Below are 56,614 nucleotides of genomic sequence, written 5' to 3'. Positions count from 1 at the left end.
GACAACAATTCTCGAGGTTTAATGCATATTTTTTGAAGCAAGTTAATTATATCAGGGATCAAGAATAAACTCGAGAAATTAAATGAAAGGCAGCATGATTTTCTTCTTTTGCCGCTTTTTTACTCAAGATAAGCGCGTAAAATGGCCACTTTAGTCGATATTGAGCAGAATAATCAGGACTATTCTGAACAGAAGAGGGGATAAAAAAAGCCGGGGCGACCCGGCAAAAAAAGCACAATGAGGGAGCAAACCAGAGTAACTGGATCCCGCCATGCTTCAGGAGAGATCGTGGACAAACCAGTCGTCCGCGCTTTCCCATGTTTCCTGCAGGATTTCGCTTATCCGGTCTTTGTCTTCTTTCAGGGCGCCAAACACCGAGAGCTGATTACCGGTGGCGTAGCGGACGCTCACTTGGCTATCGATGGCCGGGAATTGCTCGGCGATACGGCGAGAGAGTTCGTTATTCAGCGCTTCCAGCGCGCCGTTAGGTAAGGCGGTCGTTTTGGCGATAGACACTTCAATGCGCATAATTGCCCCCTGCGTTCGATACTGGTTATTTATACAGTATCCGGTTAGCGTTGACAACAGGGGGCTGCGTTTTTATTTCTTCACGGTCCAGCGAACGGTTTCACCCGCCAGGAAGGGCACCAGGGTGTCATTAGGCAGGGAAATGCTGTCCACAACGGTCGTCTCTTCACGCACCAGTTCAACGTAGCTCTCATTGACCGGCAGACCGTAGAAGCGCGGGCCGTTCAGCGAGCAGAAAGCCTCAAAGTGCTGCAGAGCGTTCATTTCTTCAAACACCGTGGCGTAGCTGCCGAGGGCGGTCGGGGCGTTAAAGCAGCCGGCGCAGCCACAGCTGGCTTCCTTACGGTGGCGCGCGTGCGGTGCGGAGTCGGTGCCGAGGAAGGCGCGGCTGAAGCCGCTGGCGACCAGCTCCCGCAGAGCCTGCTGATGAATATTGCGTTTAAGTACCGGCAGACAGTACAGGTGAGGGCGAATGCCGCCCACCAGCATATGGTTGCGGTTGAACATCAGATGCTGCGGGGTGATGGTAGCAGCCAGCAGTTCATTACCGTCACGCACGTACTCGGCGGCGTCTTTGGTGGTGATATGTTCAAAAACCACTTTCAGGCCGGGCAGGCGCTGGCGCAGGGGCTCCATCACCGTCTCAATAAAGCGCGCTTCACGATCGAAAATATCAATCTCGGCGTGAGTGACTTCGCCGTGAACGAGCAACGGCATCCCCAGTTTTTCCATCCGCTCCAGCACTGGCATAATGGCGTCGGTGCTGGTGACGCCGTGGCTGGAGTTAGTGGTGGCATTGGCCGGGTAGAGCTTGGCGGCGGTGAAAACCCCTTCGTTAAAGCCGCGTTCCAGCTCCGCTGGGTCGAGGGAGTCTGTCAGATAGCAGGTCATCAGCGGGGTAAAATCATGCCCGGCCGGCACGGCGTCCATAATGCGCTGGCGGTAAGCGATAGCCGCCGCGACGGTGGTGACAGGCGGCACCAGATTCGGCATCACGATCGCCCGGCCATAAAACTCACTGGTATAAGGCACGACGGTTTTCAGCATATCGTCATCGCGCAGATGGATATGCCAGTCGTCTGGGCGGCGGATTTTCAATACCTGGGATTGTGCTGTCATGGAAGGCTCCGGCTAATAGGTTCAGTCATCAGGGCTGTTTTTTGCCGGGCACTAAGGATAAGCGTAAACGTTTTCCTTTGCACTCATTTCCGTAAAAAATTCAGGGCGCCGTAGCGCCCTGGAGATTAATTGGTAAAGGGGATGACAATCTCGCCTGGCTTCACCTCTATACCTTTGGCGTATTTCTTCGCCAGCGCTTCGCCGGTGCTGGCGTCCTCACGCAGGACATAAGCCGGCTGCTGGCTGAAGTAGCTGCGCAGAGACTGATTCAGGTAGGGGAGCAGGGCCTGAATAACCGACTGCAGCTTCTCCGGCGCCACTTTGGCATCGACCACTTCCATTTCCTGCAGGAAGATGGCGCCTTTCTCTCGGTCAAAGGTTGGCAGCGCTTTGAGCTTCAGATCGATCGTCGCTTTCTGCGTGCCGAACAGGGAGTTAAGATCGACGTTGGCGATCCCGCTCAGGGTGACTTTGCCCGGCTCCTCGCGCCCGATAGCGCTGGTCAGGTTCTGCAGTTCGATATGGGCGTCGGCAACGCCTTTCAGACCAATATCTTTGGCGAAATGGTTTCGCTTCTGCAGGGCCTGGTTAATCTCCTGCTCGCTTACCGTGTATTGGGTCAGCTGATTACAGCCACTCAGCAGGCCGCTGACAATTAGCGCGGCGGCGATCAATATCTTTTTCATGGGGTTCCTCAAGCTCATACCTTCCTTCATCCTGACACAAAGCATCATGACCTGTCAGCACCCATCGCGCCAGCAGAATAGGCTGAAAGCAGGAGAAACCGCCGCCGCGCGCATCAGGTGCGCGGCTCCAGCATACCGGAGGCAGAGCGTTTCGGACTGAATTGCCACCATAGCGCCAGGAAGGTGATAACCCCGATGGCGCCGAGCATCAGCCACGGCAGTTCGGGCTGGCCGACGGCTTTCCCGGCATCAAACAGCCAGCCGCCGCCCGCGTAACCCAGCGCGCCGCCGAAGGCGAGCCCCAGACGGCTGAAACCCATATAGCTGCCACGCGCCCGGGCGTCCGCCAGCGAAGCGCCCAGCGTCTCGCGGGCGGGTTCGGCAATGATAGAGCCGATGTAAAACAGGCAAATCAGGGTAAACAGCTGCTGTAAACTGCTGGTCATCCCGATCGGCAGCATGGCCAGGGTCATCACCAGCAGGCCGGCCATCAGCCGGTGCTCAAGGCGGAAGCGTTTTTCGCTCCAACGGGCAATAGGATAGAGCAGGGTGAGCGAAATGGTGGCTTCGATGGCGTACATCCATTTCACGGCGGCCGGCGAGCCGGCGATATCATTCACCATGATCGGCAGCATCAGCATCACCTGCACCGCCAGCATATAATAGCCGGTCAGCGTCAGGACATAGGTGACGAAGCGTTTGTCCCGCAGCACCCGGCCCAGCCCCTCACGAATCGGCGTTTTCACCGTCGAGAGCTTCCATGCCGGCAGATACCAGGCGTTAAACGCGGCGCAGGCGATAAACAGCGCGGCGCCGGCGCTGCACACCAGGCGAAAATCATACTGCAGCAGCCAGCTGCCCAGCAGCGCGCCAATCACCGCGCCGGCGCTATCCTGCATCATCAGGATGGAGAAAAAGCGGCCGCGCTGATGCGGACGCACCAGCTTAACCACCAGCGCCGCCCGCGGCGGATCGAACAGTGTACCGCCGAGTCCGGAGAGTATGCACGAGAACCACAGCACCCACGGCTCATGGGCGACGGCCATCGCCGCGAAACCGCCTGCACGCATCAGCATACCGGTGACGATCATCGGTTTCGCGCCGAAGCGGTCGGCGATGGCGCCGCCAAAGATGCCTAATCCCTGCTGTACCAGCTGGCGCAGGCCGAGCGCAATGCCGACCATCAGCGCTGCCCAGCCCATCTGATCGACAAAGCGGATGGAAATCAGCGGAAAAACGACAAAAAAGCCCAGCACGACCAGCATGTTATCGACTAACAGGAAATATTTACCCAGGCTCCTTGCCTGCGAGACGCGGGACATTTCCCCTCCAGGGAAAAATAGAGATAAGCGAGGATATTCTGCGGGCAATCTGCTGCTTTTCCCAGCACCCTTGCGACAATATTTTTTTATCAAAAAGCAAGATCGATTGAGCCTATTCATCGAAAAGAGGAGATGGCGCAGAAAATGGTATGTTGCTGTTTTCACACTATCGTGCAGGAAAGGTATAGTGATGAAAGCAAGAGTGAAGTCAGGGGGACTGAAAAAGGAAATGTTTGGCTATCGCAGTAACGTGCCGAAGGTGCGTTTGACGACGGACCGGCTGGTGGTGCGCCTGGTTCACGATCGTGACGCCTGGCGTCTGGCCGATTATTACGCCGAAAATAAAGCGTTCTTAAAACCCTGGGAGCCGGTTCGTGACGACAGCCACTGCTATCCCTCCGGATGGCAGGCGCGTCTGTCGATGATCGCTGAGTTTCATAAGCAGGGGTCAGCTTTTTATTTCGCGCTGCTCGACCCTGAGGAAAAAGAGATCATCGGTGTGGCGAATTTCTCCAACGTGGTGCGCGGATCTTTCCATGCCTGTTATCTTGGCTATTCCATTGGCGAGAAGTGGCAGGGGCAGGGGCTGATGTTTGAAGCGCTGACGTCGGCGATTCGCTATATGCAGCGCACGCAGCATATTCATCGCATTATGGCCAACTACATGCCGCATAATCAGCGCAGCGGCGCGCTGCTGGCGCGGTTGGGGTTTGAAAAAGAGGGTTACGCCAAAGATTATCTGCTGATTGACGGGCAGTGGCGTGACCATGTACTGACGGCGCTAACGACGCCGGACTGGTCTGCGGGACGTTAAGGAGAGAGGATGAAATATCAGTTAACTGCGCATGAAGCGCGCGTCATTGGCTGCCTGCTGGAAAAGCAGGTCACCACCCCCGAGCAGTATCCGCTGTCGGTAAATGCTGTGGTGACCGCCTGCAATCAGAAAACCAACCGCGAGCCAGTGATGTCGCTGAGCGAAAGCGAGGTCCAGGCCCTGCTGGATACGCTGGTGAAACGGCACTATCTGCGCACGGTCAGCGGATTCGGTAATCGCGTCACCAAGTATGAACAGCGCTTTTGCAACTCCGAATTTGGCGATCTGAAGCTTAGCGCCGGCGAGGTTGCGGTGGTCACGACGCTGCTGCTGCGCGGTGCTCAGACGCCGGGCGAATTACGCAGCCGGGCGCAGCGGATGTATGAGTTCAGCGATATGGCGGAAGTGGAAAGCGTGCTGGAAGGGCTGACGACGCGCGAAGATGGCCCCTTCGTCGCCCGGTTGCCCCGGGAGCCGGGAAAACGGGAAAGCCGCTATATGCATCTGTTTTGCGACGATATGGACACGCTGATCACCACAGTGGAAGCTCTCGCGCCGCTGGACGATGACGGCGATCTGCGCGCCAGGGTTGAAGCGCTGGAGGGCGAGGTGGTGGAGCTGAAAGCGCGCCTCGATTCGCTGTTACACCATCTGGGAGACTAAAACGTGGGGACAAGATTGCGCATTGGGGTGGTCGGCTTAGGCAGCATTGCGCAGAAAGCGTGGCTGCCGGTGCTGGGGGCGGCGGAAAGCTGGACGCTGCAGGCGGCCTGGTCGCCGGGTAAAGAGAAGGCGCTACGGATCTGCGAAACCTGGCGGATGCCATACGCTGATTCCCTCGATGCCCTGGCGGCACAGTGCGATGCGGTCTTTGTCCATACCTCGACGGCTTCACATTATGAAGTAGTGAATCACTTACTGAATGCCGGGGTTCATGTTTGTGTGGATAAACCATTGGCGGACAAGCTGAGTGAGGCGGAGACGCTGGTCGAGCTGGCGGCGCGACGTCGACTGACGTTGATGGTCGGTTTCAATCGCCGCTTTGCGCCGCTCTATCGGGAGCTGAAGGGGCGGCTGGGCGAGGCGGCCTCGCTGCGGATGGATAAACACCGTAGCGATAGCGTCGGCAACGATCTGCGCTTTACGCTGCTTGATGACTATCTGCATGTGGTGGATACCGCGCTATGGCTGGCCGACGGTCAGGCACGTCTGCGCGGCGGCGCGCTGAAGATCACCCCGCAGGGCGAAATGCTCTATGCCGAACATCAGTTCAGTTCGCCCCGGCTGCAGGTCACCACCAGCATGCATCGTCGCGCAGGCAGCCAGCGCGAGTGGGTGCAGGCGGTCACGGATGGCGGGCTATATGCCGTCAGCGAGATGCGCGAATGGCAGGAGGAGTGCGGTCATGGCGTGGTCCAGCGCCCGGTTGCCGGCTGGCAAACCACCCTTGAGCAGCGCGGCTTTGTCGGCTGCGCGCGCCATTTTATCGAATGCGTGCAAAATCAGACAGTTCCTGAAACTGCAGGCGAACAGGCGCTGCTGGCTCAGCGGATCGTTGAGAAACTGTGGCGCGACGCCATTAGCGAATAATCCATTGTAACAACTGACAGTAGTAATTCATGTTGAACCCGGTAGACTATCGCCACTTTCCAGCGCCCGCATTTGCGGGCGTTTTACTCCAGGGTTTGGAATAACAGCGTAATGAACCTTTTAAAATCACTGGCGGCAGTCAGTTCGATGACCATGTTTTCGCGCGTGCTGGGCTTTGCCCGCGATGCGATTGTGGCGCGTATTTTTGGCGCCGGGATGGCGACCGATGCCTTTTTTGTCGCCTTCAAACTGCCTAACCTGCTGCGGCGTATTTTTGCCGAAGGCGCCTTCTCACAGGCGTTTGTGCCGATCCTTGCCGAATATAAAAGCAAGCAGGGCGAAGATGCCACCCGCGTGTTTGTCTCATACGTCTCCGGGCTGCTGACCCTGGCCCTGGCTATCGTTACCGTTATCGGGATGCTGGCGGCGCCGTGGGTAATCACCATTACTGCGCCCGGCTTTGCCGATACCGCCGATAAGTTTGCGCTAACCACCCAGCTGCTGCGTATTACCTTTCCCTATATTTTGCTGATCTCCCTGGCTTCGCTGGTGGGGGCGATCCTCAATACCTGGAACCGCTTCTCGGTGCCGGCCTTTGCGCCGACGTTCCTCAACGTCAGTATGATTGGTTTTGCGCTGTTTGCCGCGCCGTATTTCCATCCGCCGGTGCTGGCGCTGGCCTGGGCGGTGACGGTCGGCGGCGTGCTGCAGCTGGCTTACCAGCTGCCGCATCTGAAGAAGATTGGCATGCTGGTCCTGCCGCGAATTAATCTGAAAGATGCCGGCGCGATGCGGGTGGTGAAGCAGATGGGGCCGGCGATCCTTGGCGTGTCGGTAAGCCAGATCTCCCTTATCATCAATACCATTTTCGCCTCATTCCTCGTGTCGGGCTCGGTGTCGTGGATGTATTATGCCGACCGCCTGATGGAGTTTCCCTCCGGCGTGCTGGGCGTGGCGCTCGGCACTATCCTGCTGCCATCGCTGTCAAAAAGCTTCGCCAGCGGTAACCATGACGAGTATTGCCGGCTGATGGACTGGGGACTGCGTCTCTGTTTTCTGCTGGCGCTGCCGAGCGCGGTGGCGCTGGGGATCCTCGCCAAACCGCTAACCGTGGCTCTGTTCCAGTACGGCAAATTCAGCGCCTTTGACGCGGCGATGACCCAGCGCGCGCTGGTGGCTTATTCCGTAGGGCTGATGGGCCTTATCGTGGTGAAAGTGCTGGCGCCGGGCTTCTATTCCCGTCAGGACATCAAGACCCCGGTCAAGATTGCTATTATCACCCTGATTATGACCCAGGTAATGAACCTGGCGTTTATCGGCCCGCTGAAGCATGCGGGTCTGTCGCTGTCCATCGGCCTGGCGGCCTGCCTGAACGCCGCGCTGCTCTACTGGCAACTGCGTAAACAGAAAATTTTCACCCCGCAGCCGGGCTGGTTGGCCTTCCTGCTGCGTCTGATTATTGCAGTGCTGGTTATGGCCGCGGCGCTGCTGGGCGTCATGCATCTCATGCCTGAGTGGTCGCTGGGGACGATGCCGTTCCGTCTGATGCGTTTGCTGGCGGTGGTTATCGCCGGGGTGGTAGCCTATTTCGCCACGCTGCTGGTGCTGGGCTTCCGCGTGAAAGAGTTTGTCCGTCGCACGGCGTAAGCGGTTGTGTGGGTAGAAAAACCCCGCTTCGCCGCAGGCGAAGCGGGGTTTTTTTATGATGCGCTGCGTTCGGCAGCGAGGATGCGGGCATTCTCCAGCAGGCGGATCGCCAGGGCTAGCGCGCCAGTGATCACTGCCAGCGTGACCACTCCGTTCCAGCCGGCCAGCACGTACAGCTTACTGCCCAGCACCGACCCCAGCGACATCCCGATAAACACCACGGTGAACAGCAGGGCGTTGAGGCGGCCGCGGGCCTGTGGCTCAAGGCCATATACCAGGTTCTGATGCGCCACCAGGCTTGACTGCAGGCCAAGGTCAAAGCCAATCGCCGACAGGGCAATCAGCGCCAACTGAGCGTGCACTGGCAGCAGCGGCAGCATAAACATCAGGGCAAAGGAGAGGGTGACCAGCGCCGCACCCATCTGTGTCACCTTACCGGCGCCAAATTTATCGGCCAGACCGCCGGCAAGCGGCGCGGCCAGCGCCCCGGCGGCCCCGGCGATACCGAAACCGCCCGCTACTGCGCTGCCCATGTGATAGTGTTCGGAGAGCATCACCGCCAGCGTCGACCAGAAGGCGCTAAAGGCGATGGAGAGCGCGCCCTGAGCTAGCGCGGCGCGGCGTAATGCCGGGTAACGCTGCCACAGATGCGCCATCGAGGCCATCAGCTGCGGATAGCTCAGCGTCGAGTGCACAGCGAAGCGCGGCAGGACGCGCCACATTACCAGGCCAATCAGCGCGACGCTGACCGCCGCCGCCTGATACATCACCCGCCAGCCGAATACGGCGCCCACCACGCCGCTGACCGTCCGGGAGAGCAGGATCCCCAGCAGCAGCCCGGTCATCACCGTGCCCACCATTTTTCCCTGCTTGCCCGCCGGGGCGAGGATCGCCGCCGCCGGGACGATATCCTGCGCCATGGTCGCCGCCATACCGATCAGCAGACTGACCACCAGCAGTGAGCTGAGCTGGCCGGTGAGGCTGCACAGGAGCAGCAGGAGCGCCAGCAGCGCGCTTTTCACCAGGATCAGCCGGCGGCGATCGTGGCGGTCGCCGAGCGGGAGCAGGAACAGAATGCCGAGCGCATAACCCGCCTGCGTCAGGGTAGGGACCAGACCCATACCTTCTACAGTCAGGTGGAGATTGGCGCCCATCAACGGCAGCAGCGGCTGCGCGTAGTAAATAGAGGCGACGCTAAAGCCGGCGCCGAGTGCGAGAATGAAGATAATCCAGCCTGCGTCGCGGGTGGAAAGGGAAGTCGGTGTCATGTTCAATGCCTCATAGATGCGATGGGGCTATTTTTCCCTGAACGCGACTGGCGCGGTAGCCGGGCTGGTGGTAAAACGGTTATACGTAGCACGTATAGGCAAAAGGAAAATGAAAAGACAAGAGCGTATAGACCGCATTGAGCTGATGCGCACCTATATCCGCATCGTAGAGGCCGGATCGCTCTCCGCCGCCGCAGGGCAGATGGACACTACCCAGGCGACCGTCAGCCGCCGCCTGCAGTCCCTTGAAGGGCTGCTGGGGGTTAAGCTGATCCTGCGCACCACCCATGCGATGAAGCTCACTGACGATGGCGAACGCTGTTATCGTCACGCCCGTCAGGTGGTGGACGCCTGGCTGGCGCTGGAGGATGACCTGCGTATTGCCGACGATCGGCCGGTGGGCGTTCTGCGAGTGCGGGCGCCCCACGCGTTTGGCCAGCAGCAGCTGCTGGCGCCGCTGGTGGCATTTCTACAGCGCCATCCGCAGCTGTCGGTGGAGTGGATGCTAAACGATAATACCGTCGACTTCCTCAGCGATAATATCGACTGCGCTATTCGCGTGGGGGCGGAGGTGGATCCAGCAACGGTATCCGTACTGCTGGCGGAAGTGCCGCGCTGCGTAGTGGCTTCTCCTGAGCTGCTGGCGAAGTATCCGCCGTTAACCTCGCTGGAGGCGTTATCGGGCCTGCCATGGATCGCCATTAATACCTTTTATCAGCATGAGGTACGGCTCAGGCATCAGGCAAGCGGGCAGATTGTCTCTACAGCGATTACTCCCTGTCTGAGCACTGACAGTCTTTACGTCGCGCGCAACACCGCGCTGGCGGGGCTGGGGGTGGCGATGGTGTCCAGCTGGACGGTCGTGGAGGATATTGCCGCCGGACGGCTGATTGAGCTGTTCCCGCAGTGGCGACCCGCCTCGCTGCCGGTTCATCTGGTTTATCCCTGGGCGCGCTATTACCCGACACGCCTGCGTAAGTTCCTCGACCTGATGCGGGAGATCATGCCGGATCTCGCCGGGATGCAGCGTCCGCAAAGCGCATAAAAAAACCGGCCAAAGGCCGGTTTTTTTATTAAGCACGCTTACTCGACGGGCTGTGGGCGAGTCGGTTCAGCGGTGGCTTTATGGGTCGCGCTATGACCACCGGCGGCGCCTTTACCTTCAAAGGCGAACGGCGGGCGCACCCAGGTGCTGTGACGCGGTGCTTCCGGGACATAGTCCGGAGCTGGCGCACGGGTCATTGGCGCGGTGGCATGGCGATGACCCGCCACTACGACCGGCTTGCTCACCGGGGGCTCGGCTTTGACCGGTTCGGCAGGGGCCGCTTCGGTCACTGGCGCTTGCTCCACGGTTTCTGCGACCGGGGCGATAGTTTCCACTGGCGCTGCAACGACAGGCGTCGTTTCCACCGCTTCAGGTTCTACCACCACCGGCTCGGCGTCGAGCGTCACTGGCGCGATAGCCTGAGGCGCTTCGACAGCCGGTGCTTCGGTGACCGGCTCCTGAGGCGCTGGCTCGACGGCTGCTGGCGCGACAACTTCCGCAGCATCAACGACCAGCGGCTCGGCGGCCGCTACCGGCTCAACGACTACCGGCTCAGCGGTTACTGGTTCCATGGTAGCCGGCTCGACGGTGACCGGCGCAGCGGTAACGGTTTCAACGACGGCAACCGGGGCCGCTACGGCCTCGACAGTTTTCGCGACGCTGGCGTCCTGAACCTGAACCTCTTCCGGCTGCTGATCCTGCGGACGAACCACCGGGTAGCGGATCCAGACTTTACCGGAAGCCATCTCCGGCGATGCGCAGGCTACGGTCAGCGGCATAGGCGACTGGGTCGGATAGCGTTCGTCACGATAGCGACGACGACGCTGACCGCTGACGCGCAGGTGACGCGGGGAGCGACGTGAGCGACGCGGCATACCGTTCGCTTCACGGGATTCGCCATTTTCGTCCTGGTCCGCAACGCTCTCCACCCCTGCCGGCAGCTCGGCTTTCACCGGCTCGCTTTGCGGAGCGATAACTTCAGCCACTACGGCTTCTGGCACGATCTCGGCAACTGGCTCGACGACAGCGGACTCAACGCGCACTTTCTGTGCCAGCTGGCGCGGTTTACGACGCGGCAGAGTTTGTACACGCTCTTCCTGCTCCGTCTCCTGCACAACCGGCTCTTCGCGAGTCTGCGCTTTGGCTTCCTGCTGCGCCTGACGTTTGTCGTCATTGCGGCGGCGGGTGCGTTCGCGGCGCGGCTGCTGCTCGTCACGGGATTTCGCTTTCTCCGCGTCGTCGCCTGAGGTTTGGCGAACATCACGGGCTTCCACGTTCTGCGACGGCTTCTCGCGACGGTTGCGACGGTTCTCTTCACGCGATTCGCGCGGTTCACGGCCCTCGGCATTGTCCGCACGGGTGTCGCGATTGTCACGGTTATCGCGGTTGTCACGATTGTCGCGGTTATCACGGCGGTCGTTGCGGTCGCGGCGGTTGTTGGCGCGCGGTTTACGACGCTCCTGCTGACGCTCCGGTTTTTCTTCCGCTTTCTTCTCGACCTGAACTTCAGCCGGTTTGGCCTCTTCGGCGCCAGAGAAGATATTCTTCAGCGCGCTGAAGAAGCGTGAGAGCAGGCCAGGCTGCGCCGGTGCGGCGGCCGCGACCGGTGCCGCTGCGGCGACAGGCGCGGCGGCAGGCTCTTCGAGCATCGGGGCTGGCGGCGCATCTGGCATGACAAAAGCGGCCAGGGCCGGCTGTTCCGGACGTTTCCGCTCCGCCGGCTCATCGTCGCCTGGCAGCGCCATCTCTTCTTCATGCAGCTTCGGCAGCAGATAGCTCAGCGTTGAGGTTTCTTCACCTTTGCGCACGCGCAGGACGGAGTAGTGCGGCGTTTGCATTTCGTCGTTTGGCACGATAATAACGCGCACATCGCCCTGACGGGATTCGATAGCGCTCACTGCGGCACGTTTTTCGTTCAGCAGATAGGAGGCGATCGGTACCGGAACAATGGCGTGGACTTCTTTGGTATTCTCTTTCAGCGCTTCTTCTTCGATCAGACGCAGAATAGAGAGCGACAGCGATTCGTTATCACGCACGGTGCCGGTGCCGGAGCAGCGCGGGCAGACGTGGTGGCTGGACTCGCCCAGCGACGGGCTCAGGCGCTGACGGGACATCTCCAGCAGGCCGAAGCGCGAAATATGGCTGATCTGAATGCGCGCCCGGTCCTGACGGACGGCTTCGCGCAGACGATTCTCCACGGCGCGCTGGTGGCGAACCGGGGTCATATCGATGAAGTCGATAACGATCAGGCCGCCGAGGTCGCGCAGACGCAGCTGGCGGGCAATTTCGTCAGCCGCTTCGAGGTTGGTATTGAAGGCTGTCTCTTCGATATCGCCGCCGCGGGTGGCGCGGGCGGAGTTGATATCGATCGCGGTCAGCGCTTCGGTGCTATCGATAACGATAGACCCGCCGGAAGGCAGGCGCACTTCGCGCTGGAAGGCGGACTCAATTTGCGATTCGATCTGATAATGGCTGAACAGCGGGATTTCACCGGTGTACAGTTTTATTTTGCTGCTGAAATCCGGACGACCCAGCGCGGCGATATGCTGGCGCGCCAGCTCAAGCACTTTCGGGTTATCGATCAGGATTTCGCCGATGTCCTGGCGCAGATAGTCACGGAAGGCGCGGACAATGACGTTGCTTTCCTGGTGGATCAGGAACGGCGCCGGACGGCTTTCCGCGGCTTTCTGAATCGCTTCCCAGTGCTTCAGGCGGAAGCTCAGGTCCCACTGCAGGGCTTCGGCGGATTTGCCGACGCCAGCGGTGCGAACGATCAGGCCCATGCCGTCCGGAAGCTCCAGGCTCGCCAGCGCTTCTTTCAGTTCGGTACGGTCGTCGCCCTCGATACGGCGGGAAATTCCCCCGGCGCGCGGGTTGTTCGGCATCAGTACCAGATAGCTGCCCGCCAGGCTGATAAAGGTGGTGAGCGCAGCGCCTTTGTTGCCGCGTTCTTCTTTATCAATCTGCACGATAACTTCCTGACCTTCCCGCAGTACGTCTTTGATATTAGGACGACCATGCGCATTGTAGTTGGCGGGGAAGTATTCGCGGGCGATTTCTTTGAGGGGGAGGAAACCATGACGCTCGGCGCCGTAATCAACAAACGCGGCTTCAAGGCTGGGTTCAATGCGGGTGATTTTGCCTTTGTAGATGTTCGCTTTTTTCTGTTCGTGCCCGGGGCTTTCGATATCCAGGTCGTACAGGCGCTGCCCATCAACAAGGGCGACGCGCAACTCTTCCTGCTGAGTTGCGTTGATTAACATTCTTTTCATCGTAACTTACTCATTATTCTTACATTGACGACTAAGCTGCGGGCAGAGTAATGCCTTTCCGGGGGAAAACCGATGGCCTCGTGTCTGGTTCACGTCGCCAACCTCACGGTTGTCGCGCGCTTAAGAGGCGCAGAGTGTCGGTCGCCTGTGTTTCAAACGGAAACACAGCGCAATTATTCAGGGGAACAGCCTGGGATGTATCACCAGAGAATATTCCATTTATACTCGTCGTCTTTCGCGTTGCAGGCATGGTGGCTTAACCTGCTCACCTCGATCTGGCGATCCAGATGAGCTCCCGGGAGTCCCGGAGTTGACGCCTTCCTGCGACTTGAAATCCATAGAGCCTGTACCGGTAAGGACTGCAACCCGCAGCCCGCTAACTGTCTGAAAGATCACAACGTCTTACGCCATTGCTGCGTGGGCGATCGGTCAGACAAAATTGGTCATTCCGCTAATGTCTTGTTCTAACAAGATGCAATACGGAAAACGGTCTCATTATTCCATTGCTAACCTTGTTATAGCAAGTTGACTTTCACCTTTTATCACCCGGTTACTCACAGTTTTATCACCTGCCCATACAGATTGTTCTAATAACAAACAAAATGGCGGTCAGGTAAACCGTGAAAACAGGATAATGATAAATATAAGCATATAAAAATGAGTGGCGCTAATGCGTCCGGCTATTTAGAATCGCGCACCATGAAAACTGAGACCCCAACCGTAAAAATGGTTGCCATTGCTGCTGATGAAGCGGGGCAACGTATCGACAACTTTTTGCGTACGCAATTGAAAGGCGTACCGAAGAGCATGATTTATCGCATCCTGCGTAAAGGCGAGGTGCGGGTAAACAAAAAGCGCGTGAAGCCGGAGTATAAGCTGGAAGCGGGCGATGAAGTCCGTATCCCGCCGGTACGCGTGGCGGAGCGTGAAGAAGAGGCGGTATCGCCGCACCTGCAGAAAGTGGCCGCGCTCTCTGAGGTGATCCTCTATGAAGACGATCATATTCTGGTGCTCAATAAGCCTTCTGGTACTGCGGTACACGGCGGCAGCGGCCTGAGCTTCGGCGTGATTGAAGGGCTGCGCGCCCTGCGCCCGGAGGCGCGCTTCCTTGAGCTGGTGCATCGTCTCGACCGGGATACCTCCGGCGTGCTGCTGGTGGCGAAAAAGCGCTCAGCGCTGCGTTCGCTGCACGAGCAACTGCGCGATAAAGGCATGCAGAAAGATTATCTGGCGCTGGTGCGCGGCCAGTGGCAGTCGCATACCAAAGTGGTCCAGGCCCCGCTGTTGAAGAATATTCTGCAGAGCGGGGAGCGCATCGTTCGCGTGAGTCAGGAAGGCAAGCCGTCGGAGACGCGCTTTAAAGTGGAAGAGCGTTACGAATTCGCCACGCTGGTGCGCTGCAGCCCGGTCACCGGCCGCACGCATCAGATCCGCGTTCATACGCAGTATGCCGGCCATCCTATCGCTTTTGACGACCGCTATGGCGACCGCGAGTTCGACAAGCAGCTGTCCGCTACCGGCTTAAACCGCCTGTTCCTGCACGCGGCGGCGCTGAAGTTTACCCACCCGGGGAGCGGGGAGGTGATGCGCGTTGAGGCGCCGCTGGACAACCAGCTGAAGCACTGTTTACAGGTGCTACGGAAGAGCAAATAAGCGCAACGGCGGAATCAGTTCCGCCGTTTTTTTTGCCTCAGCCTAACAGCGGGTTGTAGTTTTCACGGCGCAACATCTGACAGAGCGCGATTAAGGGTAAACCGACCAGGGTGTTCGGGTCGCGGCCTTCCAGCCGTTCGAACAGCGTAATGCCCAATCCTTCGCTCTTGAAACTCCCGGCGCACTGCAGCGGGTTCTCTTTGCGCACATAGCCTTCTATCTCTTTATCACTGAGATGGCGAAAGTGAACGTCAAAGGGTTCGCATTCGGTTTGTAGATGGCCGCTGGCAGAGTTGTACAGCGCCAGTCCGGTATAAAAGGTAATGATTGATCCGCTGGCCTTTCTTAACTGCCTGCGGGCATTTTCCTCGGTGTGCGGTTTGCCGGTGATTTCACCGTCCAGTACGCAAACCTGATCGGAGCCTATAATAAGGTGATTAGGGAAGCGTGTGGCCAGACTTTGCGCTTTGGCCTGCGCCAGTCGGGTGACAAGCTGACGTGCGGATTCATCAGGCCGGGGCGTTTCGTCGACGTCAGGCGCGGCACATTCAAACGGTAAACCCAGTTTTTCCAGCAGCATGCGCCGCCAGGGAGAGGTTGACGCGAGGATAAGATCAGACATATTTTTTCATCCACATATAGCGCTTCGCAGAGCATCATCTTAAACTATGCGCCGCAATGTGTGCGAATAAATGGCAAAAGGCAACCTGAGGCTGCCTTTTTCTTTGACTCTATGACATTACAAAGTTAATATGCGCGCCCTATGCAAAAGGTAAAATTACCCCTGACTCTTGATCCGGTACGCACGGCTCAAAAACGCCTTGATTACGAAGGCATCTATGCCCGCGATCAGGTTGAACGTGTAACCGATTCTGTAGTCAGCGTGGACAGCGATGTGGAATGCAGCATGTCGTTCGCTATCGATAACCAGCGTCTCGCCGTTATTACTGGCGATGCAAAGGTAACGGTAACTCTCGAATGCCAGCGTTGCGGGAAACCGTTCTCCCATCACGTCCACACCACGTATTGTTTTAGCCCCGTCAGAAATGACGAACAGGCCGAAGCACTACCGGAAGCGTATGAGCCGATTGAGGTTAACGAATTCGGTGAAATCGACCTGCAGGCAATGGTCGAGGATGAAATTATCCTCTCCCTGCCTGTAGTTCCGGTGCATGATTCTGAACACTGTGAAGTGTCCGACGCGGACATGGTCTTTGGCGAACTGCCTGAAGAGGCACAAAAACCAAACCCATTTGCCGTATTAGCCAGCTTAAAGCGTAAGTAATTGAGGAGTAAGGTCCATGGCCGTACAACAGAATAAACCAACCCGTTCCAAACGTGGCATGCGTCGTTCCCATGACGCGCTGACCGCAGTCACCAGCCTGTCTGTAGACAAAACTTCTGGTGAGAAACACCTGCGTCACCACATCACTGCCGACGGTTTCTACCGCGGTCGCAAGGTTATCGCTAAGTAATCACGCGATACTCGCAGGATTTCCCGTTGCAGGCCATGGCGGGCGTGTGCGTCCCTGGAAACTCGGTTAACCCGGTCGCTGGGGGCATTTATGCCCGGATTGTTGCGTCTGCAGCGTGAATATTCGCGGGTGCCAGCGTGATGAAGCTTAGTGAGGACTCCCCGGGCAACTGGGGAATCACAGAACCGGGCAGCGACGATACCTTGACACGTCTAACCCTGGCGTTAGATGTCATGGGGGGCGATTTCGGCCCATCCGTGACGGTGCCTGCAGCATTGCAGGCACTGAACTCTAATTCGCAACTCACACTTCTTTTAGTCGGCGATCCCGACGCCATCACGCCATTACTCGCCAAAGCTGATTTCGAACAACGTTCGCGTCTGCAGATCATTCCTGCGCAGTCAGTTATTGCCAGTGATGCGCGACCCGCACAGGCTATCCGCAGCAGTCGCGGAAGCTCAATGCGCGTGGCGCTGGAGCTTGTGAAAGAAGGGCGGGCGCAAGCATGCGTCAGCGCTGGCAACACCGGCGCGCTGATGGGTCTGGCGAAACTGCTGCTCAAACCGATCGAAGGTATTGAGCGGCCGGCGCTGGTGACGGTTTTACCGCACCAGCAGAAGGGCAAAACCGTGGTGCTGGATCTCGGCGCCAACGTCGATTGCGACAGCACGATGCTGGTGCAGTTCGCGGTAATGGGCGCGGTGCTGGCGGAAGAAGTGGTCGGCATTGCCAACCCCCGCGTCGCTTTGTTGAATATCGGCGAAGAAGAGATGAAAGGCCTCGGCAGCATCCGCGATGCTGCCGCAGTGCTCAAAACGCTGCCTTCCCTCAACTACATCGGCTATCTTGAAGCCAATGAACTGTTGACCGGAAAAACCGATGTGCTGGTTTGTGATGGATTCACGGGCAACGTCACATTAAAAACCATGGAAGGTGTTGTCAGAATGTTCCTTTCACTGCTGAAATCTCAGGGAGAGGGCAAAAAACGGTCGTGGTGGCTGCTGTTACTAAAACGTTGGTTACAAAAAAGCCTGGCGAGGCGATTCAGTCACCTCAACCCCGACCAGTATAATGGCGCCTGTCTGTTAGGATTGCGCGGTTCCGTGATCAAGAGTCATGGTGCTGCCAATCAACGCGCCTTTAGCGTCGCGATAGAGCAGGCAGTGCAGGCGGTGCAGCGGCAGATCCCTCAGCGGATCGCCGCGCGCCTGGAATCTTTATACCCAGCTGGTTTCGAGCTGCCGGAAAGCGACAGTGACGTGAACGCCCGACAGCAAAGCGGGACGAATGGCCACGATTGACGCCGCGGCGGTTGAACGAGGCGGGTATATCACCCAAGAGTGACTGAGCGTACATGTATACGAAGATTATTGGTACCGGCAGCTATCTGCCCGAGCAAGTGCGTACAAACGCCGACCTGGAAAAAATGGTAGAAACCTCTGACGAGTGGATTGTCACCCGCACAGGTATCCGTGAGCGTCGTATTGCCGCAGCGCATGAAACAGTTGCTACGATGGGCTTTGAAGCCGCAAAGCAGGCGCTGGCGATGGCGGGCGTGTCCGCGGAGCAAATTGGTCTGATTATCGTTGCGACCACCTCCGGCACGCACGCGTTTCCGAGTTCTGCATGCCAGATCCAGTCAATGCTGGGCGTTAAGGGTTGCCCGGCGTTTGATGTCGCCGCCGCCTGCGCCGGTTTCACCTATGCGCTAAGCGTCGCCGATCAGTATGTGAAGAACGGCGCGGTAGATTATGCGCTGGTTGTTGGCGCCGATGTGCTGGCGCGCACCTGCGATCCGGCGGATCGCGGAACGATTATTATTTTCGGCGACGGCGCCGGCGCGGTTGTGCTGGGCGCCTCCGAAGAGCCGGGCATTATCTCGACGCATCTGCATGCCGACGGCAGCTATGGCGAACTGCTGACCCTGCCGAACGCCGATCGCGTCGATCCGGAAAACCCGATCTATCTGACGATGGCCGGCAACGAAGTCTTCAAAGTGGCGGTCACCGAGCTGGCGCACATCGTTGATGAGACGCTGGCAGCAAATAATCTTGAACGTTCAGCGCTGGACTGGCTGGTGCCGCATCAGGCTAACCTGCGTATTATCAGCGCGACGGCGAAGAAACTGGGTATGTCGATGGATAACGTCGTTGTGACCCTCGACCGCCATGGCAACACCTCCGCGGCGTCAGTCCCTTGCGCGCTGGATGAGGCCGTCCGCGATGGCCGTATTCAGCGCGGTCAGCTGATTTTGCTGGAAGCCTTTGGTGGCGGTTTCACCTGGGGTTCCGCGCTGGTTCGTTTTTAGTATAAGGATTTAAACATGACGCAATTCGCATTTGTGTTCCCGGGGCAGGGCTCTCAGGCCGTAGGCATGCTGGCCGAAATGGCTGCCGCCTGGCCGGTCATTGAAGAGACCTTCGGTGAAGCTTCCGCAGCGTTGGGTTACGATCTGTGGGCGCTGACGCAACAGGGCCCGGCAGAAGAACTGAATAAGACCTGGCAGACTCAACCGGCGCTGCTCGCCGCCTCCGTGGCGCTGTACCGCGTCTGGCAACAGCAGGGCGGCAAAGCGCCAGCGCTGCTGGCGGGTCACAGCCTCGGCGAATACTCCGCGCTGGTATGCGCGGGCGTTATCGGTTTCGCTGATGCCGTTCGCCTGGTTGAGCTGCGTGGTAAATTCATGCAGGAAGCCGTACCGGAAGGTACCGGCGCCATGTCCGCTATTATCGGTCTGGACGACGCCGCTATCGCCAAAGCCTGTGAAGAGTCTGCCGAAGGGCAGGTGGTCTCTCCGGTGAACTACAATTCTCCGGGCCAGGTGGTTATCGCCGGGCACAAAGAGGCCGTTGAACGCGCTGGCGCCGCCTGTAAAGCCGCCGGCGCCAAACGCGCGCTGCCGCTGCCGGTGAGCGTGCCGTCCCACTGCGCGCTGATGAAGCCAGCCGCAGAAAAACTGGCGGTAGAGCTGCAGAAAATCACCTTCAACGCGCCGACGATTCCGGTGGTGAATAACGTCGACGTGAAGTGCGAAACCGCGCCGGACGCCATTCGCGACGCGCTGGTGCGCCAGCTGTACAGCCCGGTGCAGTGGACCAAAACCGTTGAGTTTATGGCTACCGAGGGCGTATCGCACCTGTATGAGGTTGGCCCGGGTAAAGTCCTCACCGGCCTGACCAAACGTATTGTTGACACCCTGACCGCTTCCGCGCTTAACGAGCCGGCGGCGATGTCTGCGGCGCTTGAGCAATAAAAGAGGAAAACCATGAGTTTTGAAGGAAAAATCGCGCTGGTTACCGGTGCAAGCCGCGGTATTGGCCGTGCTATCGCTGAAACGCTCGTCGCCCGTGGCGCGAAAGTTATCGGTACTGCGACCAGCGAAAGCGGCGCGCAGGCGATCAGCGACTATTTAGGCGCCAATGGTAAAGGTCTGATGTTGAATGTGACCGACCCGGCATCTATTGAATCTGTTCTGGAAAATGTGCGCGCAGAGTTTGGCGAAGTGGATATCCTGGTGAATAATGCCGGGATCACTCGCGACAATCTGTTAATGCGCATGAAAGATGACGAGTGGAACGATATTATCGAAACCAACCTGTCATCGGTTTTCCGTCTGTCAAAAGCGGTAATGCGCGCTATGATGAAAAAGCGTCATGGACGTATTATCACTATCGGTTCTGTGGTTGGTACCATGGGAAATGCGGGTCAGGCCAACTACGCCGCGGCGAAAGCGGGTCTGATCGGCTTCAGTAAATCACTGGCGCGTGAAGTTGCGTCCCGCGGTATTACTGTAAACGTTGTTGCTCCGGGCTTTATTGAAACGGACATGACGCGTGCGCTGACCGATGAGCAGCGTGCGGGTACGCTGGCGGCAGTTCCTGCGGGGCGCCTTGGCACCCCAAATGAAATCGCCAGCGCGGTTGCATTTTTAGCCTCTGACGAAGCAAGTTACATCACTGGTGAAACGCTGCACGTCAACGGCGGAATGTACATGGTCTGACCGAGATTTGTGCAAAACGTTCAGGAACCGCGCACTTCGCACGGTTCTCTGTGCGGTTTTGTGCGAAAAGATTTGCGTTCTTAGGGCAAACGGCCTCAAAATAGCGCAAAATCGTGGTAAGACCTGCCGGGATTTAGTTGCAAATTTTTCAACATTTTATACACTACGAAAACCATCGCGAAAGCGAGTTTTGATAGGAAATTTAAGAGTATGAGCACTATCGAAGAACGCGTTAAGAAAATTATCGGCGAGCAGCTGGGCGTTAAGCAGGAAGAAGTTACCAACAATGCTTCCTTCGTTGAAGACCTGGGCGCTGATTCTCTTGACACCGTTGAGCTGGTAATGGCTCTGGAAGAAGAGTTTGATACTGAGATTCCGGACGAAGAAGCTGAGAAAATCACCACCGTTCAGGCTGCCATTGATTACATCAACGGCCACCAGGCGTAAGTGAACATCTCCAGGCGGTCATTCGACCGCCTGAGTTTTATCTTTTTATTGTCCCACAAGAATCTATTTTCCCTCCCTGGAGGACAAACGTGTCTAAGCGTCGTGTAGTTGTGACCGGACTGGGCATGTTGTCTCCTGTCGGCAATACCGTAGAGTCTACCTGGAAAGCTCTCCTTGCCGGTCAGAGTGGCATCAGCCTGATCGACCATTTCGATACTAGCGCCTATGCAACGAAATTTGCTGGCTTAGTAAAGGATTTTAACTGTGATGACATTATCTCGCGCAAAGAACAGCGCAAGATGGATGCCTTCATTCAATATGGAATTGTCGCTGGCGTTCAGGCCATGCAGGATTCTGGCCTTGAAGTGACGGAAGAGAATGCAACCCGTATTGGCGCCGCTATCGGCTCCGGTATCGGCGGTCTCGGCTTGATCGAAGAAAACCACAGTTCGCTGGTTAACGGCGGACCGCGCAAGATCAGCCCATTCTTCGTTCCTTCCACAATTGTTAACATGGTGGCCGGCCATCTGACCATCATGTTTGGTCTGCGTGGGCCAAGTATCTCTATCGCGACCGCGTGTACTTCAGGCGTGCACAACATCGGCCAGGCCGCGCGCATCATCGCCTATGGCGATGCCGATGCGATGGTGGCAGGCGGCGCGGAAAAAGCCAGTACCCCGCTTGGCGTGGGCGGCTTCGGCGCGGCGCGTGCGCTCTCCACGCGCAATGACAACCCGCAGGCGGCGAGCCGTCCGTGGGATAAAGATCGTGACGGCTTCGTGCTGGGCGACGGCGCGGGTATGGTGGTGCTGGAAGAGTACGAGCATGCCAAAAAACGCGGCGCCAAAATCTACGCCGAGATCGTTGGCTTCGGCATGAGCAGCGATGCTTACCACATGACGTCACCGCCGGAAGATGGCGCGGGCGCCGCGCTGGCAATGGTGAATGCTATTCGCGATGCGGGCATCGAACCGGGCCAGATCGGCTACGTCAACGCCCACGGTACCTCGACGCCGGCCGGCGATAAAGCGGAAGCGCAGGCGGTTAAGTCTGTCTTCGGTGATGCGGCGAGCCGCGTACTGGTGAGCTCTACCAAATCCATGACCGGGCATCTGCTGGGTGCGGCAGGGGCGGTAGAGTCGATTTACTCTATCCTGGCGCTGCGCGATCAGGCGGTTCCGCCGACGATCAACCTCGACAACCCGGATGAAGGCTGCGACCTCGACTTCGTTCCACACGAAGCGCGTCAGGTTTCCGGTATGGAGTACACCCTGTGCAACTCCTTCGGCTTTGGCGGCACTAACGGTTCGCTGATCTTCAAAAAAGTGTGACAGGGCTTGCCCCGGTACTGCTTTAACAAAAGGCCCGTTCATCGGGCCTTTTTTATTCAGCTTTCTCCCCTTGTTCTCTGCTCTGGGTCCTGACACACTGACCGACCAGTGAAAAGGAGTCCTTTATGTTCTTGATAAACGGCGTTGTACAGGACACGTTGGCAGCGAACGATCGCGCCACCCAGTTTGGCGACGGCTGTTTTACCACCGCCCGCATCCAGCAAGGGCAGGTTGCGCTACTGGACGCCCATCTGCAGCGTTTGCAGACAACCTGTGAAAAATTACATATCCCATTTAACGACTGGCTGACGCTGAGCGAAGAGATGCAGCGTCTGGCTCGGCCGCACGCGCAGGGCGTGCTCAAGGTGACTCTCACCCGCGGCGTTGGGGGAAGGGGATACAGTACGGCAGGCTGCGTGTCGCCCACTCGCATTCTCAGCTTCTCTCCATTCCCGGCGCATTATGCGCGCTGGCGGGAGGAGGGCATTACTCTGACCCAGAGTCCGGTGCCCCTGGGGCGCAACTCCTGGCTTGCCGGCCTGAAGCACCTTAATCGCCTTGAGCAGGTGCTGATCCGCTCTCATCTTGAGCAGACGGACGCCGATGAGGCGCTGGTCCTTGACAGTGACGGGTGGCTTACGGAATGCTGTGCCGCGAATTTATTCTGGCGTCAGGGACGTGATGTATTTACTCCGCGACTCGATTATGCCGGGGTCAACGGCATTATGCGGCAGCGCTGTATCGCGCAGCTGGCACCATCGACGTTTCGCGTTGTCGAAGTGACAGCGCGTCCCGAGACGTTGCGGGAGGCCGATGAAGTGCTGATCTGCAATGCGCTGATGCCGCTGGTGCCGGTTCGCCGCTGGGAGGAGACCACCTGGTCCTCGCGTGAGCTTTACCATTTTTTAGCCCCTTTGTGTGAGCTGTCTGGTTAGTATGAAGAAAATGTTACGTTTTATCCTGTTGCTGGTCGTGCTGTTGGGCATCGCCGCGGCGGCAGGCATGTGGAAGGTACGCCAGCTGGCGGACAGCAAGCTGCTGATTAAGGAAGAGACCATCTTTACCCTCGAAGCTGGCACCGGCCGGCTGGCGCTGGGCCAGGATCTCTATCGCGAGAAGGTGATCAATCGCCCGCGCGTTTTCCAGTGGCTGCTGCGGGTGGAACCTGAGCTGTCTCACTTCAAGGCCGGGACCTATCGCTTCACGCCGCAAATGACGGTGCGCGAGATGTTGCAGCTGCTGGCCAGCGGCAAAGAGGCGCAGTTTCCGCTGCGCTTTGTCGAAGGCATGCGCGTCAGCGACTACCTGCGCCAGCTGCGCGATGCCCCGTACGTGAAGCACACGCTTGAAGACGATAGCTACGCGACGGTGGCTAAGGCATTAGGTCTTGAGCATGCCGACTGGGTAGAGGGCTGGTTCTGGCCGGATACCTGGATGTACACCGCCAACACCAGCGATATCGCCATCCTCAAGCGCGCGCATCAGAAAATGGTCGCCGAAGTGGCGAAGGTCTGGGAAGGACGGATGGAGAATCTGCCCTATGCCGATCAGAACCAGCTGTTGACCATGGCCTCGATTATTGAAAAAGAGACCGCGGTAGCGGAAGAGCGCGACCGCGTCGCGTCGGTATTTATCAACCGCCTGCGCATCGGTATGCGCTTGCAGACCGATCCGACCGTAATCTACGGGATGGGCGCAGGATATACTGGTAAGTTAACGCGTAAGGATCTCGAGACGCCGACCGCATACAATACTTATACCATCAGCGGTTTGCCGCCGGGCCCTATCGCGGTGCCGGGCGAGGCCTCGCTGAAGGCGGCCGCCCATCCGGCGAAAACGCCATATCTTTATTTCGTCGCCGACGGGAAAGGGGGCCATACGTTTACCACAAACCTGGTCAGTCATAACCGTGCGGTGCAGGATTATCTGAAAGTACTTAAGGAAAAAAATGCGCAGTAACTATATCGTCATCGAGGGGCTGGAGGGCGCCGGGAAGACCACCGCACGTCAACTGGTGGTGGAGACGCTGCAGTCGGCGGGTATTCACGATATGGTGTTTACCCGCGAGCCGGGGGGCACAATCCTTGCCGAAAAACTGCGTAGCCTGGTGCTGGATATCCAGTCCACGGGCGATGAAGTGATTAACGATAAAGCGGAAGTGCTGATGTTTTACGCGGCGCGCGTCCAGTTGGTGGAGACCGTGATTAAGCCCGCGCTGGCCCGCGGCCAGTGGGTGATCGGCGATCGTCACGATCTGTCGACGCAGGCCTATCAGGGCGGCGGCCGGGGAATTGACCGCACGATGCTGGCGACGCTGCGCGACGCGGTACTCGGTGATTTTCGCCCCAATCTGACGCTGTATCTCGACGTCACGCCGGAAGTGGGGCTGCAGCGCGCCCGGGCCCGCGGCGAGCTGGATCGCATTGAGCAGGAGTCCATGAACTTTTTCAACCGTACCCGCGCGCGCTATCTTGAGCTGGCCGCCGCCGATCCTTCTATCCGCACGGTTGACGCAACTCAGCCGCTGGATGCCGTGGCGCGCGACATTCGCGCCACGATCGCCCAGTGGATGGCGGAGCAAGCGGCATGAAATGGTATCCGTGGCTGCGCCCCTCGTTCGAGCAACTGGTCGGTAGCTATCAGGCCGGACGAGGCCACCACGCCTTACTGTTACAGTCCCTGAACGGGATGGGCGGCGAGGCGTTGATTTACGCGCTGTGCCGCTTCCTGATGTGCCGCCAGCCCGAAGGACATAAAAGCTGCGGCCACTGCCATAGCTGTCAGCTGATGCAGGCCGGCACGCACCCCGATTACTATGCGCTCAGCCCCGAGAAGGGCAAGAGCGCGCTGGGTATTGACGCGGTGCGCGATGTCAATGAAAAGCTCTATGAACATGCGCGCCTTGGTGGGGCAAAAGTGGTCTGGATTAGCGATGCTGCCTTGTTGACCGATGCCGCCGCCAACGCGTTGCTGAAAACGCTGGAGGAGCCCCCGGAGAATACCTGGTTCTTCCTCGCCTGCGAGGAGCCGGCGCGTCTGCTGACCACTCTGCGCAGCCGCTGTCGCCTGCATCATCTGGCGCCGCCGTCTGAGCCTTATGCTCTGGCCTGGCTGGAGCGTGAGGTGAGCCTGCCGCAGGAGTCATTGTTGACCGCGTTACGCCTGTGCGCCAGCGCGCCGGCTGCGGCGCTCGAACTGTTACAGGAACCGCTGTGGACGGCGCGGCAGCAGTTGTGTCAGGCGCTGGCGGCTACCCTGGCGAGCGGTGACTGGCTGGCGCTGCTGCCGATACTCAATCATGAACAGGCGGCGGTTCGCCTGCACTGGCTGGCGTCGCTGCTGGTCGATGCGCAAAAACGACAGCAGGGGATTACCCTGGTGAGTAACCCTGACGTCTGGCCGCTGCTGGAGCAGCTGGCGCACAGCCTGCCCGCCGCCAGGCTGCAGGCGATTGCCCATGACGTCTGTACCTGCCGCGAGCAATTGCTCAACGTTGTCGGTGTCAACCGCGAACTGCTGCTTACCGAGCGCCTGCTGCGCTGGGAACATTACCTGCAACCCGGGACGGGTTTACCCGTCTCCCACCTCTGAGTGAGACATTATGTTTTTAGTCGACTCCCACTGCCATCTTGATGGTCTGGATTATCAAACTCTACACAAAAACGTCGACGACGTGCTGGCAAAAGCGGCCGCACGCGATGTGAAATTTTGCCTCGCCGTCGCCACGACGCTGCCTGGCTACCGCAGTATGCGCGAACTGGTGGGGACGCGTGACAACGTCGTCTTCTCCTGTGGCGTACACCCATTAAACCAGGACGAGCCCTGGGAGGTAGAGACCCTGCGCGCGCTGGCAGCGGAAGAGGGCGTCGTGGCGATGGGGGAGACCGGTCTGGATTATTTTTATACCCCGGAAACTAAAGCCCAACAGCAAAGCTCGTTCCGCGACCACATTCGTATCGGCCGTGAGCTCAATAAGCCGGTGATCGTCCATACCCGTGACGCGCGTGCCGATACTCTGGCTATTTTGCGCGAAGAAAAGGTGACGGATTGCGGTGGCGTACTACACTGTTTCACTGAGGACAGGGAGACAGCGGGCAAGCTGCTCGATATGGGGTTCTATATCTCGTTTTCCGGTATCGTCACTTTTCGTAACGCCGAGCAGCTGCGTGATGCGGCGCGCTACGTGCCGCTGGATCGCCTGCTGGTTGAAACCGATTCGCCGTACCTGGCGCCGGTCCCCCACCGCGGCAAAGAGAACCAGCCGGCGCTGGTCCGTGACGTTGCCGAGTATATGGCGGTACTGAAGGGGGTGTCGCTTGAGCAGCTGGCTCAGCAGACCACCGACAATTTTGCCACCCTGTTCCACATCGACCCCGCCCGTTTGCAACCTGCTTGATCTGCTTATTATTTTAAGGCTCGTAATTAATAGCCAAAGCGAGTAAAGTTCACCGCCACAAAAGTGGCGGTGAAGGTTTTTTAGCAACATCTGGATACAATTTATGTAAGTTGATGTAAATTTTTACCGGAAGGCTGATTGAAACGTGATAGCCGTCAAACAATCATCCCGTTAATTATTTTACTCTGTGTAATAAATAAAGGGCGCTTAGATGTCCTGTCCACGGCACGGTTCTCCCCCCGGGCCAATGCGTGAAAGCGTAAAAAAGTACCAAATACTCAGGAGCACTCTCAATTATGTTTAAGAATGCATTTGCTAACCTGCAGAAGGTCGGTAAATCGCTGATGCTGCCGGTATCCGTACTGCCTATCGCAGGTATCCTGCTGGGCGTCGGTTCCGCTAACTTCAGCTGGCTGCCAGCCGTGGTCTCCCACGTTATGGCAGAAGCAGGCGGTTCAGTTTTCGCCAATATGCCGCTGATCTTCGCTATCGGTGTGGCCCTCGGCTTCACCAATAACGACGGTGTATCCGCACTGGCTGCAGTCGTGGCTTACGGCATCATGGTGAAAACCATGGCGGTTGTTGCGCCGCTGGTGCTGCATTTACCTGCTGACGAGATTGCGGCAAAACACCTTGCTGATACCGGCGTGCTTGGCGGTATTATCTCCGGTGCTATCGCCGCCTACATGTTCAACCGCTTCTATCGCATCAAGCTGCCAGAATATCTCGGCTTCTTTGCGGGCAAGCGTTTTGTGCCGATTATCTCTGGTCTGGCCGCTATCTTCACCGGCGTGATCCTCTCCTTCATTTGGCCGCCGATCGGCTCCGCGATCCAAACCTTCTCCCAGTGGGCTGCTTATCAGAACCCAGTGGTGGCGTTTGGTATCTACGGTTTCATCGAACGTTGCCTGGTGCCGTTTGGTCTGCATCACATCTGGAACGTTCCTTTCCAGATGCAGATCGGCGAATACACCAACGCGGCTGGTCAGGTGTTCCACGGCGATATCCCGCGCTACATGGCAGGCGACCCGACGGCGGGCAAACTGTCTGGCGGCTTCCTGTTCAAAATGTATGGTCTGCCGGCAGCGGCTATCGCGATTTGGCACTCTGCTAAACCGGAAAACCGCGCCAAAGTGGGCGGTATCATGATCTCCGCCGCGCTGACCTCGTTCCTGACCGGTATCACCGAGCCGATCGAGTTCTCGTTCATGTTCGTGGCGCCGATCCTGTACGTTATCCATGCCATTCTGGCGGGCCTGGCGTTCCCGATCTGTATCCTGCTGGGTATGCGTGACGGTACCTCGTTCTCTCACGGCCTGATCGACTTTATCGTGCTGTCCGGTAACAGCAGCAAGCTGTGGCTGTTCCCGATTGTTGGTATCTGCTATGCGATCGTGTACTACGTCATTTTCCGTGTGCTGATTAAAGCCCTGGATCTGAAAACTCCGGGTCGTGAAGACACCACCGAAGAGAGCAAAGCTGGCGCCACCAGCGAGATGGCTCCGGCTCTGGTCGCCGCTTTCGGCGGTAAAGAGAACATCACCAACCTCGACGCATGTATTACTCGTCTGCGTGTTAGCGTGGCGGATGTAGCGAAAGTTGACCAGGCTGGCCTGAAAAAACTGGGCGCCGCTGGCGTGGTAGTGGCAGGTTCTGGCGTACAGGCCATCTTCGGTACCAAGTCCGATAACCTGAAAACTGAAATGGATGAGTACATCCGTAACAGTTAAGACGTAGTATCGGGGAGACTAAGGCAGCCAACTGGCTGCCTTTTTTATGCGCTAAAGTCGGTGCCCCACAAGCGATAACCCTGAAAACAGTCCACCATATGCTTATTCCCTCAGCAGCTAAGTCTATAGTTGAATAAGAAAAAGAGCTTTCAGGTTGAAAGAGAGGGAGAATGTCGCTCATACTCTTAGCGGAACCTGTGCGTCCGCGTTTATCTGCAGAAGCAGGCCAGCGCACGGGATAAAACTTATAAGGAATCAGTCATGGCAGAAGAAACGATTTTCAGCAAAATCATTCGCCGGGAGATCCCGTCGGATATTGTCTATCAGGATGAGCTTGTGACCGCTTTTCGCGACATCTCCCCGCAGGCGCCCACCCATATTCTGATTGTCCCGAATGTTCTGATTCCTACCGTAAATGACGTCACCGCTGAACATGAGCTGGCGCTGGGCCGGATGATGACCGTCGCGGCGAAGATCGCCCGCGATGAAGGTCTTGCCGACGATGGCTATCGGTTGATCGTCAACTGCAACCGCCACGGCGGCCAGGAAGTGTACCATATCCATATGCATCTGCTGGGCGGTCGTCCGCTTGGCCCGATGCTGGCGCACAAAGGCTAACGTCATGCTCAGGACCCTTTTGGGCGCGTGTCTGGCGGCGGGGCTACTCGCCGGGTGTAGTTCACACCCGGAGATCCCGGTTTCTGACCAGCAGGCGCTGGTGATGGAGTCGAGCGTGCTGGCGGCGGGGATCAGCGCCAGCGAGCCTGCCGTCGTGGCGACAGAGATTCAGGCTACCGCCTCCTCAACGCTATATAACGAGCGCCAGCAGCCGGTTACCGTGCACTATCGTTTTTTCTGGTATGACGCCCGAGGGCTGGAGATGCATCCGCTGGACGCGCCGCGCACCATCGTGGTACCGGCCCGCTCCTCGGTCACGTTATATGGCAGCGCCAATATCCTGGGGGCGCATAAGGCCCGCCTTTATCTTTATCTGTAAGGGGTAATTATAATGATGAAAATGTGTCGCTATGCGTTAATCACAGCACTGGCGATATTCCTCGCAGGCTGTGCGGGGTTGCGGGAGCAGCCCGCGCCGGTAGAAGAGGCCAAACCGCAGCCGCAGCAGCCTGCGCAGCCGCAGCCCACGGTGCCGACCGTACCGGCGGTGCCCTCTGTCCCGGCGCAGCCTGGGCCGATTGAGCATCAGGATCAGCAGTCGGGTCAGCCGGCGCCGCGCGTGCGTCATTATGACTGGAACGGCGCGGTTCAGCCGCTGGTGGGGCAGATGCTGCAGGCGAGTGGGGTCAATGCCGGCAGTATTCTGCTGGTTGACAGCGTGAACAACCGCACCAACGGTTCGCTGAATGCTGGAGAAGCCACCACTGCGCTACGTAGTGCGCTGGCCGGTAACGGCAAATTTACCCTGGTATCGGCGCAGCAGCTGGCGGTCGCCAAGCAGCAGCTGGGCCTGTCGCCGCAGGACAGCCTCGGCAGCCGCAGCAAAGCCATGGGCATCGCCCGCAACGTGGGCGCGCAGTATGTGCTTTACTCCAATGCCACCGGCAACGTCAACGCGCCTGAGCTGAAAATGCAGCTCATGCTGGTGCAAACCGGTGAGATTATCTGGTCAGGTAAAGGTGCTGTTCAGCAACAATAAGCTAACGCGCGACGAGCTCTTGTCGCGCTTCTTTCCCCATTATCATCCTGTCGCCTCGCTGAGCCAGAGTGGCCTCAGCGGCGGCAGTGTGATTATCAGCGACGGCGACCGGCGGCACGTGCTGCGTCAGCCGCACGATCCGTCTGCCGCCACTTACTATTTTCGCCGTCAGTATCACGCACTCCGCCGACTGCCTGCCAGGCTGGCACCAACCCCGCTGTTTTACTCACCCTGCTGGATGGTGGTGGAGTATTGCGCAGGGGAAGTGAAAAGCGAGTTACCGGCCTCCCCGCAGCTGTCAGGCTTATTGTATGATTTGCATCAGCAACCGCGGTTTGGCTGGCGGGTTAGCCTCATACCACTGCTGGCCCAGTACTGGCAGAGGTGCGATCCGGCGCGGCGCAAGCCGCGTTGGCTGCGCTGGCATCAGCGGCTGCGCCGCCAGGGCGAGCCCCGTCCCCTGCGGCTGGCGCCGCTGCACATGGACGTCCATGCCGGCAATATTATTCATAATGAGTCCGGCCTGAGGCTGATCGACTGGGAATATGCCGGCGATGGCGATATCGCGCTGGAGCTGGCCGCGGTGTGGATCACGCCTGGCGAGCGCCGTCGGCTGGTAGAAGCGTATGCCCGGCGGGCGGCCATCGACGCGCAGCTGCTTTGGCGGCAGGTTGCACTCTGGCGCCCGTGGGTACTGCTGCTGATGGCGGGCTGGTATGAAATGCGCTGGCGGCAGAGCGGGGACCGGCAATTTATCACGCTGGCAGATGAAATATGGTGTCAGTTAGACAACGAACGTAAAGGATAAGAGAGGTCAGTGTGGGCCCAGTGATGTTGGATGTCGAAGGGTATGAGCTGGATGCGGAAGAGCGAGAGATTCTGGCGCATCCGCTGGTGGGAGGGTTGATCCTCTTTACCCGAAATTATCACGATCCGGCGCAGCTGCGCGAGCTGGTGCGCCAGATCCGCGACGCCTCCCGGAACCATCTGGTGGTGGCGGTCGATCAGGAAGGGGGGCGGGTTCAGCGTTTCCGCGAAGGGTTTACCCGTTTACCGGCGGCCCAGTCTTTCGCCGCGCTGCTGGGGATGGAAGAGGGGGGCAAACTGGCCGCCGAAGCCGGCTGGCTGATGGCCAGCGAAATGATCGCCATGGATATCGATATTAGTTTTGCGCCAGTGCTGGACGTCGGCCATATCAGCGCCGCAATCGGCGAACGTTCTTATCATGAAGATCCGCAGAAAGCGCTGACGATGGCGCGTCACTTCATTGACGGGATGCACGCCGCGGGCATGAAAACCACCGGCAAACACTTCCCGGGTCACGGGGCGGTGACTGCCGATTCGCACAAAGAGACGCCGTTCGATCCGCGGGCGGCATCGGTTATCCGCGACCATGATATGGCGGTGTTCAAAAGCCTTATCGCCGAGCAGCGTCTGGACGCCATTATGCCGGCGCATGTGATTTACCCGGAGCTCGATCCGCGTCCGGCCAGCGGCTCGGCGTACTGGCTGAAAACGGTGCTGCGCGGCGAACTGGGCTTTGACGGGGTGATTTTCTCCGACGATCTGTCGATGGAAGGGGCGGCGATCATGGGCAGCTATGCCGAACGCGGTCAGGCATCGCTCGACGCCGGTTGCGATATGATCCTCGTCTGCAATAATCGTAAAGGCGCGGTCAGTGTGCTGGATAACCTGTCGCCGATCAAAGCAGAGCGTGTTACGAAATTGTATCATAAAGGTTCCTTTTCCCGTCAGGAGTTAAGGGATTCAGCCCGTTGGAAAACGGTGAGTGCCCAGCTGGAGCAGCTTCATGCGCGCTGGCAAGAGGCGAAGTCCGCGTAACGCTCTACGGGGCGTTGTTGTCTGGTGAGGATGCGATGATTATCTATTTACACGGTTTTGACTCGAACAGCCCCGGTAACCATGAGAAGGTGATGCAGCTGCAGTTTATCGACCCGGACGTGCGGTTGATTAGCTACAGCACGCGGCATCCCAAGCACGATATGCAGCATTTGCTGAAAGAGGTCGATAAAATGCTGCAGCTCACTGCCGATGACCGGCCGCTGATCTGCGGCGTCGGCCTTGGCGGCTACTGGGCGGAGCGGATTGGTTTTCTGTGCGATATCCGCCAGGCGGTGTTCAATCCAAACCTGTTTCCGTATGAGAACATGGAAGGCAAAATCGACCGACCGGAAGAGTATGCTGACATCGCCACCAAGTGCGTGACCAACTTCCGCGAGAAGAACCGCGATCGCTGCCTGGTGGTGCTTTCCCGCCAGGACGAGGCGTTGGACAGCCAGCGTTCCGCCGATCTCCTGCACCACTATTATGAAATTATCTGGGATGAAGAGCAGACCCATAAGTTTAAAAATATCTCGCCGCATCTGCAGCGGCTGAAAGCGTTTAAAACCCTCGGCTAACTGCTTTTCCCTTGTTCCCAAACCCGCGTCGGGTTCACCACGCGGGTTTTTTCATGTCTACACTTATTGGTTTCGCTGAAAAAATACGCGACAAAACTTGATGCACATCAATTTTGGTATGACCAATGCACCGTTCATGGTATTCTCGACAGTGCTGAATGGTTTCATTAACGTAACTTGTTGTTAAATAAAGGCTATTTCAATAACTTTTATTTAACAATTGGTTAATAATTTTAGGGGTACACATGACTACGCCATTGAAAAAAATCGTAATTGTGGGTGGCGGCGCTGGCGGACTGGAACTGGCAACTCAGCTGGGGAGAAAGTTAGGGCGCCATAAGAAAGCGAAAATCACCCTGGTGGACCGTAACCACAGCCATCTGTGGAAGCCGCTGCTGCACGAAGTGGCCACCGGTTCTCTGGATGAAGGCGTTGATGCGCTGAGCTATCTGGCCCATGCCCGCAACCACGGTTTCCAGTTCCAGCTGGGCTCGGTGGTTGATATCAACCGCGAAGGGAAAACCATCACCCTCGGCGAGCTGCGCAATGAAAAAGGCGAGCTGCTGGTGGCTGAGCGTAAACTGCCGTACGACACGCTGGTCATGGCGTTGGGCAGTACCTCGAATGACTTTAATACCCCTGGCGTAAAAGAGAACTGCATTTTCCTCGACAACCCGCACCAGGCGCGTCGCTTCCATCAGGAAATGCTCAACCTGTTCCTTAAATACTCTGCTAACCTCGGCGCTAACGGTAAAGTAAATATCGCCATCGTCGGCGGCGGCGCCACCGGCGTGGAGCTCTCCGCTGAGTTGCACAATGCGGTGAAACAGCTGCACAGCTACGGCTACAAAGGGCTGACCAACGAAGCGCTGAACGTCACGCTGGTCGAGGCGGGTGAGCGCATTCTGCCTGCGCTGCCGCCGCGCATTTCCGGGGCAGCGCATAATGAGCTGACTAAGCTGGGCGTACGGGTTCTGACGCAGACCATGGTCACCAGCGCGGATGCGGGCGGCCTGCACACTAAAGATGGCGAATATATTGAGGCGGATCTAATGGTCTGGGCGGCGGGGATCAAAGCGCCAGATTTCATGAAAGAGATCGGCGGCCTCGAAACCAACCGTATCAATCAGCTGGTGGTCGAGCCGACGCTGCAGACTACCCGCGATGCGGATATTTTCGCCATCGGCGACTGCGCCTCCTGCGCCCGTCCGGAAGGCGGCTTTGTGCCTCCGCGGGCCCAGGCGGCGCACCAGATGGCTACCTGCGCGCTGAACAACATCCTGGCGCAGATGAAAGGCAAACCGCTGAAGGCATACACCTATAAAGACCATGGCTCGCTGGTGTCGCTGTCAAATTACTCCACCGTCGGCAGCCTGATGGGTAACCTGATGCGCGGTTCGATGATGGTGGAAGGGCGCATTGCGCGCTTCGTGTACATCTCCCTGTACCGTATGCACCAGATTGCTCTGCATGGTTACTTCAAGACCGGCCTGATGATGCTGGTCGGGCGCATCAACCGCATCATTCGCCCGCGCCTGAAGCTGCACTAATCGCTGTCGCGACCCGGAGGCGCGCTCTGAGGGCGCCTCCGGGCTCTTCTGCTGAAACCGCAGAGATCCCGCTCGGAATCCTCTGAATCCCTTTGATTTGCAGCGAATTCTCGCACTTTTCATCCGCTATCTGATTTGCGCCCTCCCGGCTCCGGTTGCAAAATTGTATCAACAGCAACAAAGGAGGAACTCCCGTGAATAAATCTATGTTGGCGGGTATAGGGATAGGCGTGGCTGCCGCGCTGGGCGTTGCAGCTGTCGCTGGTCTCAACGTGTTGGATCGCGGCCCGCAGTATGCGCAAGTGGTCTCCAGTACACCGATTAAAGAAACCGTGAAAACGCCGCGTCAGGAATGCCGCAATGTCACGGTGACTCATCGTCGTCCGGTACAGGATGAAAACCGCATCGCCGGTTCGGTGCTGGGCGCGGTGGCGGGCGGGGTGATTGGCCACCAGTTTGGCGGCGGTCACGGACGCAGCGTGGCGACGGTTGTAGGTGCGCTGGGCGGCGGCTATGCAGGCAACCAGATCCAGGGCGCGATGCAGGACAACGATACCTACACCACCACCCAGCAGCGCTGCAAAACGGTGTATGACAAATCCGATAAAATGCTCGGCTACGATGTGACCTATAAGATAGGCGATCAGCAGGGGAAAATCCGCATGGATCACGATCCCGGCAGCCAGATCCCGCTGGACAACAACGGCCAGCTGGTCCTGAACAACAAAATCTAAAAACAGATTTGTGTAGTGATTAGCCCCTCAATCGCTCAGGCTGAGGGGCTTTTTTTATCAGAAGGTTAAGGCATAGTTCAGACCAAAGGTGCGGCCACGACCTTTGTACTCATACAGCGATGAACTGCCGTAGGTTGGGCTGTAGAGCAGCGGCGCGCGCTGGCCCCAGATAGTGACATAGTCTTCGTTAAGCAGGTTTTCGATACTGAAGGTCAGTTTCCCCACCGGCAGCGCGTAACTACCGATAAAATCGACGGTGTTATAGCCTTCCAGCTTGTTACCGGCGGCATCGCTGAGGTCAAATACCTGCTGACTCTGCACGCGCAGGCTCCACGGATCCGGCGCCCAGCCCACCCAGGCGGTGGCTTTAGACGGCGAGGCGAGGGTGACGTCCCATTTTTGCCAGCGGCCGTCGGTCTGCACCTGGGATTTCAGCACGTTGAAGTTACCGCCGACGCTCCAGTCGCTATCCGGAATAAAGTAGTCGACCGCCCCCTCAACGCCGTAAATACGCCGTTTGTCGGACTGAACGTCGATGGTCATGTCGGTGCGGTTGACGACAATGGTCTTATCCGAGGTCGAATAGTACGCCGCCAGCTGGGTGCGCAGGTTATCGCCAGTGTAGCGCCAGCCCAGCTCGTACGAGTTAACTTTGATCCCCTGCAGCGGCGAGTCATCGACGTTGACGCTGGAGATCAGCGGCAGATGACCATTCACCGCAGCGCCATATTTACCGATGCCATAGTATTTACCAGGGTCTGGTAGCTCGACGCCCTGCGAGAAGTTAAACCAGGTTTGTTGACGCTCGGTCAGGTGGGCCACAATCCCGGCGTTAAACAGGAAATTGTCATAATCGGTTTTGCCGCCTTTGATGGCGTCGGCGGAGCGCGCTTTGCCGTTGGCGATATCCTGCTGCTGGGCGTAGCCGACAAAGTCGTCGACCCGGTTTTCGGTCCACTGGTAGCGTACCCCGCCGCTGACGGTAAAGATATCGTTCAGATCGTAGCTGGACTGCAGGAATGGCGCGACATTGGAAATACTGTATCCCGGGTAGCGACCGGTAGTGTAGATCGATTCGTTGTGCAACCCGCCGGAGGCCATCGATTGGGGCAGATCGAAGAACATCTGGTTGGCATTAAAGGTCTCATGATCGGCGTCGAGACCCCAGGTGAGATCCCACCCCGCCAGCGGTTGACTGTTGAGGGTCAGCTTGGCCCCATACTGATCGGTATCCTGCTGCGACGAGGAGAAGCTACTGACCTGACCTTTCGTGAGCGTCGGGAACGGATAGAAGGTGAGGGACTCATCGCGATAGTACACCTGGCTCACCAGATTCTGGCCGAAAAAGTCGGCATCGGAGTACTGGAGGCTGATCAGATGGCGTTCGGTGCCGGGGATACGGTCGGAATTGAGCCCGTCGGTGGTATACGCTTTGCCGCCGCTGGTGACCGCGGACATGTTCTTCCCGAGCCACAGACCGTAGTCATCATCGCCCTGGCTTTTATAATACTGGGTGACCAGCTGCAGCTGGCGGTTATCATCGATCTCAATCGTCCCCGTCCCCATCACGTCGAGGCGGTCAGAGTGCTGGAGCCCCGTTTGGGTATTATCGAGGATCAGCGCATCGTTATTGCCGTCGTACCAGCCGCCGAAACGCTGATAGGCTACCGACAAGCGGCCGGATGCGTGGTCTGTTCCGCCGCTGACGGCCGCCGCGACGCGCTCATCATGATCGTTGCTGTTCGCAAAACCGCTCTTGCTGCCCACCTCAAGATCGACCTGACGATCCTGCTGCCCCTTTTTGGTAACGATGTTGATAAGCCCGCCGGTACTGCCCCCGCCGTACAGCGAGGTCGCTCCGGAGATCACTTCGATATGTTCGATGTTGAATGGATCGATGGCGTCGAGCTGGCGGCTGTCGGTGCGTGAGGAGTTGAGCCGGACGCCGTCAATCAGCACGACGATCGCGCGCCCGCGCATGTTCATCCCATAGTTGGTCCGCCCCTGGCTGCTGACGTCGATGCCGGGGATCAGCTGCGCCAGCACGTCTTTGAACTCTTTCCCGCCCTGGACCTGCTGCTCAATCTCCTGGCCCTCAATGACCCAGGTGGTTTGGGCCATTTCGGCCACGGTGCGATGGGTGCGGTTTGCGCTAACGATGATGCTGTCTTCATCAGACTGAGCCGCCAGCGCAGGCAGCGTGCTGGCCAGCAGCAGAGGGTGGAGCACCCAGAGGCGCTTTTTCATATCCATTCCTTTTATGAGCAAGTTGCTTTGTCGTTGTTATGGGCCGGCGTCGGCCGGTATTCGTTACAATGCGAAACATCTGGAAAAACGCAAAAAAGGATTTTGCACATAATGAATATCGCAATCAATATCATTTGCGTTTATCTTGCGCGAGAAAAGGTAATAAAAATCAATCTATTTTGTGGGGATAAAGCCAACAGGAGAGCGGATCCGGCGGCAGAATACCGCCGGAAGCAGGGCGCATCAGGACTCGAGGACCTGCGGCCAGAGACGGAGAGTGGTGTCGGTGATTTGCATCAGCTTGTCGAAATCCGCGCCTTCCCGGGCGCTAATCGACATCCCCTGCAGAACGCAGTTAAGAAATTGCGCCAGCTGCGCGACATCGCGGCCCGCGGGCAGTTCGCCCTGCGCCTGCCGCTGCTGCAGAAACTGGGTTAGCGCCTGCTCCTGCATCGCATGGCGGGATTTGATGGTATTGGCGATATCCGTCGAGGAGGCGGCCAGCGCGGCGGAGGTATTGATGATAAAGCAGCCGGCCGGCGTCTCTTTGCTGGTAAAGCAGGTGGCGACCGCCGTGAAGTAGTCACGCAACGCGCGATCGACGGATTTTCCCTCGGCAAACAGCACGGCTTCGTGCTTCGCGGCAAAGCGCGAAATGTAACGATCCAACACTGCGCGGAATAGGCCTTCTTTATTCACAAATTCCGCATACAGGGTGGGGGCTTTTGCTCCTGTCGCCTCGACCAGATCGGCGAGCGAGGTCGCCTCATAGCCGTGCTGCCAGAAGAGTGTCATGGCTTTGTCCAGCGCCGCATCCCTGTCGAACACCTTCGGTCGGCCACGGCTTTTTTTGGCGCAACTTTGAACGTCAGTTGTCATGGTGCCGTTGTACCTATGTTGGTTTGGTGAAAGGCCATTATAAAAATAAACGATCGCCGGGGCCAGCGCTGTCGGTTTAAAAATAAATAATTCATATATGTATGAAATTTAAGCATTTTATAAATAGTTAAACGATCGTTATAAAAATGCATTGACGTGTGACATAGATCACATTATTATTTACCTATCGATCGTTAAGTTAATGCTTGCGACCCTACTATAAAATTCATCTGCACAGGTATAATAATCATGAAAACCGTTAATACTCTGGCTTTTGCCGCCGTTTTAAGTTCCCTTTCTTTCGCCAGCTTTGCCGCTGTAGAGGTGCAGTCCACCCCTACAGGACAGCATAAAGTAGGCACCATCTCTGCTTCTGCCGGGACTAACCTGGGCTCGCTGGAAGACCAGCTGGCGCAGAAAGCGGATGAGATGGGCGCCACTTCATATCGTATTACTTCGGTAACCGGTCCGAATACCCTTCACGGTACCGCCGTTATCTACAAGTAAGCCCGATGCGTCGCTGCCCGGCCCCCTTCACCGGACGGCGATGAGTAAGACCCTGTTGTACCCCTGTTTGACCCTTGCCAACAAAAAACCCGCCATCAGGCGGGTTTTTTGTTTTATGCAGCGTAAGACTACAGCGACTGCGGTCCAGGCTCAGCATGACGGGTGACGTCAATCGGCATGCCCGAGCGGTAATTCATCGCGCGCTCCATCACCGTCCCGTCGGTCTGCGGCGCCTGTTTGAACGCAGTCATGGCCGCATTAAGCGTAATGGGCAGGGTCTGCGGGTCGTCATCAATATGCTCAGACAGCGGCTGATGGACCTCAACCAGACGGCGGCCATCCGGCTCAACCGACGCCTTGATCGGCGTGTTGATAATGTTCACCTTCGTGCCCGGCGAGATAGTGTTGTACAGCGCCTTGATATCGTTATCGCGCAGACGAATGCAGCCGGAACTGACGCGCATACCGATGCCGAAATCGGCATTGGTGCCGTGCAGGAGATAGACTCCGCCATAGGCGGCGAGGCGGATGGCATGATGGCCCATCGGATTGTCAGGACCAGCAGGCACTACCGCCGGCAGCTCAATCCCCATAGCCTTGTAGCGCGCGCGAATGTTGGCGGTAGGTGTCCAGGTCGGATTGGCCCGTTTGTCGGACACGGTTGTGACCATCGTCGGTGTGATGGTGGTCCCACCCAGCTGGCCGATGCCGATTGGGTAGACGGTCACTTCATTCTTGCCCGGCGGGTAATAGTAGAGGCGCAGTTCGGCGAGGTTAATCACCAGCCCTTCGCGCGGCGCATCGGGCAGCAGCGTCTGCAGGGGGATGGTCAGTACGCTGCCGGCGCGCGGAACGTAGGGGTCAACCCCGGGATTGGCCTGCAGCAGGGCCAGGAAGCCGACATTGTACTTCTTGGCAATCGCTTCCAGCGAACCGCCGTCATCCTGTACCACATGAAACTGATTCTGACCCACCAGCCGGCTGCCCGGCGGGGGAAGGGGCCAGGTGTTAGCGCGCGCGGGCAGGGCCAGCGCGGCGACTAACGCGACTAGCGTCAGCCAAAGCGTCACGGGGAAACGGTTTCTCATTACCATAACTCCAAAATATGTAAGTGGTTATTTTTATACGAAAAGCAGATGAGATTATGGCGTGAGTCTGTGTGGGGAAATCCAGGCGGATTGCAAAATGTTTGTAAAGATTGCCAGATATGTGGGAAGGGAGATACGGCAGCGGGGCCGTATCTCCTGCCAGTCAGGCGACGGCGTTCTCTTCCAGTTGGCGCATAAACTGGCGAACCCAGTCCATCCGCGTTTTACGCTCTTCCAGGTCCTGCATGAATTTCAGGCGCGTCGGCCCGTCCAGGCGGAAGTGCTGGGGCTGCTTCTGCAGCAGGCCGATCAACCACACCGGATTGACGTTGTTTTTCTCGTTAAATTCGATCACGCCGCCTTTTTCGTTGCTTTCCAGTTTGCGGATCCCCAGTTTCTGCGCCTGCTGACGCAGACGGGCGATATCCAGCAGGTTGCGGGCGGCATCGGGCAGGCGGCCAAAACGATCGATCAGCTCGACTTTGATCTCCTCCAGATCCTGTTCGTTTTTGGCGCTGGCAATGCGCTTATAGAATGACAGGCGCGTATTAACGTCAGGGATGAAATCATCAGGCAGCAGGGAAGGCATGCGCAGTTCAACCTCCGTCTGCTGACTGGTGAGATCTTCCAGCGAGGGTTCACGCCCGGCTTTCAGCGCATCGACTGCGTTCTCCAGCAGCTCCATATACAGGGAGAAACCGATGGTTTCCATCTGACCGCTCTGATCTTCCCCAAGCAGTTCCCCGGCCCCGCGAATCTCCAGATCGTGGGTTGCCAGCGCAAAGCCGGCGCCGAGATCTTCCAGCGACGCAATGGCCTCGAGGCGCTTTTGCGCATCGGTGGTCATCGCTTTCGGATGCGGCGTCAGCAGCCAGGCATAGGCCTGGTGATGCGAACGGCCAACGCGGCCGCGCAGCTGGTGCAGCTGGGCGAGGCCAAAATGGTCGGCGCGTTCGATGATGATGGTGTTGGCGGTGGGAATGTCGATCCCGGTTTCGATGATGGTGGTGCACACCAGCACATTGAAGCGTTGGTGATGGAAGTCATTCATCACCCGCTCCAGTTCGCGCTCCCTCATCTGACCGTGACCGATGGCGATCCGCGCCTCCGGCACCAGCTCCGCCAGCTTGTCGGCGGCTTTCTGGATGTTCTCAACGTCATTAAACAGATAGTAGACCTGGCCGCCGCGCAGCGTTTCGCGCAGGATCGCCTCGCGCACCACCAGGGCGTCATATTCGCGAACGAAGGTCTTCACCGCCAGGCGGCGCGCCGGCGGCGTGGCGATGATCGACAGATCGCGCATCCCGCTCATCGCCATGTTCAGCGTCCGCGGGATCGGCGTGGCGGTGAGGGTCAGGATATCGACATCGGCGCGCATCGCTTTGATGCGCTCTTTATGCCGCACGCCAAACCGGTGCTCTTCGTCGACGATCAGCAGCCCGAGATCGCGCAGCTTCACCTCGCTCTGCAGCAGCTTGTGGGTGCCGATCAAGATATCGATTTTGCCTTCCGCGGCCTGCTCGAGGATCTGCGCCTGCTCTTTAGCGCTGCGGAAGCGGGAGAGCATTTCGATGCGTACCGGCCAGTTGGCGAAACGATCGCGGAAATTGTCATAGTGCTGCTGAGCCAGCAGGGTGGTCGGCACCAGCACCGCCACCTGCTTGTGGTTCTCCACGGCGAGGAAGGCGGCGCGCATGGCCACTTCGGTCTTGCCGAAGCCCACATCGCCGCACACCAGGCGGTCCATGGCCAGCGGCTGGCACATATCGCTGAGGACGGCGTTGATCGCCTGCGCCTGATCCGGCGTGGTTTCAAATGGGAAACCGTCGCAGAACAGCTGATACTGTTCGCGGTCGTGTTTAAAGGCAAAACCCGCCTTCGCCGCGCGCTGGGCGTAGATATCCAGCAGCTCGGCCGCCACGTCGCGTACTTTCTCAGCCGCTTTTTGTCGCGCCCGGGTCCAGGCATCGCCGCCCAGCTTGTGCAGGGGGGCGTTTTCTTCCGCCCCGCCGGCGTAGCGGCTGATAAGATGCAGGGACGATACCGGAACGTATAGCTTGGCATCGTTGGCGTAGGTCAGCATCAGATATTCGCCGGTGATGCCGCCGGCTTCCAGGGTAGTCATGCCCGCGTAGCGGCCCACGCCGTGTTCCAGGTGAACGACCGGCTGGCCGATATGCAGTTCGGCGAGGTTGCGAATCAGAGTGTCAGGGTTAATGGTGCGTCGCGAATCCTGACGACGGCGCGCCACCCGCTCGCCGAGCAGGTCGCTCTCGCAAATCAGCGCCAGGCCGCGCTGGCTGTCGATAAACCCGTGCTCGGCGGCGCCAATCATCAGATAGCGGCCGTTGCCGGTGGCTTCCTCCAGACGCAGCACATGTTTTGGCGCAACTTTAATCCGCGCCAGCATTTCGCTCAGCGCTTCACGGCGGCCTTCGCTTTCCACCGAGAAGATCACCGGACCGGTAAAGGACTCGAGGAAGCGGCGCAGATTATCCAGCGGCGCTTTGTTCTGCGCCTGGACGGCGAGGTCCGGCAGCGTCTGGTAGCCCAGATTAGTATTCGCCGCTTTGTCCGCCAGACGTTCGGTTTTCAGCTGCACGCGCGGCCATTTTTTCAGTTCGCTGAATAGCTCATCGCTGCGCAGCCACAGCAGCTCAGGCGGCAGGAGCGGGCGCATCGGGTCGACGCCGCGGTTTTCAAAGCGGGCGCGGGCTTCATTCTGGAATCGCTCCGCGCTGGCCTCGAGATCGCCGGTGTTGACGATCAGCGTGCTGGCCGGGAAATAGCTGAATAACGGCGGCAGCGGCTCGCTGAAGAACAGCGGTTGCCAGTATTCGATACCGGCAGGTAGCGTCCCTTTACTGACCTGCTGATAGATGTGTTCGGCATCGCGCTTCACCTCAAAGCGGTCGCGCCACTGGCTGCGGAACAGCTCAATAGCGGTCTGGTCAGTGGGGAACTCGTGCGCCGGCAGCAGGTTAATGGCCGCCACTTCCTCCAGCGTGCGCTGGCTGTCAACGTCGAACAGGCGCAGGCTGTCGATTTCATCGTCAAAGAAATCAAGGCGGTAGGGCTGATCGCTACCCATCGGGAACAGGTCGAGCAGCGCGCCGCGGGTAGCATATTCGCCGTGCTCCATCACCTGATCGACATGGCGGTAGCCGGCCCCCTCCAGCTGATCGCGCAGCGCATCGCGCGACAGGCGCTGGCCCTTTTTCATCACCAGCGCGTGGCCGTGAAGGAAGCTGTGCGGACAGACGCGCTGCATCAGGGTGCTGACCGGGACGATCAGTACGCCGCGCTGCATGGTGGGTAACTGGTAAAGGGTGGCAAGACGGGAGGAGATGATGTCCTGATGTGGCGAGAAGCTGTCGTAAGGGAGCGTTTCCCAGTCCGCCAGCCCCATCACCATGCTGTCGGTAAACTGCCTGATCTCGTCGTTCAGACGCAGCGCGTTTTGCATGTCAGGCGCCACCAGCACCACCGGGCCGTTGTGGCGTTCGGCCATCTCCGCCACCAGGGTGGCGCAGGCTGCGCCGGTCAACTCGCCAAGCTGGCGCTGATCGCCGGCTTTGACCGGCAATGAGTATCGATATTGTTCAGGCATAGACGGTTTCATGATCTCTTAGGGATTCGCTCTGCCGATATGGAGGGCAACTCGCTGATATTCAATAGTGAGATTATCCGCGATTGGTCTGGATTCGCCAACCCGAATTGCCATCGCGTATTGGGTGAAGAAAGGTCAGCGCTGTCGATAAGCGTAAAGATAAATAAGTAAGTACTTATCTATCCGTTTGTATTTACTTGGTTTTTAGGGTTATTGCTAATAAAGTCGTCATGTATCAGTCGTTTACGCTGCCCCTAATCGCTTATATACTCGGGCATCGGCTATCAGCAACCAGATGGATGACATGTACCAACCTGCCGCACTCTTTATCGGCCTACGCTATATGCGCGGGCGCGCAGCCGACCGCTTCGGTCGTTTCGTCTCCTGGCTCTCAACTATCGGTATTACGCTTGGCGTAATGGCGCTGGTGACAGTCCTGTCGGTGATGAACGGCTTTGAACGCGAGCTGCAAAACAACATCCTGGGGCTGATGCCACAGGCCATTCTTAGCGCCAAACAGGGGTCGGTGAACCCTCAGCAACTGCCGGAGCGCGAAGCGAAACTTAATGGGGTAACCCGCGTAGCGCCGATCACCACCGGCGACGTGGTGCTGCAGAGCGCACGCAGCGTGGCGGTGGGGGTTATGCTGGGCATTGATCCGGCGCAGAACGATCCCCTGACTCCATACCTGGTGAACGTCAAACAGAGCGATCTGCAGGCGGGCAAATATAACGTTATTCTCGGCGAGCAGCTGGCGGGCCAGCTGGGGGTTAATCGCGGCGATAAAATTCGCGTGATGGTTCCTTCCGCGAGTCAGTTTACGCCGATGGGCCGCGTGCCGAGCCAGCGTCTGTTCACGGTCATCGGCACCTTCGCCGCCAACAGCGAAGTCGATGGCTATCAGATGCTGACCAACATCGACGACGCCTCCCGTCTGATGCGCTATCCGCTGGGGAATATCACCGGCTGGCGCCTGTGGCTGGATCAACCGCTGCAGGTCGACACCCTGAGTCAGCAGACGCTGCCGCCGGGAACTCAGTGGCAGGACTGGCGCGAGCGCAAGGGCGAACTGTTCCAGGCGGTGCGCATGGAGAAAAATATGATGGGCCTGCTGCTGAGCCTGATCGTCGCCGTCGCGGCCTTCAACATTATTACCTCGCTGGGGATGATGGTGATGGAGAAGCAGGGCGAAGTGGCGATCCTCCAGACCCAGGGGCTGACGCCGCGGCAGATTATGGCCGTCTTTATGGTGCAGGGGGCCAGCGCCGGGATCGTCGGCGCGCTGCTGGGAGCGGTGCTTGGCGCCCTGTTGGCCAGCCAGCTGAATAATTTAATGCCGATCATCGGCGCCTTCCTTGACGGCGCGGCGCTGCCGGTGGCGATTGAGCCGCTGCAGGTCATTGTTATCGCCCTGGTGGCGATGGTGCTGGCCCTGTTGTCTACGTTGTACCCTTCCTGGCGCGCTGCCGCCACCCAACCCGCTGAGGCTTTACGTTATGAATAAGATCCTGCTGCAATGCGACAACCTGTGCAAACGCTATCAGGAAGGCAATGTGCAAACCGATGTCCTGCACAATGTCAGCTTCAGCATTGGTGAAGGCGAGATGATGGCTATCGTCGGCACCTCCGGCTCTGGCAAAAGTACGCTGCTGCATCTGCTCGGCGGCCTGGATACGCCCACCTCTGGCGACGTGATTTTCTCCGGTGAGCCGATGAGCAAGCTATCCACCGCCGCGCGCGCCGACCTGCGTAACCGCGAGCTGGGCTTTATCTATCAGTTCCACCATCTGCTGCCGGACTTTAGCGCACTGGAAAACGTGGCGATGCCGCTGCTGATTGGCAAAAAGAAGCCGGCGGATATTGAACGCCAGGCGAAAGCGATGCTGCAGGCGGTCGGGCTTGAACACCGCAGCCATCACCGTCCGTCGGAGCTCTCCGGCGGCGAGCGCCAGCGGGTGGCGATTGCCCGCGCGCTGGTGAATAAACCGCGGCTGGTGCTGGCGGACGAGCCAACCGGTAACCTCGACGCTCGCAACGCCGACAGCATCTTCCAGCTGCTGGGCGAACTGAACGTCGCGCAGCGCACCGCGTTTCTGGTGGTGACCCACGACCTGCAGTTGGCGAAGCGCATGAGCCGCCAGCTGGAGATGCGCGATGGCCGTCTGACCGCCGACCTGACCCTGATGGGGGCCGAGTAATGGCGTCTCCGTTATCGTTACTGATTGCATTGCGTTTCAGCCGCGGCCGGCGGCGCGGCGGCATGGTGTCGCTGATCTCGGTGATCTCCACCATCGGCATTGCGCTGGGGGTGGCGGTGCTGATCGTCGGCCTCAGCGCGATGAACGGCTTTGAGCGCGAGCTGAATAACCGCGTGCTGGCGGTGGTACCGCATGGCGAGATCGAACCCGTGAATCAGCCGTGGAATAACTGGCAGGAAGCGCTGGCGAAGGTGCAGAAGGTGAAGGGGATTGTCGCGGTAGCGCCCTATATTAACTTCACCGGTCTGGTGGAGAGCGGCAGCAATATGCGCGCCATCCAGGTGAAAGGCGTCGACCCGCAGCAGGAGAGCCAGCTCAGCGCGCTGCCTACCTTTGTGCAGAATAACGCGTGGGCCGGATTCAAGGCTGGCGAACAGCAGGTGATTCTGGGTAAAGGAGTCGCCGATGCCCTGCACGTGAAGCAGGGGGACTGGGTGTCGATCATGATCCCTAATGCCGACGCCGACCATCAGCTGCTGCAGCCAAAACGCGTCAGGCTGCATGTGGCCGGAATTTTACAGCTGAGCGGCCAGCTCGATCATAGTTTTGCCATGATCCCGATGCAGGATGCGCAGCAGTATCTGGAGATGGGCAGCAGCGTGACCGGCATCGCCATCAAGGTCACCGACGTTTTCCATGCTAACAAGCTGGTACGCGACGCCGGCGAGGTGACCAATAGCTACGTCTACATCAAGAGCTGGATCGGCACCTATGGCTATATGTATCGCGACATCCAGATGATCCGCGCCATTATGTACCTGGCGATGGTGCTGGTGATCGGCGTGGCCTGCTTTAACATCGTCTCGACGCTGGTGATGGCGGTCAAAGACAAAAGCGGCGATATTGCGGTGCTGCGCACGCTTGGCGCAAAAGACGGCTTAATTCGCGCGATTTTCGTGTGGTATGGTTTATTAGCCGGATCGGTAGGCAGCCTGTTTGGGGTGGTGATCGGCGTGATCTGCGCGTTGAACCTGACGTCGATCATCAACGGCATCGAATACCTGATTGGGCATAAATTCCTCTCCGGCGACATCTATTTTATTGACTTCCTGCCGTCAGAATTGCACTGGCTGGACGTCTTTTATGTGCTGGTGACAGCACTGTTGCTGAGTTTGCTGGCCAGCTGGTATCCCGCCCGCCGCGCCAGCCGCATCGACCCGGCGAGGGTGCTGAGTGGCCAGTAATTTATCGTCATCGTCGGCCTGGCTGACGACAAAAGAGGAATTGCTGAAATGTATTATGGATTTGACATTGGCGGCAGCAAGATAGCGCTGGGCGTATTTAATCAGGAGCGGCGACTGCAGTGGGAAAAACGCGTCGCCACGCCGAAAAGTAGTTATGAGGATTTTCTCCAGGCGGTAGAGGCGCTGGTCCGCGAGGCCGATGATCGCTTCGACCAGCAGGGTTCGGTCGGGATCGGTATTCCGGGAATGCCGGAAACGGCGGACGGCACGCTGTATGCCGCTAACGTGCCAGCCGCCAGCGGCCGGCCGCTGCGCGCTGACCTCAGCGCGCGGTTGGGGCGCGAGGTGCGTCTCGATAATGACGCCAACTGTTTCGCGCTGTCGGAAGCGTGGGACGATGAGTTTACGCAATACCCGCTGGTGATGGGATTGATCCTCGGCACCGGCGTGGGCGGCGGCCTGGTGTTGAACGGTAAATCGATTACCGGACATAGCTATATCACCGGCGAGTTCGGTCATATTCGCCTGCCGGTGGATGCCCTGGAGGTGGTTGGGCGCGATTTTCCGCTGCTGCGCTGCGGCTGCGGCCAGCTGGGCTGTATTGAAAATTATCTCTCCGGTCGCGGTTTCGCCTGGCTGTACGAACATTTTTATCAGCAACCGCTCTCCTCGCCGGAGATTGTGGCGCAGTGGCAGCAGCACGATCCGCGCGCGCAGGCGCACGTTGAGCGCTATCTCGATCTGCTGGCGGTGTGTCTGGGGAATATACTGACCATTGTCGACCCGGATTTGCTGGTGCTCGGCGGTGGATTATCTAACTTTACGGCCCTTAGCGAAGGGCTGGCGCAACGATTGCCGCGCCATCTTCTGCCGGTCGCCAGGGTTCCGCGCATTGAGCGCGCGCGCCACGGCGATGCCGGGGGAATGCGCGGTGCGGCCTTCCTTCACCTGACCCATTAATCACAGAGGTAGCTATGCAGTCGCGCCGTTTACATCGATTGAGCCGTTTTCGTCGCAATAAACGTCGGTTGCGTGACCGTCTGCGTCAGCGGATTTTCTTTAGGGAGGACAGGATGAAGCCTGAAGCGATGGCAAAACCGAGAGTGGTGGTGTTAACCGGCGCGGGCATCTCGGCAGAGTCGGGGATCAAAACCTTCCGCGCGGCCGATGGCCTGTGGGAAGAGCATCGGGTGGAAGATGTGGCGACGCCGGAAGGCTTCGCCCGCGATCCGGCGCTGGTGCAGGCGTTCTACAACGCCCGTCGTCGTCAGCTGCAGAGTCCGGAAATCGCGCCGAACGCGGCGCATCTGGCGCTGGCGCGTCTGGAGGATCTGCTGGGCGACCATTTTCTGCTGGTCACCCAGAATATTGATAATCTGCACGAGCGCGCCGGCAACCGCCGGGTGATCCATATGCACGGCGAGCTGCTAAAGGTGCGCTGTTCGTGGAGCGGCCAGGTGCTGGAGTGGACCGGCGACGTCACCGCCGAGGACAAGTGCCACTGCTGCCAGTTCCCGGCGGCGCTGCGCCCGCACGTGGTCTGGTTTGGCGAAATGCCGCTGGGGATGGATGAGATCTACAGCGCGCTGGCCGACGCAGATATTTTTATCGCCATCGGCACCTCCGGCCATGTCTATCCGGCGGCTGGCTTTGTGCACGAGGCGCGACTGCACGGCGCCCATACCGTTGAACTGAACCTGGAGCCCAGCCAGGTGGGCAGCGAGTTTGCCGAGAAGCACTACGGGCTGGCAAGCGAAGTGGTACCCGCCTTTATCGATAAGCTGCTGCAGGAAAACGCGCTGTAAACTGAAGCCGCCTGCCGGTAGCCAGGGCGCAGCCCACGGCCGCCGGCAGCGCTGCTGACAAGGATGTCACGTCATGACAGGAGTCAGACCATGCATAATCCGCTGGTTATCGAAGCGATCATGTTGATCGCGGCCATTATCGTTGGCGTCTGGAGCCAGCGCGCTTTACCGCTACACGCCGATAGCCGACCGATCCTCTTCCTGCTATGTCTGTTCCTCGGCACTGGCAGCGCATTGTGCCTGCTGCTGGATATCTTAGCCCTGCTGTTGACCGGTCAGGTCGCGACGGGCGGTGTGCGAATATACGGCCCGTTGCTGCTGCTGGTGGTGCTGTGGAAACCTCTCAACTGGGTTGTCGGCATCATTGAAGATTTTGTGCAGCGGCGAGCCGAAAAAGGGAAGGGCAAAGGCCAGCGCGACGGCGGTCAACGCTGATCCGCCGCCTGCGCCGTGGCTTATTTATAGCGCCTTTTGCATATTAATGACCGAACGGGCGTTCGAGGCGCTGGTAGCCAGCACATCGATAACCCCGGTGCGTAATGCCCCCAGGATCGCCGTCGCTTTCGTACTTTCGGAGGCGATAGCGATGACGCAGGGAATGGCCCGCAGCTGTTCGAGACTTAAGCCAATGACCCGGTCATTCATCACCGTATCGACGGGTTTGCCCTGAATATTGAAAAAGCTGTACCCCGCCAGATCGCCCACCACCCCCTGTTCCTGACGCGCGGTGGCAATTTCCTGCGGCGTAAACCAGCCGAGCTGCACCATAAAGCTGTTTTCATTCATATCGCCGAGGCCGATGATCGCCACGTCAGCTTTGCTGGCCTGTTCGAGCGTGGCCTTAATCAGGCGGTTTTGCATAAAGGCCGCGCGCAGCTCCGGGGTTTCCACATAGGCCGGGGCGTAAAGCGTTTCGCTGAAGCCGTTAAATTTGCGCGCCAGATTCCGGCTGATGTGGTCGGCGTCAATCAGCTGATTGTCACGCTTGGTTCCGCCGATGCCGCAGATAAAGCGGCAGTGGCGCTCAGGAAACACGCCAACGTGATTCGCCACCGCGGCCACATTGCGCCCCTGACCAACGGTGACCGTCATATCGTTTTTTAACACCCCGGCAAGGTAGTTACTGACCAGGGCCGCCACCTGCTGGCGCTGTTCATCTTCATCATGGTGATCCAGGGCAATTAGCGCGCGCTTAATGCCAAAGTGCGAAATAAACTGCTGCTCAATCTGGGAGCTGAAGACCGGATGGTATTTGACGCTGATCTCAACAATCCCTTCCTGGCGCGCTTTTTTCAGCAGGCGCCCGACTTTGATACGCGAAATGCCGAATCGTTTGGCGATCTCTTCCTGCGTTTGTTCCTGATCGTAATAAGCCACCGCAATTTCAGTGAGCAGGGCGTAATCTGAGTCTTGTTCAATCATGGCCTGGAATTTCCATCTCTGGTGTCCCTTTTATATTACTGCGCCTGCAAAATAAATTCCTGTGTAACGCGTTGAACAATGTCGCAATAGCCTTGCGCGTCCCAGGCCGCGCGGCCGATAAACAACCCATTGATCTCCTGCTGGCGCAGCAATTCCACCGCGTTTTGCAGCGTTACGCTGCCGCCATAGAGCAGCGGGATACGGGTTCCCGTCTCGTGACCAAACCGCTCGCAAAGCGCCTGACGTAGCGCCTGATGAATGACACCCGCCTCCTGCGGTGAGGCGGGCGTACCATGTTCGCCAATGGCCCACACCGGTTCATACGCAATCAGGGTCCGCAGCGCCTGCTGGTGGCTCAGGCCATACAGGGCGATCTTCATCTGCCGCACCACGCTTTCACGCGACACCTGCCAGCGTTTCTCCTCGGCGCTATCGCCAATACAGATCAGCGGGCGCAGGCCATGACCTAAGGCGCTATGCACTTTTCGATTAATCGCGGCATCGCTTTCATTAAAGGCGGCGCGTCGTTCTGAATGTCCCAGCTCAACAAGTGTGGCGCCGGTTTCTGCCAACATGGCCGCCGAGATTTCCCCGGTCCAGGCGCCCTGATCCGCTTCATGCATATTCTGCGCGCCGGTCAGAAGCGGTAACTGATGCGTTTGCAGAAAATGGCTGACGGGTTGGATCGCGGTGAAGGGGGGAATGACGAAGGGCTGAATAGCAGGGTGACAGCCCTCCGGCATCCGCGCTGCCAGCGTTTCGCACCAGGCCATGGCCTGGGACAGCGGCTTGTTCATTTTCCAGCTGGTTCCTAACCATATCGGGGTCATCATTGCTTCTCCTCTTAATAAAATCAAATGCTTGCCAGAAACGGGGCCATACCCTGTATCGAGGTTGAACTTTTTATCACTGTATGAACATATGTTAGATCACATTTTTCGATGAAAAAAATCTATGAATTTTTTTATGTGATCTTCATCACTCATGGCGGCTCATTCATCAGGTAATGTTTTGAGCATATGATTTAGTATTGAACATATGAACAATCAACTGAAAAAATGAGAGGCGCATGATGTCAGCAGAGAAAAAACCCGTTGTGGCGATTACCATTGGCGATCCGGCAGGGATCGGCCCGGAGATCACCGTGGCCACCATGATGGACAAAAGCGTGTATGACGAGTGCAAACCGTTCCTGATCGGCTCGGTACCGATTATCAGCCGGGCGATGAAAATCATGGGCTGCGATTTTGCTATCCATAAAATTGCCCATCCGCAGGAGGCCCGTTTTAGCTGGGGGACGTTGGATGTTCTGGAAACTGGCGACTACGATTGCGACAGTATCGAATGGGGCAAGGTGCAGAAACTGGCGGGGCAAATGTCGCTGGACTATGTGATGAAGTCGATCGAGCTGGGCAAAGCGGGGCTGATCGACGTGGTCTCTACTGCACCAATTCATAAGGAAGCCATCAAGCTGGCAGGATGTAAGCTGCCGGGCCATACCGAAATCTATCAGGTGGAAACCCAATCTGATTACGGTCTGACCATGTTCCACGTCCACAACCTGCGCGTCTTCTTCGTGAGCCGTCATATGGCGCTAAAAGCAGCCTGTGACTATGCCAACAAAGCGCGAGTGCTGGCCTGCGTTCAGCAGATCCACCATGAATTTACCGCCCTGAACATCAAAAATCCGCGCATTGCCGTGGCCGCCCTGAACCCGCATGGTTCCGACAATGGTCTGTTTGGTCACGAAGAGGCTGACAATCTGATCCCGGCGTTGAAAGCGGCCCAGGAGATGGGGATCAACGCTATCGGGCCGGTTCCGGCCGATTCCGTGTTCCATCTCGGCAAACAGGGGCGCTACGACGCCATTCTCTCGCTGTATCACGATCAGGGGCATATTGCCTGCAAAACCCTCGACTTTGAACGTTCGATCACCATTACCTTCGGCCTGCCGTTTATGCGCAGCTCCGTCGACCATGGGACGGCGTTTGATATCGCCGGTACCGGTAAGGCGGGTACCGTCAGTATGCTGGAGTCGACGCTGGTGGCGGCCCGTTACTGGAAAATGAAGCATCAATAATCGCTGAGGTTCATGCGAATCACGAGGACAGAGAAATGGAAAAACATCTGTTGATTAGCAAGGGCTGTAAGGGCTGGGGCGGGCCGCTGACTATCACGCCAGGTCAGGGGAAAAAGATTGCGTACATCACCGGGGGGATCCGTCCCCCGGTCGTCGACCGCCTGAGCGAACTGACCGGCTGGCCTTCCATTGATGTATTCAAGAATGGCGAACCGCCGGCGGAAGAGATTGGTTTAATGGTCATCGACTGCGGCGGCACGTTGCGCTGTGGACTCTATCCGAAGCGGGGAATTCCCACCATTAACCTGCATCCCACCGGTAAAAGCGGCCCGCTGGCGGAATTTATACACGAAGGGATCTACGTCTCCGGCGTGACGCCAGCCTGCATTGAGATGGTCTGGCCGCAAGGGGAAGGCGGAAAGCTTGGGATCGTGGCTGACGATCTGACCGGGGCAACTACCGTCGGGGTGCTGCTGGCGCGCAGTGGTTTAAAAACCGCCGCGTTTTTCGATACCGAATCCTTCGCCCGCAATGAGGTAGAGTATCCGGCGATGGTGGTCAGCAGCGACAGCCGCCCATTGCCGAAAGCGGAGGCCCAGCACAAAGTGAGCGCTGCGGTGAAACAGCTGCAGGCTCGCGGCGCGCATTACTTCACCAAGCGGATTGATACCACGCTGCGCGGCGGCATCGGATTTGAAATCGACGCCATGCTGGAACAACTGCCGCAGGAGACGGTGGCGGTTGTGGTGCCGGCGATGCCGCAGTCACGGCGTATTCTCGTCGGCGGTTACTCGGTGATTGATTCGGTAGCCCTGTCGCGGACCGATGTGGCTCGCGATGTACGTACCCCGGTCACCGAGTCGTGGGTGCCGGGACTGTTGGCGGCGCAGACCCATCATCAGGTCGGGCATATCGCGCTGACATCGGTGATGAAAGGCGAAGGGCAAATCCAGCAGGATTTACAGGAACAACAACAGCGCGGCGTGCGGGTGATAGTGGTCGATGCGATAACCGTCGACGATGTCGATGCCATCGCCGGGGCGGTAGTGGCCCTGAACTGGAACGTGCTGGCCGTCGATCCGGGGCCCTTTACCGAACGGCTGGCGGTTCGTCGCGGCCTGATGCGCGAAGCGCGGAGCAGCGCGCCCGCGAGCCTGACAGCGGACGGCCAGCGCGGCTCGATTTTGATCGTTGCCGGCAGCGCAACGCCAGTAACCAAAAAACAGCTCCAGTATTTGATCGCTAATGATGCCCGGGTCTGCCATATCCCGGTGGATGCCGAGCTGTTGGTTGACCGAAAAAACGCCGCTGAGATTGAAGTCAATCGCGTGGTGCAGCATGCCCGACAGTGCGTTCCGGCGCAGCACAACGCGCTCTTTGTTTTTGAGTCCGCCTTGACCGGACGGTTGCTAAACCTTCAGGAAGAGGAGCAGCGATTTGGTCTGGCCTACGGTGAGGCTGCGCAAAATATTAACCACGGATTGGGCAGTATTGTGCGTGAGGTGCTTAACTGTGCGTCGGGTGAAATTAAAGGATTGTATATGACCGGTGGTGACACCATGGTCAATGTACTAAAAGAGCTGGGCGCCACCGGAATAGAAATGATTGACTATGTCATCCCGCAAACCGATATGGTGCGGATCATTGGCGGCGATTATGCCGGCTTAATTTGCGTCGGGAAAGGAGGGCTAACCGGACCGGAAGATATTATTAGCATCATTGTTGACCGAATTTATCAGGAAGCACAGCAATAACCCAGTAATCTAATAACTAATAAACGACGTAATGGTCGTCAGGGTAGTATTGCGTCGTTATCTCTGTTAAATCTTAATTTAAGAGTTACCCTATGAATATTAATATACTTGAAAAAATGAATAAGATGCCCGGTGGGTTAATTATTATTCCACTGCTGGTGGCTATATTAATTAATACTTTCGCGCCCCAGGTGCTCAGCATTGGCGGCCCGACCACCGCCTTATTTAAAGTCGGTTCCAGCGCCATGATGGGCATATTTTTGCTCATTTGCGGAACCTCGATCAATATCCGTCAGGCCGGGTTGCCGCTCTATAAAGGCGCCGTGCTGCTGTTTCTCAAATGTCTGGCCGGGGCACTGGCGGTATGGGTTGCGGGAACGTTGTTTGGCCCGAGCGGTTTTCTCGGAATATCGACCCTGGCGCTGATTGCCTGCCTGACCAGCTCGAACAGCTCCCTCTATATCGCATTGTGCAGCAACTATGGCGATGCCAGTGATGCCGGGGCGATCTCCGTATTCTGCATCAAGGATGGTCCGTTTGTTACCATGATGGTGCTGGGCGTCAGCGGCCTGGCCAATATTCCCTTCGCCGCGCTGCTGTCGATGCTGATCCCACTGCTGATTGGCATGCTGTGGGGCAATCTGGACGAACGCTTTAAACAGTTATGCGCTGCGGCGCAGCCGCTGGTGATCATTATTATGTCGTTCGCCATCGGCGCCAACTCCAGTATCAATACGGTGTTCACCGCCGGGCTGTCCGGGATCCTGTTGGGGATTATCTCCGCGCTAACCGGGATTGTGTTCTACTTTATCTACAACCTGTTTTTGAAGAAGAAAAGCGCGCTGGGCGCCGCGCTGGGAACCACCGCCGCCAGCTCGGCGCTGACGCCGGCGATGGTTGCCCAGGCGGATCATTCGCTGGCGATGTACGTGGATGCCGCTACCGCGCAGCTGGCGACGGCGAGCATTATCACCATGATCACCGCGCCGATACTGGTCGCCTGGTTTGATAAACGGCTGAAAAAGCGTGCGCCAGCCGCTGAACCGCTGAAAGAGGTGAAAAGTGAAGAGAGCGTGACATTATCTTCCCCTGCCGCCAAAGGACACAAATAGTATGAGCGTGCCGTTGTATTCATTACGGATTACCGCCGTCGGGGAATATGTTGAGTACTCTCTGCGGGAGCTGCGGCTTATTTTATTCTCCGATGCCGTTCCCGACGATATTGCGAGTTATTGCGCTGTACACCAGGCCAGCGAACTGACCGCCGAGTTATCGCCTGGTCAGCAAATGAAATTAAATGATAAAAATTATCGGGTGACCGCGGTAGGCCGTGTGGCAACGGCAAATTTACGACAGCTTGGCCATATCACGCTAAATTTTGATGGCGCAGATATCGCTGAATTACCCGGGACGGTACACCTTTACGGCGAACCACCACAAATTATTCAGCCTGGCGACCAAATTTCGTTTTACCCGAATTGTCATTAAGACGTACTGTTAAATTAAGGAAATAACCATGAAAACAATCGCTATTGGTGCGGATGATGCCGCCTATGCTTTTCGCGATGCCATCGTCGCTTATTTGAATGGGTTGGGAATTAACGTCGCGGATTACAGCAGCGATAAACGCCAGGGGAGTACCGTTTATCCGGATGTTGCCCATGCGGTGGCGATGTCGATTAAACAGGGCGAACACGAGCGTGGGATCCTGATCTGCGGTACCGGCATTGGGATGAGTATTGTGGCCAATAAAGTCCCCGGGGTCCGCGCCGCACAGTGTCACGATACCTTCTCCGCCGAGCGAGCGCGTAAAAGTAACAACGCGCAGATTATTACCCTTGGCGCGCGGGTGATTGGCGCTGAGCTGGGCAAAAAAATTATTCAGGCGTGGCTTGAGTCCGAATATGAGGGCGGCGGATCCGCGCCCAAAGTGGAACGTATTGATTATTACGAACACCAGCATGCCAGAGATTAATCTCCGCAGTCGTAAGATAAGGAACAGATGATGAGCCAGTTAGACGAACTGAAAAAATACACCACGGTTGTTGCTGATACCGGCGATATTGAATCGATTAAAAAGTTTGCACCCCAGGATGCGACCACCAACCCCTCGCTGGTGCTGAAGGCCGCGCAGCTGCCGCAGTATCAGCCGCTGATTGCCGATGCGATTGGCAAGGCACGCCGCCAGGGAGGCAGCGCAGAAACGCAATTGATTAACGCCTGCGATCAGGTGGCAGTGGATATCGGCAGCGAGGTGCTGCGCCATGTGCCCGGGCGTATCTCCACCGAAGTGGATGCTCGCTTTGCCTGGGATCGCGGGATGTGCGTCGCGAAGGCGCGCAAGCTCATCCAGTTATATGAAAAAAATGGCATTGGTCCCGAGCGGATTCTAATTAAACTCGCCGCCACCTGGGAGGGCATTCGCGCTGCCGAAGAGTTGGAGCAGAGCGGTATAAACTGCAACCTGACGCTGCTGTTCTCTTTCGCTCAGGCCCGGGCGTGCGCCGAAGCGGGCGTCTTTCTCATCTCGCCCTTTGTGGGCCGCATCTACGACTGGTATCAGAAGCACCAGCCGCAGTCAGCCTATCAGGTGGACAGCGATCCGGGCGTGGTCTCTGTGCGCCAGATTTATCAGTATTACAAATCCCATGGCTATGACACGGTGGTAATGGGCGCTAGCTTCCGTCGTATTGAGCAGATCCAGGCGCTGGCGGGCTGCGATCGCCTGACTATCTCTCCGGCACTGCTGGACGAGCTGGCGGCCAGTGACGGAGTGTTGACCCGCCAGTTGACCCCCGGCTGCGTGACGGAAACCCGTCCCAGCCCGATGACGCAGGCGGAGTTCCTCTGGCAGCATCATCAGGATCCCATGGCAGTGGAAAAACTAGCGGAAGGGATCCGACTGTTTGCTGTCGATCAGGTGAAACTGGAACAACAGATTCAGCAGATGCTGTAAGCCGCAGGGATAAAGACTGATGAAGACGACAAAAACCATTCGCTGCCAATGCGCCAACGCGCTGCGCGCCCTGAGCATGGACGCGGTACAGAAAGCCAAATCCGGCCACCCGGGGGCCCCGATGGGTATGGCTGACATTG

At 58.0% G+C, this 56,614-nt stretch carries 58 protein-coding genes; 44 read left to right on the top strand and 14 right to left on the bottom strand.

What is annotated here, in order from left to right; genetic code table 11:
- Positions 1-276: 276 nt before the first annotated feature.
- The 4 genes from dinI to mdtH form a co-directional block, all read right to left on the bottom strand.
- Complete coding sequence (gene dinI, locus RRF55_RS00290) at positions 277-528, bottom strand: DNA damage-inducible protein I (protein ID WP_002898994.1); 252 nt, start codon at positions 526-528, stop codon at positions 277-279.
- A 72-nt stretch (positions 529-600) separates the two neighbouring features.
- Complete coding sequence (pyrC, locus tag RRF55_RS00285) at positions 601-1,647, bottom strand: dihydroorotase (protein WP_004893020.1); 1,047 nt, start codon at positions 1,645-1,647, stop codon at positions 601-603.
- A gap of 125 nt (positions 1,648-1,772) precedes the next feature.
- Positions 1,773-2,333, bottom strand: coding sequence for a lipoprotein (locus RRF55_RS00280; RefSeq protein WP_004150824.1), 561 nt, complete (start codon positions 2,331-2,333; stop codon positions 1,773-1,775).
- A gap of 113 nt (positions 2,334-2,446) precedes the next feature.
- Complete coding sequence (gene mdtH / locus RRF55_RS00275) at positions 2,447-3,655, bottom strand: multidrug efflux MFS transporter MdtH (protein ID WP_002899096.1); 1,209 nt, start codon at positions 3,653-3,655, stop codon at positions 2,447-2,449.
- A 229-nt stretch (positions 3,656-3,884) separates the two neighbouring features.
- On the opposite strand from mdtH, the gene rimJ reads away from it, so the two are divergent.
- From rimJ to murJ, 4 genes are all read left to right on the top strand, one after another.
- Complete coding sequence (gene rimJ / locus RRF55_RS00270; protein WP_002899099.1) at positions 3,885-4,469, top strand: ribosomal protein S5-alanine N-acetyltransferase; 585 nt, start codon at positions 3,885-3,887, stop codon at positions 4,467-4,469.
- Between the two features lie 9 nt (positions 4,470-4,478).
- Positions 4,479-5,132 carry a YceH family protein gene (locus RRF55_RS00265; protein WP_032438580.1) on the top strand — a complete coding sequence of 218 codons (654 nt, stop codon included), beginning with the start codon at positions 4,479-4,481 and terminating at the stop codon, positions 5,130-5,132.
- A 15-nt stretch (positions 5,133-5,147) separates the two neighbouring features.
- Entirely contained in the window at positions 5,148-6,059 is a 912-nt protein-coding gene (locus RRF55_RS00260; RefSeq protein WP_004140718.1) for a Gfo/Idh/MocA family protein, read from the top strand.
- A gap of 111 nt (positions 6,060-6,170) precedes the next feature.
- Positions 6,171-7,706, top strand: coding sequence for a murein biosynthesis integral membrane protein MurJ (gene murJ / locus RRF55_RS00255; RefSeq protein WP_002899104.1), 1,536 nt, complete (start codon positions 6,171-6,173; stop codon positions 7,704-7,706).
- Positions 7,707-7,759: 53 nt separating this feature from the next.
- Here murJ and RRF55_RS00250 read toward each other — a convergent pair whose 3' ends face one another.
- Positions 7,760-8,974, bottom strand: coding sequence for an MFS transporter (locus RRF55_RS00250; RefSeq protein ID WP_004176581.1), 1,215 nt, complete (start codon positions 8,972-8,974; stop codon positions 7,760-7,762).
- 16 nt (positions 8,975-8,990) lie between these two features.
- Between RRF55_RS00250 and RRF55_RS00245 the strand changes: the two genes are divergently transcribed.
- Positions 8,991-10,019, top strand: coding sequence for a LysR family transcriptional regulator (locus RRF55_RS00245; protein WP_004218670.1), 1,029 nt, complete (start codon positions 8,991-8,993; stop codon positions 10,017-10,019).
- Between the two features lie 38 nt (positions 10,020-10,057).
- Here the strand turns inward: RRF55_RS00245 and rne are convergent, their stop codons facing one another.
- The gene (rne, locus tag RRF55_RS00240; protein WP_025368281.1) at positions 10,058-13,291 is read right to left on the bottom strand and encodes a ribonuclease E; all 3,234 of its coding nucleotides are present in this window, start codon (positions 13,289-13,291) and stop codon (positions 10,058-10,060) included.
- A gap of 699 nt (positions 13,292-13,990) precedes the next feature.
- Between rne and rluC the strand changes: the two genes are divergently transcribed.
- Positions 13,991-14,944: a 23S rRNA pseudouridine(955/2504/2580) synthase RluC gene (gene rluC, locus RRF55_RS00235; RefSeq protein WP_002899271.1), complete on the top strand. Its 954-nt coding sequence runs from the start codon at positions 13,991-13,993 to the stop codon at positions 14,942-14,944.
- Positions 14,945-14,981: 37 nt separating this feature from the next.
- On the opposite strand, the gene RRF55_RS00230 is transcribed toward rluC, so the two are convergent.
- Complete coding sequence (locus tag RRF55_RS00230) at positions 14,982-15,566, bottom strand: Maf family protein (protein WP_002899273.1); 585 nt, start codon at positions 15,564-15,566, stop codon at positions 14,982-14,984.
- A gap of 141 nt (positions 15,567-15,707) precedes the next feature.
- Between RRF55_RS00230 and yceD the strand changes: the two genes are divergently transcribed.
- The 22 genes from yceD (at position 15,708) to RRF55_RS00120 (ending at position 34,684) form a co-directional block, all read left to right on the top strand.
- Positions 15,708-16,229 carry a 23S rRNA accumulation protein YceD gene (gene yceD / locus RRF55_RS00225; protein WP_002899276.1) on the top strand — a complete coding sequence of 174 codons (522 nt, stop codon included), beginning with the start codon at positions 15,708-15,710 and terminating at the stop codon, positions 16,227-16,229.
- Positions 16,230-16,245: 16 nt separating this feature from the next.
- Positions 16,246-16,419 (top strand): 50S ribosomal protein L32, encoded by a 174-nt coding sequence (rpmF, locus tag RRF55_RS00220; RefSeq protein ID WP_000290724.1) that lies wholly within the window; start codon positions 16,246-16,248, stop codon positions 16,417-16,419.
- 203 nt (positions 16,420-16,622) lie between these two features.
- Positions 16,623-17,720 (top strand): phosphate acyltransferase PlsX, encoded by a 1,098-nt coding sequence (gene plsX, locus RRF55_RS00215; protein WP_004224085.1) that lies wholly within the window; start codon positions 16,623-16,625, stop codon positions 17,718-17,720.
- A 53-nt stretch (positions 17,721-17,773) separates the two neighbouring features.
- Positions 17,774-18,727: a beta-ketoacyl-ACP synthase III gene (locus tag RRF55_RS00210; protein WP_002899288.1), complete on the top strand. Its 954-nt coding sequence runs from the start codon at positions 17,774-17,776 to the stop codon at positions 18,725-18,727.
- Positions 18,728-18,742: 15 nt separating this feature from the next.
- The gene (gene fabD / locus RRF55_RS00205; RefSeq protein WP_009308402.1) at positions 18,743-19,672 is read left to right on the top strand and encodes an ACP S-malonyltransferase; all 930 of its coding nucleotides are present in this window, start codon (positions 18,743-18,745) and stop codon (positions 19,670-19,672) included.
- 12 nt (positions 19,673-19,684) lie between these two features.
- Positions 19,685-20,419: a 3-oxoacyl-ACP reductase FabG gene (gene fabG / locus RRF55_RS00200; protein WP_002899294.1), complete on the top strand. Its 735-nt coding sequence runs from the start codon at positions 19,685-19,687 to the stop codon at positions 20,417-20,419.
- Positions 20,420-20,629: 210 nt separating this feature from the next.
- Positions 20,630-20,866, top strand: a complete 237-nt coding sequence (acpP, locus tag RRF55_RS00195) for an acyl carrier protein (RefSeq protein WP_000103754.1) — start codon at positions 20,630-20,632, stop codon at positions 20,864-20,866.
- Between the two features lie 89 nt (positions 20,867-20,955).
- A complete protein-coding gene (gene fabF, locus RRF55_RS00190; RefSeq protein WP_002900666.1) occupies positions 20,956-22,197 on the top strand; it encodes a beta-ketoacyl-ACP synthase II in 1,242 nt (413 codons plus the stop codon).
- Between the two features lie 125 nt (positions 22,198-22,322).
- Complete coding sequence (gene pabC, locus RRF55_RS00185; RefSeq protein WP_002900669.1) at positions 22,323-23,132, top strand: aminodeoxychorismate lyase; 810 nt, start codon at positions 22,323-22,325, stop codon at positions 23,130-23,132.
- A 1-nt stretch (position 23,133) separates the two neighbouring features.
- The gene (yceG, locus tag RRF55_RS00180) at positions 23,134-24,156 is read left to right on the top strand and encodes a cell division protein YceG (RefSeq protein ID WP_002900671.1); all 1,023 of its coding nucleotides are present in this window, start codon (positions 23,134-23,136) and stop codon (positions 24,154-24,156) included.
- Positions 24,146-24,787, top strand: coding sequence for a dTMP kinase (tmk, locus tag RRF55_RS00175; RefSeq protein WP_002900674.1), 642 nt, complete (start codon positions 24,146-24,148; stop codon positions 24,785-24,787). The genes yceG and tmk overlap by 11 nt, the downstream gene beginning before the upstream one ends.
- Complete coding sequence (gene holB / locus RRF55_RS00170) at positions 24,784-25,788, top strand: DNA polymerase III subunit delta' (protein ID WP_002900676.1); 1,005 nt, start codon at positions 24,784-24,786, stop codon at positions 25,786-25,788. The genes tmk and holB overlap by 4 nt, the downstream gene beginning before the upstream one ends.
- 10 nt (positions 25,789-25,798) lie before the next feature.
- The gene (locus tag RRF55_RS00165; RefSeq protein WP_004140680.1) at positions 25,799-26,593 is read left to right on the top strand and encodes a metal-dependent hydrolase; all 795 of its coding nucleotides are present in this window, start codon (positions 25,799-25,801) and stop codon (positions 26,591-26,593) included.
- Positions 26,594-26,889: 296 nt separating this feature from the next.
- The gene (gene ptsG / locus RRF55_RS00160) at positions 26,890-28,323 is read left to right on the top strand and encodes a PTS glucose transporter subunit IIBC (RefSeq protein WP_002900680.1); all 1,434 of its coding nucleotides are present in this window, start codon (positions 26,890-26,892) and stop codon (positions 28,321-28,323) included.
- A 261-nt stretch (positions 28,324-28,584) separates the two neighbouring features.
- Entirely contained in the window at positions 28,585-28,941 is a 357-nt protein-coding gene (gene hinT / locus RRF55_RS00155; RefSeq protein WP_002900681.1) for a purine nucleoside phosphoramidase, read from the top strand.
- Between the two features lie 4 nt (positions 28,942-28,945).
- Positions 28,946-29,320, top strand: a complete 375-nt coding sequence (locus RRF55_RS00150) for a YcfL family protein (RefSeq protein ID WP_002900683.1) — start codon at positions 28,946-28,948, stop codon at positions 29,318-29,320.
- A gap of 21 nt (positions 29,321-29,341) precedes the next feature.
- The gene (lpoB, locus tag RRF55_RS00145; RefSeq protein WP_014342994.1) at positions 29,342-29,980 is read left to right on the top strand and encodes a penicillin-binding protein activator LpoB; all 639 of its coding nucleotides are present in this window, start codon (positions 29,342-29,344) and stop codon (positions 29,978-29,980) included.
- Positions 29,961-30,788: a thiamine kinase gene (gene thiK, locus RRF55_RS00140; protein WP_020316860.1), complete on the top strand. Its 828-nt coding sequence runs from the start codon at positions 29,961-29,963 to the stop codon at positions 30,786-30,788. Before lpoB ends, thiK begins: the two co-directional genes overlap by 20 nt.
- Positions 30,789-30,811: 23 nt before the next feature.
- Positions 30,812-31,822, top strand: a complete 1,011-nt coding sequence (nagZ, locus tag RRF55_RS00135; protein WP_004147935.1) for a beta-N-acetylhexosaminidase — start codon at positions 30,812-30,814, stop codon at positions 31,820-31,822.
- Between the two features lie 35 nt (positions 31,823-31,857).
- Entirely contained in the window at positions 31,858-32,400 is a 543-nt protein-coding gene (gene ycfP, locus RRF55_RS00130; protein WP_004224099.1) for an alpha/beta hydrolase YcfP, read from the top strand.
- Positions 32,401-32,645: 245 nt separating this feature from the next.
- Positions 32,646-33,950: an NAD(P)/FAD-dependent oxidoreductase gene (locus RRF55_RS00125; protein ID WP_002900778.1), complete on the top strand. Its 1,305-nt coding sequence runs from the start codon at positions 32,646-32,648 to the stop codon at positions 33,948-33,950.
- 194 nt (positions 33,951-34,144) lie between these two features.
- Positions 34,145-34,684, top strand: a complete 540-nt coding sequence (locus RRF55_RS00120) for a glycine zipper 2TM domain-containing protein (protein ID WP_002900781.1) — start codon at positions 34,145-34,147, stop codon at positions 34,682-34,684.
- A 57-nt stretch (positions 34,685-34,741) separates the two neighbouring features.
- Here RRF55_RS00120 and RRF55_RS00115 read toward each other — a convergent pair whose 3' ends face one another.
- Positions 34,742-36,931, bottom strand: a complete 2,190-nt coding sequence (locus RRF55_RS00115) for a TonB-dependent siderophore receptor (RefSeq protein ID WP_004150817.1) — start codon at positions 36,929-36,931, stop codon at positions 34,742-34,744.
- Positions 36,932-36,999: 68 nt separating this feature from the next.
- Here RRF55_RS00115 and RRF55_RS00110 point away from each other — a divergent pair, with 68 nt between their 5' ends.
- A complete protein-coding gene (locus tag RRF55_RS00110) occupies positions 37,000-37,122 on the top strand; it encodes a hypothetical protein (protein WP_048975850.1) in 123 nt (40 codons plus the stop codon).
- A gap of 52 nt (positions 37,123-37,174) precedes the next feature.
- Here RRF55_RS00110 and RRF55_RS00105 read toward each other — a convergent pair whose 3' ends face one another.
- Positions 37,175-37,810: a TetR/AcrR family transcriptional regulator gene (locus RRF55_RS00105; protein WP_004140640.1), complete on the bottom strand. Its 636-nt coding sequence runs from the start codon at positions 37,808-37,810 to the stop codon at positions 37,175-37,177.
- On the bottom strand, positions 37,807-37,962 hold the full coding sequence (locus RRF55_RS00100) for a hypothetical protein (RefSeq protein ID WP_004147941.1): 156 nt from the start codon (positions 37,960-37,962) through the stop codon (positions 37,807-37,809). Before RRF55_RS00100 ends, RRF55_RS00105 begins: the two co-directional genes overlap by 4 nt.
- Before the next feature lie 97 nt (positions 37,963-38,059).
- Between RRF55_RS00100 and bhsA the strand changes: the two genes are divergently transcribed.
- Positions 38,060-38,317, top strand: coding sequence for a multiple stress resistance protein BhsA (gene bhsA, locus RRF55_RS00095; RefSeq protein WP_048975848.1), 258 nt, complete (start codon positions 38,060-38,062; stop codon positions 38,315-38,317).
- A 128-nt stretch (positions 38,318-38,445) separates the two neighbouring features.
- Here the strand turns inward: bhsA and ldtC are convergent, their stop codons facing one another.
- Positions 38,446-39,405, bottom strand: a complete 960-nt coding sequence (ldtC, locus tag RRF55_RS00090) for a L,D-transpeptidase LdtC (protein WP_002900790.1) — start codon at positions 39,403-39,405, stop codon at positions 38,446-38,448.
- 163 nt (positions 39,406-39,568) lie between these two features.
- Complete coding sequence (gene mfd / locus RRF55_RS00085; protein WP_020802685.1) at positions 39,569-43,015, bottom strand: transcription-repair coupling factor; 3,447 nt, start codon at positions 43,013-43,015, stop codon at positions 39,569-39,571.
- Between the two features lie 39 nt (positions 43,016-43,054).
- Here mfd and RRF55_RS00080 point away from each other — a divergent pair, with 39 nt between their 5' ends.
- The 7 genes from RRF55_RS00080 (at position 43,055) to RRF55_RS00050 (ending at position 48,697) form a co-directional block, all read left to right on the top strand.
- Positions 43,055-43,186: a hypothetical protein gene (locus tag RRF55_RS00080; protein ID WP_004140630.1), complete on the top strand. Its 132-nt coding sequence runs from the start codon at positions 43,055-43,057 to the stop codon at positions 43,184-43,186.
- A 133-nt stretch (positions 43,187-43,319) separates the two neighbouring features.
- Positions 43,320-44,519 (top strand): lipoprotein-releasing ABC transporter permease subunit LolC, encoded by a 1,200-nt coding sequence (gene lolC, locus RRF55_RS00075; protein ID WP_002900795.1) that lies wholly within the window; start codon positions 43,320-43,322, stop codon positions 44,517-44,519.
- Positions 44,512-45,213 (top strand): lipoprotein-releasing ABC transporter ATP-binding protein LolD, encoded by a 702-nt coding sequence (gene lolD / locus RRF55_RS00070; protein WP_032414777.1) that lies wholly within the window; start codon positions 44,512-44,514, stop codon positions 45,211-45,213. The genes lolC and lolD overlap by 8 nt, the downstream gene beginning before the upstream one ends.
- Positions 45,213-46,457 (top strand): lipoprotein-releasing ABC transporter permease subunit LolE, encoded by a 1,245-nt coding sequence (gene lolE / locus RRF55_RS00065; protein ID WP_130974872.1) that lies wholly within the window; start codon positions 45,213-45,215, stop codon positions 46,455-46,457. The genes lolD and lolE overlap by 1 nt, the downstream gene beginning before the upstream one ends.
- Positions 46,458-46,505: 48 nt before the next feature.
- A complete protein-coding gene (gene nagK / locus RRF55_RS00060; protein WP_004150816.1) occupies positions 46,506-47,417 on the top strand; it encodes an N-acetylglucosamine kinase in 912 nt (303 codons plus the stop codon).
- Between the two features lie 14 nt (positions 47,418-47,431).
- Entirely contained in the window at positions 47,432-48,262 is an 831-nt protein-coding gene (gene cobB / locus RRF55_RS00055) for a Sir2 family NAD+-dependent deacetylase (protein ID WP_004176563.1), read from the top strand.
- 90 nt (positions 48,263-48,352) lie between these two features.
- Positions 48,353-48,697 carry a hypothetical protein gene (locus RRF55_RS00050; protein WP_004183647.1) on the top strand — a complete coding sequence of 115 codons (345 nt, stop codon included), beginning with the start codon at positions 48,353-48,355 and terminating at the stop codon, positions 48,695-48,697.
- A 24-nt stretch (positions 48,698-48,721) separates the two neighbouring features.
- On the opposite strand, the gene RRF55_RS00045 is transcribed toward RRF55_RS00050, so the two are convergent.
- Both RRF55_RS00045 and RRF55_RS00040 read right to left on the bottom strand, forming a co-directional pair.
- Complete coding sequence (locus tag RRF55_RS00045) at positions 48,722-49,684, bottom strand: sugar-binding transcriptional regulator (protein WP_004140612.1); 963 nt, start codon at positions 49,682-49,684, stop codon at positions 48,722-48,724.
- A 35-nt stretch (positions 49,685-49,719) separates the two neighbouring features.
- Positions 49,720-50,514 (bottom strand): triose-phosphate isomerase, encoded by a 795-nt coding sequence (locus RRF55_RS00040; RefSeq protein WP_004211823.1) that lies wholly within the window; start codon positions 50,512-50,514, stop codon positions 49,720-49,722.
- Between the two features lie 242 nt (positions 50,515-50,756).
- Between RRF55_RS00040 and pdxA the strand changes: the two genes are divergently transcribed.
- The 7 genes from pdxA to RRF55_RS00005 all read left to right on the top strand — a co-directional run.
- On the top strand, positions 50,757-51,764 hold the full coding sequence (pdxA, locus tag RRF55_RS00035) for a 4-hydroxythreonine-4-phosphate dehydrogenase PdxA (RefSeq protein ID WP_032415653.1): 1,008 nt from the start codon (positions 50,757-50,759) through the stop codon (positions 51,762-51,764).
- 35 nt (positions 51,765-51,799) lie between these two features.
- Positions 51,800-53,518, top strand: a complete 1,719-nt coding sequence (locus RRF55_RS00030) for a four-carbon acid sugar kinase family protein (RefSeq protein WP_023286236.1) — start codon at positions 51,800-51,802, stop codon at positions 53,516-53,518.
- Between the two features lie 92 nt (positions 53,519-53,610).
- Positions 53,611-54,630, top strand: a complete 1,020-nt coding sequence (locus RRF55_RS00025) for a 2-keto-3-deoxygluconate permease (RefSeq protein WP_087830751.1) — start codon at positions 53,611-53,613, stop codon at positions 54,628-54,630.
- Position 54,631: 1 nt separating this feature from the next.
- Complete coding sequence (locus tag RRF55_RS00020; RefSeq protein ID WP_004140600.1) at positions 54,632-55,006, top strand: PTS glucitol/sorbitol transporter subunit IIA; 375 nt, start codon at positions 54,632-54,634, stop codon at positions 55,004-55,006.
- 28 nt (positions 55,007-55,034) lie between these two features.
- Entirely contained in the window at positions 55,035-55,493 is a 459-nt protein-coding gene (rpiB, locus tag RRF55_RS00015) for a ribose 5-phosphate isomerase B (RefSeq protein WP_004140598.1), read from the top strand.
- A gap of 30 nt (positions 55,494-55,523) precedes the next feature.
- On the top strand, positions 55,524-56,474 hold the full coding sequence (gene tal, locus RRF55_RS00010) for a transaldolase (protein WP_032414779.1): 951 nt from the start codon (positions 55,524-55,526) through the stop codon (positions 56,472-56,474).
- Positions 56,475-56,493: 19 nt separating this feature from the next.
- A partial coding sequence (locus RRF55_RS00005) for a hypothetical protein (protein WP_139836042.1) occupies positions 56,494-56,614 on the top strand: 121 nt, incomplete at its 3' end.

Origin of the sequence: Klebsiella sp. K47 (assembly GCF_051858335.1) — a bacterium.
Classification (GTDB): Bacteria; Pseudomonadota; Gammaproteobacteria; order Enterobacterales; family Enterobacteriaceae; genus Klebsiella; species Klebsiella pneumoniae.
The sequence above is the reverse complement of the archived record's forward strand: the minus strand, read 5'-3'. Positions and strand labels throughout refer to the sequence as shown.

Excerpts from the sequence above, each read along its gene's own strand:
- RRF55_RS00105 (WP_004140640.1), bottom strand. The coding sequence starts at position 37,810 with ATGACAACTGACGTTCAAAGTTGCGCCAAAAAAAGCCGTGGCCGACCG.
- RRF55_RS00100 (WP_004147941.1), bottom strand. The coding sequence starts at position 37,962 with ATGCATTTTTATAACGATCGTTTAACTATTTATAAAATGCTTAAATTT.
- RRF55_RS00250 (WP_004176581.1), bottom strand. The coding sequence starts at position 8,974 with ATGACACCGACTTCCCTTTCCACCCGCGACGCAGGCTGGATTATCTTC.
- lolC (WP_002900795.1), top strand. The coding sequence starts at position 43,320 with ATGTACCAACCTGCCGCACTCTTTATCGGCCTACGCTATATGCGCGGG.
- yceD (WP_002899276.1), top strand. The coding sequence starts at position 15,708 with ATGCAAAAGGTAAAATTACCCCTGACTCTTGATCCGGTACGCACGGCT.
- ptsG (WP_002900680.1), top strand. The coding sequence starts at position 26,890 with ATGTTTAAGAATGCATTTGCTAACCTGCAGAAGGTCGGTAAATCGCTG.
- cobB (WP_004176563.1), top strand. The coding sequence starts at position 47,432 with ATGCAGTCGCGCCGTTTACATCGATTGAGCCGTTTTCGTCGCAATAAA.
- RRF55_RS00110 (WP_048975850.1), top strand. The coding sequence starts at position 37,000 with ATGCGAAACATCTGGAAAAACGCAAAAAAGGATTTTGCACATAATGAA.
- tmk (WP_002900674.1), top strand. The coding sequence starts at position 24,146 with ATGCGCAGTAACTATATCGTCATCGAGGGGCTGGAGGGCGCCGGGAAG.
- pdxA (WP_032415653.1), top strand. The coding sequence starts at position 50,757 with ATGTCAGCAGAGAAAAAACCCGTTGTGGCGATTACCATTGGCGATCCG.
- RRF55_RS00045 (WP_004140612.1), bottom strand. The coding sequence starts at position 49,684 with ATGATTGAACAAGACTCAGATTACGCCCTGCTCACTGAAATTGCGGTG.
- RRF55_RS00230 (WP_002899273.1), bottom strand. The coding sequence starts at position 15,566 with ATGTCTGATCTTATCCTCGCGTCAACCTCTCCCTGGCGGCGCATGCTG.
- RRF55_RS00080 (WP_004140630.1), top strand. The coding sequence starts at position 43,055 with ATGGAGGGCAACTCGCTGATATTCAATAGTGAGATTATCCGCGATTGG.
- RRF55_RS00280 (WP_004150824.1), bottom strand. The coding sequence starts at position 2,333 with ATGAAAAAGATATTGATCGCCGCCGCGCTAATTGTCAGCGGCCTGCTG.
- fabG (WP_002899294.1), top strand. The coding sequence starts at position 19,685 with ATGAGTTTTGAAGGAAAAATCGCGCTGGTTACCGGTGCAAGCCGCGGT.
- ycfP (WP_004224099.1), top strand. The coding sequence starts at position 31,858 with ATGATTATCTATTTACACGGTTTTGACTCGAACAGCCCCGGTAACCAT.
- RRF55_RS00125 (WP_002900778.1), top strand. The coding sequence starts at position 32,646 with ATGACTACGCCATTGAAAAAAATCGTAATTGTGGGTGGCGGCGCTGGC.
- yceG (WP_002900671.1), top strand. The coding sequence starts at position 23,134 with ATGAAGAAAATGTTACGTTTTATCCTGTTGCTGGTCGTGCTGTTGGGC.
- acpP (WP_000103754.1), top strand. The coding sequence starts at position 20,630 with ATGAGCACTATCGAAGAACGCGTTAAGAAAATTATCGGCGAGCAGCTG.
- fabD (WP_009308402.1), top strand. The coding sequence starts at position 18,743 with ATGACGCAATTCGCATTTGTGTTCCCGGGGCAGGGCTCTCAGGCCGTA.
- lolE (WP_130974872.1), top strand. The coding sequence starts at position 45,213 with ATGGCGTCTCCGTTATCGTTACTGATTGCATTGCGTTTCAGCCGCGGC.
- rne (WP_025368281.1), bottom strand. The coding sequence starts at position 13,291 with ATGAAAAGAATGTTAATCAACGCAACTCAGCAGGAAGAGTTGCGCGTC.
- dinI (WP_002898994.1), bottom strand. The coding sequence starts at position 528 with ATGCGCATTGAAGTGTCTATCGCCAAAACGACCGCCTTACCTAACGGC.
- RRF55_RS00025 (WP_087830751.1), top strand. The coding sequence starts at position 53,611 with ATGAATATTAATATACTTGAAAAAATGAATAAGATGCCCGGTGGGTTA.
- holB (WP_002900676.1), top strand. The coding sequence starts at position 24,784 with ATGAAATGGTATCCGTGGCTGCGCCCCTCGTTCGAGCAACTGGTCGGT.
- pabC (WP_002900669.1), top strand. The coding sequence starts at position 22,323 with ATGTTCTTGATAAACGGCGTTGTACAGGACACGTTGGCAGCGAACGAT.
- RRF55_RS00020 (WP_004140600.1), top strand. The coding sequence starts at position 54,632 with ATGAGCGTGCCGTTGTATTCATTACGGATTACCGCCGTCGGGGAATAT.
- RRF55_RS00050 (WP_004183647.1), top strand. The coding sequence starts at position 48,353 with ATGCATAATCCGCTGGTTATCGAAGCGATCATGTTGATCGCGGCCATT.
- RRF55_RS00245 (WP_004218670.1), top strand. The coding sequence starts at position 8,991 with ATGCGATGGGGCTATTTTTCCCTGAACGCGACTGGCGCGGTAGCCGGG.
- nagZ (WP_004147935.1), top strand. The coding sequence starts at position 30,812 with ATGTTGGATGTCGAAGGGTATGAGCTGGATGCGGAAGAGCGAGAGATT.
- rpmF (WP_000290724.1), top strand. The coding sequence starts at position 16,246 with ATGGCCGTACAACAGAATAAACCAACCCGTTCCAAACGTGGCATGCGT.
- nagK (WP_004150816.1), top strand. The coding sequence starts at position 46,506 with ATGTATTATGGATTTGACATTGGCGGCAGCAAGATAGCGCTGGGCGTA.
- RRF55_RS00165 (WP_004140680.1), top strand. The coding sequence starts at position 25,799 with ATGTTTTTAGTCGACTCCCACTGCCATCTTGATGGTCTGGATTATCAA.
- mdtH (WP_002899096.1), bottom strand. The coding sequence starts at position 3,655 with ATGTCCCGCGTCTCGCAGGCAAGGAGCCTGGGTAAATATTTCCTGTTA.
- mfd (WP_020802685.1), bottom strand. The coding sequence starts at position 43,015 with ATGCCTGAACAATATCGATACTCATTGCCGGTCAAAGCCGGCGATCAG.
- murJ (WP_002899104.1), top strand. The coding sequence starts at position 6,171 with ATGAACCTTTTAAAATCACTGGCGGCAGTCAGTTCGATGACCATGTTT.
- RRF55_RS00265 (WP_032438580.1), top strand. The coding sequence starts at position 4,479 with ATGAAATATCAGTTAACTGCGCATGAAGCGCGCGTCATTGGCTGCCTG.
- RRF55_RS00030 (WP_023286236.1), top strand. The coding sequence starts at position 51,800 with ATGGAAAAACATCTGTTGATTAGCAAGGGCTGTAAGGGCTGGGGCGGG.
- lpoB (WP_014342994.1), top strand. The coding sequence starts at position 29,342 with ATGTGTCGCTATGCGTTAATCACAGCACTGGCGATATTCCTCGCAGGC.
- rluC (WP_002899271.1), top strand. The coding sequence starts at position 13,991 with ATGAAAACTGAGACCCCAACCGTAAAAATGGTTGCCATTGCTGCTGAT.
- hinT (WP_002900681.1), top strand. The coding sequence starts at position 28,585 with ATGGCAGAAGAAACGATTTTCAGCAAAATCATTCGCCGGGAGATCCCG.
- RRF55_RS00115 (WP_004150817.1), bottom strand. The coding sequence starts at position 36,931 with ATGAAAAAGCGCCTCTGGGTGCTCCACCCTCTGCTGCTGGCCAGCACG.
- rimJ (WP_002899099.1), top strand. The coding sequence starts at position 3,885 with ATGTTTGGCTATCGCAGTAACGTGCCGAAGGTGCGTTTGACGACGGAC.
- lolD (WP_032414777.1), top strand. The coding sequence starts at position 44,512 with ATGAATAAGATCCTGCTGCAATGCGACAACCTGTGCAAACGCTATCAG.
- tal (WP_032414779.1), top strand. The coding sequence starts at position 55,524 with ATGAGCCAGTTAGACGAACTGAAAAAATACACCACGGTTGTTGCTGAT.
- bhsA (WP_048975848.1), top strand. The coding sequence starts at position 38,060 with ATGAAAACCGTTAATACTCTGGCTTTTGCCGCCGTTTTAAGTTCCCTT.
- pyrC (WP_004893020.1), bottom strand. The coding sequence starts at position 1,647 with ATGACAGCACAATCCCAGGTATTGAAAATCCGCCGCCCAGACGACTGG.
- RRF55_RS00210 (WP_002899288.1), top strand. The coding sequence starts at position 17,774 with ATGTATACGAAGATTATTGGTACCGGCAGCTATCTGCCCGAGCAAGTG.
- ldtC (WP_002900790.1), bottom strand. The coding sequence starts at position 39,405 with ATGAGAAACCGTTTCCCCGTGACGCTTTGGCTGACGCTAGTCGCGTTA.
- rpiB (WP_004140598.1), top strand. The coding sequence starts at position 55,035 with ATGAAAACAATCGCTATTGGTGCGGATGATGCCGCCTATGCTTTTCGC.
- RRF55_RS00150 (WP_002900683.1), top strand. The coding sequence starts at position 28,946 with ATGCTCAGGACCCTTTTGGGCGCGTGTCTGGCGGCGGGGCTACTCGCC.
- RRF55_RS00040 (WP_004211823.1), bottom strand. The coding sequence starts at position 50,514 with ATGACCCCGATATGGTTAGGAACCAGCTGGAAAATGAACAAGCCGCTG.